The 57,671-nt window shown below is 36.9% G+C and carries 51 protein-coding genes and 1 pseudogene (1 of these 52 running past the window's edge); 22 read left to right on the top strand and 30 right to left on the bottom strand.

What is annotated here, in order from left to right:
• Positions 1 to 1,064, top strand: the 3' portion of a protein-coding gene (locus tag EXE10_RS08690) for a sulfite reductase subunit alpha (protein ID WP_130113092.1). Its footprint begins 436 nt before the window's first position; the window shows 1,064 of its 1,500 coding nt (coding positions 437-1,500); the start codon falls outside the window, past its left edge; the stop codon is at positions 1,062 to 1,064.
• 95 nt (positions 1,065 to 1,159) lie between these two features.
• On the opposite strand, the gene EXE10_RS08685 is transcribed toward EXE10_RS08690, so the two are convergent.
• On the bottom strand, positions 1,160 to 1,885 hold the full coding sequence (locus EXE10_RS08685; RefSeq protein WP_130113091.1) for a sulfite exporter TauE/SafE family protein: 726 nt from the start codon (positions 1,883 to 1,885) through the stop codon (positions 1,160 to 1,162).
• A 181-nt stretch (positions 1,886 to 2,066) separates the two neighbouring features.
• Here EXE10_RS08685 and EXE10_RS08680 point away from each other — a divergent pair, with 181 nt between their 5' ends.
• Entirely contained in the window at positions 2,067 to 2,780 is a 714-nt protein-coding gene (locus EXE10_RS08680; protein ID WP_130113090.1) for a hypothetical protein, read from the top strand.
• Positions 2,781 to 2,852: 72 nt separating this feature from the next.
• Here EXE10_RS08680 and EXE10_RS08675 read toward each other — a convergent pair whose 3' ends face one another.
• Together EXE10_RS08675 and EXE10_RS08670 are read right to left on the bottom strand one after the other, a co-directional pair.
• Positions 2,853 to 4,352: an amidase gene (locus tag EXE10_RS08675; RefSeq protein WP_130113089.1), complete on the bottom strand. Its 1,500-nt coding sequence runs from the start codon at positions 4,350 to 4,352 to the stop codon at positions 2,853 to 2,855.
• A gap of 20 nt (positions 4,353 to 4,372) precedes the next feature.
• A complete protein-coding gene (locus EXE10_RS08670; RefSeq protein ID WP_087551804.1) occupies positions 4,373 to 5,851 on the bottom strand; it encodes a GGDEF domain-containing protein in 1,479 nt (492 codons plus the stop codon).
• A 257-nt stretch (positions 5,852 to 6,108) separates the two neighbouring features.
• On the opposite strand from EXE10_RS08670, the gene EXE10_RS08665 reads away from it, so the two are divergent.
• A complete protein-coding gene (locus tag EXE10_RS08665; protein WP_087551805.1) occupies positions 6,109 to 6,603 on the top strand; it encodes a hypothetical protein in 495 nt (164 codons plus the stop codon).
• A gap of 96 nt (positions 6,604 to 6,699) precedes the next feature.
• Here the strand turns inward: EXE10_RS08665 and accC are convergent, their stop codons facing one another.
• From accC to EXE10_RS08625, 8 genes are all read right to left on the bottom strand, one after another.
• Positions 6,700 to 8,064, bottom strand: a complete 1,365-nt coding sequence (accC, locus tag EXE10_RS08660) for an acetyl-CoA carboxylase biotin carboxylase subunit (protein ID WP_068974639.1) — start codon at positions 8,062 to 8,064, stop codon at positions 6,700 to 6,702.
• A 16-nt stretch (positions 8,065 to 8,080) separates the two neighbouring features.
• Positions 8,081 to 8,497, bottom strand: coding sequence for an acetyl-CoA carboxylase biotin carboxyl carrier protein (locus EXE10_RS08655; RefSeq protein ID WP_068974640.1), 417 nt, complete (start codon positions 8,495 to 8,497; stop codon positions 8,081 to 8,083).
• 17 nt (positions 8,498 to 8,514) lie between these two features.
• Positions 8,515 to 8,970 carry a type II 3-dehydroquinate dehydratase gene (gene aroQ / locus EXE10_RS08650; protein ID WP_068974641.1) on the bottom strand — a complete coding sequence of 152 codons (456 nt, stop codon included), beginning with the start codon at positions 8,968 to 8,970 and terminating at the stop codon, positions 8,515 to 8,517.
• 235 nt (positions 8,971 to 9,205) lie between these two features.
• Positions 9,206 to 10,522: a Y-family DNA polymerase gene (locus EXE10_RS08645; RefSeq protein WP_130113088.1), complete on the bottom strand. Its 1,317-nt coding sequence runs from the start codon at positions 10,520 to 10,522 to the stop codon at positions 9,206 to 9,208.
• 105 nt (positions 10,523 to 10,627) lie between these two features.
• Entirely contained in the window at positions 10,628 to 11,623 is a 996-nt protein-coding gene (locus EXE10_RS08640; protein WP_130113087.1) for a fatty acid desaturase family protein, read from the bottom strand.
• 155 nt (positions 11,624 to 11,778) lie between these two features.
• Positions 11,779 to 12,570: a PaaX family transcriptional regulator C-terminal domain-containing protein gene (locus tag EXE10_RS08635; RefSeq protein ID WP_130113086.1), complete on the bottom strand. Its 792-nt coding sequence runs from the start codon at positions 12,568 to 12,570 to the stop codon at positions 11,779 to 11,781.
• Positions 12,571 to 12,723: 153 nt separating this feature from the next.
• Positions 12,724 to 13,623 (bottom strand): LysR family transcriptional regulator, encoded by a 900-nt coding sequence (locus EXE10_RS08630; RefSeq protein WP_087551810.1) that lies wholly within the window; start codon positions 13,621 to 13,623, stop codon positions 12,724 to 12,726.
• A gap of 85 nt (positions 13,624 to 13,708) precedes the next feature.
• On the bottom strand, positions 13,709 to 14,131 hold the full coding sequence (locus EXE10_RS08625) for an HD domain-containing protein (RefSeq protein WP_130113085.1): 423 nt from the start codon (positions 14,129 to 14,131) through the stop codon (positions 13,709 to 13,711).
• A 117-nt stretch (positions 14,132 to 14,248) separates the two neighbouring features.
• Between EXE10_RS08625 and EXE10_RS08620 the strand changes: the two genes are divergently transcribed.
• Positions 14,249 to 14,584, top strand: coding sequence for a hypothetical protein (locus EXE10_RS08620; protein ID WP_130113084.1), 336 nt, complete (start codon positions 14,249 to 14,251; stop codon positions 14,582 to 14,584).
• Between the two features lie 70 nt (positions 14,585 to 14,654).
• Here the strand turns inward: EXE10_RS08620 and EXE10_RS08615 are convergent, their stop codons facing one another.
• The gene (locus EXE10_RS08615; RefSeq protein ID WP_130113083.1) at positions 14,655 to 15,608 is read right to left on the bottom strand and encodes a LysR substrate-binding domain-containing protein; all 954 of its coding nucleotides are present in this window, start codon (positions 15,606 to 15,608) and stop codon (positions 14,655 to 14,657) included.
• Positions 15,609 to 16,194: 586 nt separating this feature from the next.
• Between EXE10_RS08615 and EXE10_RS08610 the strand changes: the two genes are divergently transcribed.
• From EXE10_RS08610 to EXE10_RS08600, 3 genes are all read left to right on the top strand, one after another.
• On the top strand, positions 16,195 to 17,415 hold the full coding sequence (locus EXE10_RS08610; protein ID WP_130113082.1) for an acyl-CoA dehydrogenase: 1,221 nt from the start codon (positions 16,195 to 16,197) through the stop codon (positions 17,413 to 17,415).
• Between the two features lie 256 nt (positions 17,416 to 17,671).
• Positions 17,672 to 18,988 (top strand): MFS transporter, encoded by a 1,317-nt coding sequence (locus EXE10_RS08605; protein WP_130113081.1) that lies wholly within the window; start codon positions 17,672 to 17,674, stop codon positions 18,986 to 18,988.
• 94 nt (positions 18,989 to 19,082) lie between these two features.
• On the top strand, positions 19,083 to 20,312 hold the full coding sequence (locus EXE10_RS08600; RefSeq protein ID WP_130113080.1) for a CaiB/BaiF CoA transferase family protein: 1,230 nt from the start codon (positions 19,083 to 19,085) through the stop codon (positions 20,310 to 20,312).
• A gap of 169 nt (positions 20,313 to 20,481) precedes the next feature.
• Here the strand turns inward: EXE10_RS08600 and ppk1 are convergent, their stop codons facing one another.
• The 4 genes from ppk1 to EXE10_RS08575 all read right to left on the bottom strand — a co-directional run bounded on the left by ppk1 (position 20,482) and on the right by EXE10_RS08575 (position 24,871).
• A complete protein-coding gene (gene ppk1 / locus EXE10_RS08590) occupies positions 20,482 to 22,587 on the bottom strand; it encodes a polyphosphate kinase 1 (protein WP_130113079.1) in 2,106 nt (701 codons plus the stop codon).
• A 216-nt stretch (positions 22,588 to 22,803) separates the two neighbouring features.
• A complete protein-coding gene (locus tag EXE10_RS08585; RefSeq protein ID WP_130113078.1) occupies positions 22,804 to 23,274 on the bottom strand; it encodes a hypothetical protein in 471 nt (156 codons plus the stop codon).
• Positions 23,275 to 23,508: 234 nt separating this feature from the next.
• Positions 23,509 to 24,429 carry an ornithine carbamoyltransferase gene (argF, locus tag EXE10_RS08580; RefSeq protein WP_068974654.1) on the bottom strand — a complete coding sequence of 307 codons (921 nt, stop codon included), beginning with the start codon at positions 24,427 to 24,429 and terminating at the stop codon, positions 23,509 to 23,511.
• 127 nt (positions 24,430 to 24,556) lie between these two features.
• Complete coding sequence (locus tag EXE10_RS08575; protein ID WP_265937138.1) at positions 24,557 to 24,871, bottom strand: TetR/AcrR family transcriptional regulator C-terminal domain-containing protein; 315 nt, start codon at positions 24,869 to 24,871, stop codon at positions 24,557 to 24,559.
• Between the two features lie 33 nt (positions 24,872 to 24,904).
• Here EXE10_RS08575 and EXE10_RS08570 point away from each other — a divergent pair.
• Both EXE10_RS08570 and prpC read left to right on the top strand, forming a co-directional pair.
• Positions 24,905 to 25,303: pseudogene (locus tag EXE10_RS08570) on the top strand (isocitrate lyase/phosphoenolpyruvate mutase family protein); the annotation flags it as partial.
• A 2-nt stretch (positions 25,304 to 25,305) separates the two neighbouring features.
• On the top strand, positions 25,306 to 26,433 hold the full coding sequence (gene prpC / locus EXE10_RS08565; protein ID WP_130113077.1) for a 2-methylcitrate synthase: 1,128 nt from the start codon (positions 25,306 to 25,308) through the stop codon (positions 26,431 to 26,433).
• 88 nt (positions 26,434 to 26,521) lie between these two features.
• Here prpC and EXE10_RS08560 read toward each other — a convergent pair whose 3' ends face one another.
• Entirely contained in the window at positions 26,522 to 27,961 is a 1,440-nt protein-coding gene (locus EXE10_RS08560; protein ID WP_130113076.1) for a hypothetical protein, read from the bottom strand.
• Between the two features lie 296 nt (positions 27,962 to 28,257).
• Here EXE10_RS08560 and EXE10_RS08555 point away from each other — a divergent pair, with 296 nt between their 5' ends.
• Positions 28,258 to 30,627: an AAA family ATPase gene (locus EXE10_RS08555; protein ID WP_068974704.1), complete on the top strand. Its 2,370-nt coding sequence runs from the start codon at positions 28,258 to 28,260 to the stop codon at positions 30,625 to 30,627.
• Between the two features lie 185 nt (positions 30,628 to 30,812).
• Here EXE10_RS08555 and EXE10_RS08550 read toward each other — a convergent pair whose 3' ends face one another.
• Positions 30,813 to 31,433, bottom strand: a complete 621-nt coding sequence (locus EXE10_RS08550) for a hypothetical protein (RefSeq protein WP_130113075.1) — start codon at positions 31,431 to 31,433, stop codon at positions 30,813 to 30,815.
• 183 nt (positions 31,434 to 31,616) lie between these two features.
• Between EXE10_RS08550 and EXE10_RS08545 the strand changes: the two genes are divergently transcribed.
• Positions 31,617 to 32,927: a hypothetical protein gene (locus EXE10_RS08545; RefSeq protein ID WP_130113074.1), complete on the top strand. Its 1,311-nt coding sequence runs from the start codon at positions 31,617 to 31,619 to the stop codon at positions 32,925 to 32,927.
• Between the two features lie 54 nt (positions 32,928 to 32,981).
• On the opposite strand, the gene EXE10_RS08540 is transcribed toward EXE10_RS08545, so the two are convergent.
• The 3 genes from EXE10_RS08540 to EXE10_RS08530 form a co-directional block, all read right to left on the bottom strand.
• The gene (locus tag EXE10_RS08540; RefSeq protein WP_130113073.1) at positions 32,982 to 34,652 is read right to left on the bottom strand and encodes an FMN-binding glutamate synthase family protein; all 1,671 of its coding nucleotides are present in this window, start codon (positions 34,650 to 34,652) and stop codon (positions 32,982 to 32,984) included.
• A 158-nt stretch (positions 34,653 to 34,810) separates the two neighbouring features.
• Complete coding sequence (tehB, locus tag EXE10_RS08535) at positions 34,811 to 35,674, bottom strand: SAM-dependent methyltransferase TehB (RefSeq protein WP_130113072.1); 864 nt, start codon at positions 35,672 to 35,674, stop codon at positions 34,811 to 34,813.
• A gap of 61 nt (positions 35,675 to 35,735) precedes the next feature.
• The gene (locus tag EXE10_RS08530) at positions 35,736 to 36,899 is read right to left on the bottom strand and encodes a cupin domain-containing protein (RefSeq protein ID WP_130113071.1); all 1,164 of its coding nucleotides are present in this window, start codon (positions 36,897 to 36,899) and stop codon (positions 35,736 to 35,738) included.
• 152 nt (positions 36,900 to 37,051) lie between these two features.
• Here EXE10_RS08530 and EXE10_RS08525 point away from each other — a divergent pair, with 152 nt between their 5' ends.
• The 5 genes from EXE10_RS08525 (at position 37,052) to EXE10_RS08505 (ending at position 43,612) form a co-directional block, all read left to right on the top strand.
• Positions 37,052 to 37,408: a hypothetical protein gene (locus tag EXE10_RS08525; protein ID WP_130113116.1), complete on the top strand. Its 357-nt coding sequence runs from the start codon at positions 37,052 to 37,054 to the stop codon at positions 37,406 to 37,408.
• Positions 37,409 to 37,422: 14 nt separating this feature from the next.
• Positions 37,423 to 37,893 (top strand): hypothetical protein, encoded by a 471-nt coding sequence (locus EXE10_RS08520; RefSeq protein WP_130113070.1) that lies wholly within the window; start codon positions 37,423 to 37,425, stop codon positions 37,891 to 37,893.
• A gap of 84 nt (positions 37,894 to 37,977) precedes the next feature.
• Positions 37,978 to 41,439: a transcription-repair coupling factor gene (gene mfd, locus EXE10_RS08515; protein ID WP_130113069.1), complete on the top strand. Its 3,462-nt coding sequence runs from the start codon at positions 37,978 to 37,980 to the stop codon at positions 41,437 to 41,439.
• 228 nt (positions 41,440 to 41,667) lie between these two features.
• Positions 41,668 to 42,102 carry an HIT domain-containing protein gene (locus tag EXE10_RS08510; RefSeq protein WP_087551830.1) on the top strand — a complete coding sequence of 145 codons (435 nt, stop codon included), beginning with the start codon at positions 41,668 to 41,670 and terminating at the stop codon, positions 42,100 to 42,102.
• Between the two features lie 55 nt (positions 42,103 to 42,157).
• A complete protein-coding gene (locus EXE10_RS08505; protein ID WP_130113068.1) occupies positions 42,158 to 43,612 on the top strand; it encodes an adenylate/guanylate cyclase domain-containing protein in 1,455 nt (484 codons plus the stop codon).
• 137 nt (positions 43,613 to 43,749) lie between these two features.
• Here the strand turns inward: EXE10_RS08505 and fdx are convergent, their stop codons facing one another.
• The 8 genes from fdx to EXE10_RS08465 form a co-directional block, all read right to left on the bottom strand.
• Positions 43,750 to 44,088, bottom strand: coding sequence for an ISC system 2Fe-2S type ferredoxin (gene fdx / locus EXE10_RS08500; RefSeq protein WP_087551831.1), 339 nt, complete (start codon positions 44,086 to 44,088; stop codon positions 43,750 to 43,752).
• Positions 44,089 to 44,104: 16 nt separating this feature from the next.
• A complete protein-coding gene (hscA, locus tag EXE10_RS08495) occupies positions 44,105 to 45,964 on the bottom strand; it encodes a Fe-S protein assembly chaperone HscA (RefSeq protein WP_130113067.1) in 1,860 nt (619 codons plus the stop codon).
• A 75-nt stretch (positions 45,965 to 46,039) separates the two neighbouring features.
• Positions 46,040 to 46,555, bottom strand: a complete 516-nt coding sequence (gene hscB / locus EXE10_RS08490) for a Fe-S protein assembly co-chaperone HscB (RefSeq protein WP_130113066.1) — start codon at positions 46,553 to 46,555, stop codon at positions 46,040 to 46,042.
• Positions 46,556 to 46,733: 178 nt separating this feature from the next.
• A complete protein-coding gene (gene iscA / locus EXE10_RS08485; RefSeq protein WP_068974718.1) occupies positions 46,734 to 47,054 on the bottom strand; it encodes an iron-sulfur cluster assembly protein IscA in 321 nt (106 codons plus the stop codon).
• Positions 47,055 to 47,098: 44 nt separating this feature from the next.
• Positions 47,099 to 47,485, bottom strand: coding sequence for a Fe-S cluster assembly scaffold IscU (iscU, locus tag EXE10_RS08480; protein WP_005010233.1), 387 nt, complete (start codon positions 47,483 to 47,485; stop codon positions 47,099 to 47,101).
• Positions 47,486 to 47,605: 120 nt separating this feature from the next.
• The gene (locus EXE10_RS08475) at positions 47,606 to 48,823 is read right to left on the bottom strand and encodes an IscS subfamily cysteine desulfurase (protein ID WP_130113065.1); all 1,218 of its coding nucleotides are present in this window, start codon (positions 48,821 to 48,823) and stop codon (positions 47,606 to 47,608) included.
• Between the two features lies 1 nt (position 48,824).
• Positions 48,825 to 49,298: an Rrf2 family transcriptional regulator gene (locus EXE10_RS08470; RefSeq protein ID WP_068974720.1), complete on the bottom strand. Its 474-nt coding sequence runs from the start codon at positions 49,296 to 49,298 to the stop codon at positions 48,825 to 48,827.
• Positions 49,299 to 49,448: 150 nt separating this feature from the next.
• On the bottom strand, positions 49,449 to 50,102 hold the full coding sequence (locus EXE10_RS08465; protein WP_130113064.1) for a hypothetical protein: 654 nt from the start codon (positions 50,100 to 50,102) through the stop codon (positions 49,449 to 49,451).
• 274 nt (positions 50,103 to 50,376) lie between these two features.
• Between EXE10_RS08465 and EXE10_RS08460 the strand changes: the two genes are divergently transcribed.
• From EXE10_RS08460 to EXE10_RS08450, 3 genes are all read left to right on the top strand, one after another.
• Positions 50,377 to 50,856 carry a phasin family protein gene (locus tag EXE10_RS08460; protein ID WP_227542670.1) on the top strand — a complete coding sequence of 160 codons (480 nt, stop codon included), beginning with the start codon at positions 50,377 to 50,379 and terminating at the stop codon, positions 50,854 to 50,856.
• A gap of 167 nt (positions 50,857 to 51,023) precedes the next feature.
• The gene (locus EXE10_RS08455) at positions 51,024 to 51,296 is read left to right on the top strand and encodes an HU family DNA-binding protein (protein ID WP_004720620.1); all 273 of its coding nucleotides are present in this window, start codon (positions 51,024 to 51,026) and stop codon (positions 51,294 to 51,296) included.
• Between the two features lie 170 nt (positions 51,297 to 51,466).
• Positions 51,467 to 53,335 (top strand): SurA N-terminal domain-containing protein, encoded by a 1,869-nt coding sequence (locus EXE10_RS08450; protein WP_130113063.1) that lies wholly within the window; start codon positions 51,467 to 51,469, stop codon positions 53,333 to 53,335.
• Positions 53,336 to 53,493: 158 nt separating this feature from the next.
• Here the strand turns inward: EXE10_RS08450 and EXE10_RS08445 are convergent, their stop codons facing one another.
• Positions 53,494 to 54,426 carry an AraC family transcriptional regulator gene (locus EXE10_RS08445; protein WP_130113062.1) on the bottom strand — a complete coding sequence of 311 codons (933 nt, stop codon included), beginning with the start codon at positions 54,424 to 54,426 and terminating at the stop codon, positions 53,494 to 53,496.
• A gap of 191 nt (positions 54,427 to 54,617) precedes the next feature.
• Between EXE10_RS08445 and EXE10_RS08440 the strand changes: the two genes are divergently transcribed.
• The 3 genes from EXE10_RS08440 to EXE10_RS08430 all read left to right on the top strand — a co-directional run.
• Positions 54,618 to 55,835, top strand: coding sequence for an alkane 1-monooxygenase (locus tag EXE10_RS08440; RefSeq protein WP_130113061.1), 1,218 nt, complete (start codon positions 54,618 to 54,620; stop codon positions 55,833 to 55,835).
• Between the two features lie 431 nt (positions 55,836 to 56,266).
• Positions 56,267 to 56,746 (top strand): winged helix-turn-helix transcriptional regulator, encoded by a 480-nt coding sequence (locus tag EXE10_RS08435; RefSeq protein ID WP_130113060.1) that lies wholly within the window; start codon positions 56,267 to 56,269, stop codon positions 56,744 to 56,746.
• A gap of 136 nt (positions 56,747 to 56,882) precedes the next feature.
• Positions 56,883 to 57,671 (top strand): phage late control D family protein (locus EXE10_RS08430; RefSeq protein ID WP_213073848.1); only part of this gene is annotated, 789 nt, incomplete at its 3' end.

Genomic DNA, 57,671 nt, shown 5'->3' with positions numbered 1-57,671 from the left:
ATGCATGGCTAGCAGACAACAATGCCCAAGCTTGGTTTCCGATAGTCTGTGTGGATCAATTAAGTCAAACTGATTTACAGTTTTGGCAGTCGCAATTAAATCAAGTCTTAGATCAGTCTGAAACAGATATGATTGCATTGGAACAACAACCATTTCAAAAAGTTATATTGTCTGAACGCCATCTATTGAATCGTGGCAGTTTGGGACATCCAATGTTTCATTTGGTTTTGACGAAACTTAATAAATTAAATAAGTTTGATGGGGTAAATTGGAAATCAGGCGATATTCTCGAAATTCAATGTGCCAATACCGCTTCTCAAATTGATGCATTTGTTCAGCATTTTCAAATTACTGAACAAATAGGTTTGGATCGTGTAGACATTTTTGAGTGGTTAAAATTTAAAAACTTACGAACTTTTGACAATTCGCAAAATATTGAGCAATGGCTAGAGCAGGCTCAAAACTTAGCGATTCGTGAATATTCAATTGCCAGTATCCAAACTCAAAACCAACTTGAACTGGTGGTGCGTCAGGAAATCAATGAAGATGGTCTGGGTTTAGGTTCGGGTTATCTTACTGAATCTTTAGTTATTGGTGATCAATTGGATTGTCGTATCCGTTCAAATTCTGCGTTTCACCTTGTTGAAAATGATTCACCGATTATTTTGATTGGGAATGGTTCAGGCATTGCAGGTTTAATGTCGCATATTCGACAACGTGAATTGTTAGGTTTACATAAGAATTGGCTGATTTATGGTGAGCGTCAGCAATCCGTAGATCGTATTTTTGAAAATCAACTGAGCCTATGGCAACAACATGAAGTTTTGTCTGAAATTGATTTGGCATTTTCTAGAGATGAAAATACGCAAAAATATGTACAAAATTGTCTAATTGCTAAATCTACACAGCTCAAAACTTGGATTGAACAAGGCGCTTCAATCTATATTTGTGGTAGTTTGCATGGCATGGCACAAGGTGTTGAAACAGCTTTGATCGAAATTTTAGGTCAGCGCCAATTTGAACAACTTATTGAACAAAAGCGTTATTTAAGAGATGTGTATTAATTCATCTCTTTTTATGTGAAAAATGAACGTTAAGATTATGCAAAGGAAATATTCTGATTTGTGTGATTTAGCATTCAATGACTCATGTGCAAAGATTAATGCATAAACACCTCAATCAGCATTGAACATGCGGCAATCAATAACATCGCATCGAGCATAAGATTGAATGTGTGCTCAGACATTTTCAATACAAAAACTTTGCCAATGTAATTGCCAATCATGAGTGTTAAACCGACCAAAATACCAGATATGAGTATTTTGAAATCTAAAACGCCTAAAGCACCAAAAGTAAAACTTTTACTTAAATACATGGCAAATGATGTAGCCGCTTCAGTCGCGAGCAATGCACCTTTGCTTAAACCGTAACTACTAAATACAGGCAGTAAAAGTGGGCCTGTCGAAAATACGACACCTGTTAAATAGCCTAGAATGCCACCTGCAATCACCATGTGCCAATCTTTAAGTTGATAGTGATTTTTCTTTGCCCAATGACGCAAAGGTATAAGGAGTAAAAAGAATAAACCAATAAACAAGCTAGATAATTTTGGAGAAATCATCCACAAGGTTTTTGCACCGAGTATGGTGCAGGGAATACCTAAACTGGCAAATAGACAAAATGCTTTATAGTTTAATTCTTTACGCCATATCACGACTCGGGAAACATTTCCCATAATCGAAGCAATGGCCATGATCGGTACGGCTAATTTCGCACCAAAAATATAAGCCAATATCGGTAAAAGAATGATTGATGAACCCGTGCCGACGACACCACTGATCATGCCAGAAATGATGCCGATGAACGCAAGAAGAATATAAAGCATTGGATTGTTGATGTATTGAAGAAATTAAATTATGAATTCGATTGAATTATCATGCAATTCACTTTTGGCAATAATGTATAGAATATGAATTGAATACGATGCGAACGCTTTATAATTTTATATTAAGCTATTATTTTAGTAGAATATTTATAATTTAGAATGACCTATTGATATTGTCAAAATGACTGCGACACAAGGCGAAGAACATAAGATTGAACGGATTAAAGAATCATTTAAAGGATTATTATTCTTTAATATTGTCGGATTTTTTGTCCTAATTCATACAACACTTGATTATAGATTGCTCAAAGTGGGTGCTGAGAAAATTATCGAATATCAAGTACCAAGTGAAGTGCAGTACCAGTATGTGCCTAAAAATGGTCGAAAATCAGCTTATGTTGCAATACTCTGCAATCAGGGAAATGATCAAGCCTTGCTGACAGAATTATCCTGTTGGGACTATACAAGCGGAGTTTGTTCTTTATTTGAAGATACAAGCAATCAGTTTAAAACGATAAAATTATTAACACGTTTTTATCCTGATTCACCTGAAAAAATACGGGATTATATTTTCATGGATGCGACTTATTTCGATGAAAATAGTGAACTTCAGACGATTATTTTTGATATAAGTGCTTATGAAAAGGCAAATTATACGAACTATCTTAAAACAACTTTGCTTAAATACTCAGCGTATTTTTCACTTTTATTAGGTTTTCTATTTTTAGTATTTTTTGTTTATAGTTTTGATTCTGAAAAAGTTACACCATACATGCGCCTGCAAAAGCGTGATTTAAATGCTGAATTTACCAAGTATAGAAAGATGATATTGCATGTGTTACTTGCGAATATTGCAATCGTTTGGATTTTTACAACTGTTGCGCTCAAAATATAGATTTTTCATACTGAGAAAATCGTAGAATGAGCACACGAGTTGCTCATTCTTGTCTCTATTCCTCTGTGAAAATTACAATTGAATGGAGCTATATTTTGGATTCCACGGTTGAGCTTGTTCTAATTGAGCAGCTAACTGTAATAAAAGATCTTCACGCCCAAAAGGTGCAATAAACTGAGAACCCAAAGGCAGATTATTTTTATTCCAATACAACGGTACAGACATTGCAGGTAAACCTGTGATATTCGCAAGCTGGGTAAAGGGAACCCATTGCAAATTATTTTTAATGAGTTGCTCGACTAATTTCCCTTTTGCCAATAAATGCGCTTTGTCTACTTTAAGCAAGCCTTTCAAAATTGGAATTTGCCAAGCAGGTGTTTTCACTTCACCATTTTTAGGGGCAACAGAGGCTGTAGAAGGCAGTAAAAGTAAATCATATTGTTGAAAATACTGATTCATTTTAGTGACATAAGTGCCCCAATTATTCAGATTGTGAATATAGTCTGTTGCAGAAGCTTTTGCACCAAAAGCGGCAATGGCTAAAGTATCTAACTCAAAATCACGATCAGTTGCACCGAGTTGCTGTTTAACTTGACTCACGGTATAAGCACATTGACTGAACCATGTAGTGATGAAGTCTTTGGCAAGTTGCATACCGTCAATTTGCGGTTTAGCTTCTTCGACGTGATGACCTAATGATTCTAAAAGTTTTGCAGTATGCTGAATTGCTTGAATCGCATCTTTTGAAACAGACGTGCCAATTGGAGATTCAGTCGAAAAACCAATTCTTAATTTTTTAGGCGATTTGTAGATCGCTTGTAAATAACTTTCACTTGGGCTTTGAATATTAAATAACGAAGCTTGGTCTGGACCTTGAATTGCATCTAACATGGCTGCACTATCACGAACAGACTTTGATAGTACATGTTGCATTGCAGCCCCATACATGGCTTCACTGAATTGAGGTCCCCAGGGTGTACGACCTCGGCTTGGTTTTAAACCAAATAGACCACAATACGATGCAGGAATACGAATCGAACCGCCACCATCGCTTGCACCTGCGATCGGTACGATACCTGCTGCAATCGCAGAAGCTGAACCGCCAGAAGAGCCACCACTGTTATGTTTTAGATTCCACGGATTTTTACAACTTCCCCATGCTTCAGGTTCAGTGATTCCTTTGATCCCAAACTCAGGTGAATTAGTAAGCCCAAAAGTGATAACACCAGCATTTTCCCAACGATTGACGATTTCAGCATTTTCTGTTGCGATATATTTTGCATTTTTAAATGATTTTGAACCCGAAGAAATTGGTACGCCAGCATATTCCTGATGTAAATCTTTGAGCAAAAAGGGAACACCTGAAAAGGTATTAGAAGAAGCGTTTTGATTATTTTTTACTTTATTTAAAGCATGTTCATAAATGGGAATGACAATCGCATTAATTTTTGGATTGACCTGTTCAGCACGTCCGATGGCAACTTCTAATAGCTCATGAGATTGGATCTCTTTATTCTTCACTAAATTGGCTAATCCTATACCATCATATTGAATATACTCGTTGAATTTCATTACAGTCCTTTGTCATTTATTTATTGAGGTAAAAGTCGATGATCCTGTTGGATTTCCGTATCAATACAGAGTTGGTTACGTCCTTTTTCTTTCGCTAAATATAGTGCATCATCTGCTCGTTTAATCAACTGTTGAAATGGAACACAATAGGGCAGAGTTTGGTAGCTTAACCCAATACTGACACTAATATTTAATATTCGACCATCATCTAAAAGAATAGGTGTGGTGAATACAGTATTACAAATCCGTTGTGCAATTTGAATACTTTGTTCTAAGTTTAAGTTCTTGAATAGAATCGCAAATTCTTCACCGCCTAAGCGTCCGAATAAATCATCACTACGGATTTGTGCTTTCACTTGTTTAGTAAATTCTTGCAAAACGTAATCACCAATGGTATGTCCATATTGATCATTAATTTTTTTAAAGTGATCTAAATCGAGAAGTAAAACAGTTACGCTTTGAACATGTTGTTTTTTTTCGGTTTCTTCAATAATCGTTTTCTCGCTTTCTTCGTAGAAATATCGACGGTTTAGTGCTGTTGTTAAACCATCATGATTGGCGAGATATAAAATTTGATGATACAGTTTTTGCCTATTTAAACTAATAATCGCCAATGTCAGTGGTGCTAAGGCAAGCATACATAATCCGATGCGAACGGAGAGTGTAGTGGCCAAATAAGCATTCGGGGATTGTTCTATATAATATGCAGTCAACGAATTATACAAAAGCATGCAAACTACGCAGTTGATAATGGCGACAAAAAAGAGGTTATAGCTTAATGCAGCCCATACCAATGCGGCAATCGGAAACATGATTGCGCCTGGACCAATAAAAAAATGGGTTAAAATAACCGATAAAATAACACCGAGAAAAGGGAGAAGTGTTTTGAATTGAAAAGTTTTTTGTTGAAAATCTTGATAATAGTTTTGGATGGTAGTCTTGTCTGGAATGGCTAAGATAATAGGTAAAAATGCAATCACATTTAAAATTTCACCTGTCCACCACATACCAAAATCGACCCAAATACGATCCATGGACATAAAAGTGTTTGGCATATGAGGAACGGTTAAACAGGCAAATGTTGCAGCAGCTAAACAACCACCAAAGGCGCTAATGGTAAATAAGTAAAGAAAAGTTAAACCCTTATTGTATTGTTTATAATGAAGTTTCAGCAAGCGTATTAAAATGAGTGTTACGAGCGCATTTAACATGTTTGCTATGGTTAAAAACAGCGTGACTAAGAATGAATTTCCTGTGAGTAAATCTGCAATCATGAAGCCTGCAAAAGCACCAAGCCAACCACCAATATTTTTGAGTGAATTAAATCTTAATAATAGCCCAAGTAAAATTGCATTGGCTGGCCAAAAAATAGCAAGAAAGAGCAATGGTCTACCTAATATCCCCGCTAAAGCTGTGACGAAAATAATCGCTGCTATAATAAAAAAAGCAGAAATATTGTCTTTAAGTCGCTGATGTGGAGTTGTTATAGCCTGTACCAATTCGCTAACCTAATGCTATGAATGTTTAAATTCTAAACCAATATTTAAAAATGGTTATATTTTAATAAGTGAATAATGATAATCTTATCTCTTTATATCTGTAAATCAATAGCTTTCGTCGCAGTTTGTAAATTTATTACAAAAAAAATATATATTATAAATAACTACGAATATTGTTCTTATATGGTTAATTTTACATGTTTTATTTTGAATATATGCTAATTTATGACAAATGAAATATGACATACAGACTTGGTATGAAAAAAACAGCATTAATAACAGCTTTATTCCTTAGTTTTTCAAGCTTTACGATGGCAGCAGAACAGGCTACTCAAGTGCAGACAGCGCCTGCGAGTACGGTGACTGCAACCAATAAAACCAGTTATATTCGTATAAATACGCGCCCTGAAATTTTGGGTTTATGGGGGATGGAAATTCCGAACAATAAGAAATGTACTGAGTTTTATAATTTTCGTGGTCAAAATGAAGTCGTTGTTAATAGTGGTAAAGAATGGTCAATAGGGTTATTTGATTATCAACCATCACCAGACAATACATTAGAAAAGCCACCTGTACTGATTATGCAGATTAAGTATGAAAATAATGAGATAGATTGTTCTGGTCAGAAACAAGATCAAAGTGGGGAGGTCTCTCAGTACTTTGTGAAATGGATCAATAAGAACCAAATTAATTTCTGTGCATCTGATAAAGGTGATCAGTGTTTTGCAACTTTAAACCGTGTACTTCCTTAAGTACTTTATTTAACTTGAAATAATCAGTTATTATTACTTATAGAATAAAAAACCTCTGATTTTTCAGAGGTTTTTTTATTTCACAGATGCTTTTAATTAAGCATCATTTTCATGACCTTGCACTTGTTTAAGTAAGTGTTTTTCAAGGTAGTGAATATCCATCGCTTGTTTGCAGAAGTTCTTATCTTCAAGAATCAAATCTTTATGCAATGGAATATTGGTTTTAATTCCAGTCAAAATCATTTCATCTAAAGCTTGCTTCATACGTGCAATCGCAGTATCTCGATCTTTACCATGTGAAATCAATTTGGCAATCATTGAGTCGTAATATGGCGGAATGTTGTAGCCTTCATAGATATGAGAGTCTAAACGAATCCCTGCACCACCTGGCGCATAGAATGCTTCAATTTTACCTGGTGAAGGTAAGAATGTTGAAGGATCTTCGGCGTTGATACGGCACTCAATCGCATGACCTTTGAGTTGAACTTCATCTTGTGTGATGTTTAAGCCTAGACCCGCAGCAATACGTAACTGTTGCTCAATAATATCGACACCTGTCACTTGTTCAGTTACAGGATGCTCAACTTGAACACGTGTATTCATTTCAATAAAGAAGAATTCACCATCTTCAAATAAGAATTCAAACGTACCCGCACCACGATATTGCATCAATTTACAAGCATTTACACATGCTTCTAAAATATGCGCACGTGCTTCTTCTGGTAAACCTGGAGCAGGTGCTTCTTCGAGTACTTTTTGATGACGACGTTGCAATGAACAGTCACGATCATACAAATGAATCGCTTCGCCATTTCCATCAGCCAATACTTGAACTTCTACATGGCGAGGCTTTTGTAAGAAACGTTCCATATAAACAGTGTCATCACCGAACCACATTTCAGCATCACGTTGTGCTGCTTGAACAGATTCAAGTAAAGTGTCGACACGTTCAACAATACGCATCCCACGACCACCACCGCCAGAAGCAGCTTTGACGATCAGAGGGAAACCAATTTCTTTCGCTTCGGCTAAGGCATTATTTGGTGTTACTGCGTGAGCAGAACCAGGAACGGTAGGTACACCCGCTTTACGCATCGCCATAATCGCAGAAACTTTATTCCCCATGAGGCGAATATGTTCAGGACGTGGACCAATGAAAATAAAACCAGAACTTTCTACGATTTCGGCAAATTCAGCATTTTCAGACAAGAAACCATAACCAGGATGGATTGCATCTGCGCCTGTAATTTCCGCAGCAGTAATGATGGCAGGAATGTTTAAATAACTTTCGCTACTTGCACCTGGACCAATACATACAGCTTCATCACAAAAGCGCAAATGCATTAAATCTTTATCAGCGTCTGAATAGATACCGACAGTTTTGATTCCTAAAGTCTTACAAGCACGAGTGATGCGCAGCGCAATCTCACCTCGGTTTGCAATTAAAACTTTTTGCAACATATCAACCCCCTAAATATTACGCGCGATAGCGGAATAAAGGTTGACCGAATTGGATTACATCGCCATTTTTAACTAAAATTTCTTCAACAACACCGCTTTGAGTCGCTTCAATCGGGTTCATGATTTTCATTGCTTCGATGATACCTAAAGTTTCACCCGCAGAAACAGTTTGACCAACATTGACAAACGGTGCTTCGCCAGGACTTGGAGCAGAGTAGAACACACCAACCATTGGTGAAGTTTCTACAGCACCACGAGAGGCAGCTTTTACAACAGGCGCTTCAGCAGCAGGCAATGCAACAGGTGCGACACCAGCAACCACAGGATTACGACGTGTTAAAGCAATCGACTGATCTCCTTCTTTAACTTCAATCGCTTGAAGGTCAGATTCGATCATCAAATCGATGAGCTTTTTAATTTTGCGAATATCCATGTGTTTGTATTCCTAAATTATGATTGGGTTGAAGATTTAATTTTGTCGATCGCGTAATTCAATGCAAAAGAGTAACCTTGAGCACCTAAACCACAAATTACGCCTACGGCTTTGTCAGATAAATAAGAATGATGTCTAAATGCTTCGCGAGCATGAACATTTGAAAGATGTACTTCGATAAATGGAATGGCAACGCCCAGTAACGCATCACGTACAGCAACAGAAGTATGGGTAAGTGCAGCGGGATTAATAATAATAAATTTTACGCCGTCAAGCTGTGCTTGGTGAATACGATCAACGATTGCACCTTCCCAATTGCTTTGGAAAGTATCTAAAGTCATATTGGCTTGTTGAGCTTGGCTGCTGAGTTGTTGGTTAATGTCATCCAATGTGAGGTGACCATAGACCTCAGGTTCGCGCTTTCCTAGCAAGTTTAAGTTTGGTCCGTGAATGACCAAAATGGTCGAACTCATTGAGACTGCTCCAATTCAAAAGTTGCAAAAAATCTTTGCAAGATGTCTGCAAAGTTTGCATATTATGGCATGTTTTTCCACAAATACTTTATATTTTCTTTGAATTGTCGCAGAAATGCTGTGCCTTGTATGGGCTATATCATGTTAATTTTGAAGCGAAATGGCAATGTTAAAATATGACATTTTTTGAAGGTGTTTCGTTATCGACATATTCTAAACGGAGTGACCAAACTATTCATTTATTTTGTGTAACAGCCATGTGAGAGTCATCAATACATAAGATGTCACTCCATCGAGTCGTATAACGTGGAGAGAGGTTTTGTTGACGCATTTTCCATGAATTTTCTTTGGAATGATAACCGACTTGGACGCTGTCTGAGCCATAACGCTTTTTCACTTGCGCTAAAGTTTTCATCAGTTCATCACGTTGCTGAATCAATTGAACAGGATGCCATAAGTCATTGATGTGTTGGTTTTTACTGTGCAAGGCAGAAAACATCACCGCAACTTTTACATATTTCTTATTTTCTTTAAATAAAACATCGATTTGCTGTAATGCAGTTTGTGTAAGCAGGAGCAAATCATCAGTTGCATACTCTAAACCTATAACTGTTGAAAGTGATTTTTTATAGGGTGCTTGGGGGATTTTTTCATACAAAGAAACATGGATGACGGCACAGAGTTGCTGTTGTTTGCTTAGGCGTTGATGTGCTCGATTGACATGGAAAATAATCGCTTGTTTGATGATGTCAATCTGATTGAGTGCAGATGCAAAACTACGAGAAGATAAGATGCGTTTAGAGGGAATTTCAGGGTCATCCAAGGAGATACAGGATTGACCTTTTAGCTCACGAATGGTGCGTCCAATGAGTACTGAAAATGCTCTTGTAAGGTGGTGTTCATTGGCAAAAGTTAAGTCATAACAGTTTTCAATCTTGTAGGCTTCTAACTGTTTGCTGATTTTACGTCCAATCCCCCAAATCTCGGAGACATTCGTGTTGAGTAATAAGGTTTCAAAACTACACAGATCGAGTTGTGTCAAGTCGCATACATTTTGAAAACCCTGTTTTTTCTTGGCAAAATGATTGGCAAGTTTGGCTTGGGTTTTGCTATAACCAATGCCGATACAACAGGGTAGACCGAGCCATTTTTGTATGGTTTGAACGAGCTTACGACAATAATCTTCTAAGTCGAATAAATCTCGATAAGAACTTAAGTGAATAAAACACTCATCAATTGAATAGGCTTCTAAATCTTCAGCTCTAAAAAATGTTTCAAGTGTTCTAAAAAAACGATCTGAAAAATCAGCATAAAGCGCATAGTTACTTGAATAGGCGATGACGCCTGCTTGTTCAGCTTGTTCTTGGATTTCATACCATGGCACAGCCATATTAATATTGAGTGTTTTGGCTTCATTGCTTCGAGAGACAACACAACCATCGTTATTACTGAGTACAACGACAGGCTTATTGTTGAGACGAGGATTAAACACACGTTCGCAACTGACATAGCAGTTATTGATATCAATCAGTGCGAAAATTTGCTCAGCCATATTTATCTTGAAAAAGTTACAAATTCAAAATGTAGCATGAATGTTGGATAAATAAAATACAATGGGTGGGTGGTATTTTCTGTTATATCACCTATTTCAAAAAGATCATGCTGTTACTGGTTCTGTTTTTTGATTAGAAAGTAATTTTATGACATCTAAATAAGTGGGTGGTTGTTCAACAAAACCACGCTTACGCAATAATTGATGCATCCGTGGCAATTTAAAATAGAGCACAGAAGCCATTAAATGTTGTTCTTGGTGATAATTGACATGAATGGGTGCAACCAAGGCACGTGCAATAAGATTGGCTTTGGTGGTTCGGGTATTGGTCAATGCATTGTGACTGGTTTGCATGCCTGCATGTTCTGCCATAGAACGAATACGAATAAAGAGTGGAAATGGTGTGATATAGGCAATTGGCCATAACCAATACAATTTGGCATGTCCTGATTTTTTTAGGGCGTAATATATGGCTGCATTGCTCAGGATTGCACCTGAGCTGTTTTTGATTAAGGTTTTGGCAAAGTCCAAAGCATTACGATTTCCAACAGGAATTTTGCGTTGATCATTGGCAACCGTCCATTCAAGTAACTCCAAATCCATGAGTAGGCGACCAAATAAAAATTTAACTCCTGTTAGCCCTGTAAGATCACGACTAAATTTTCGCATAAGTGATTTTTTTGAAATAGGAAAGTTATCTACAAGGCTTAAATCAGGATCTTCAGGTAATGAGGTTTTGGCATGATGGCGCATATGATGCGCACGATATTTATGCAGATCATTCCAAATTGGTTTGGCGCATAACCAGTCTGTCGCATCATTTAACCATTTGCTTTTAAATAGACTATGGTGTGAAGCATCATGCATTAAAATAGCTAAACACAGTTGGCGACCTGCCAAAATAGCCAAAGCGGCAGCAATCATTAAAACCTTGCCCCAAGTGGGCAGATATTCCCAAGAAAGTGCAACACTGGCAAATGTACCTGCAATAACCGCCCATGTTGAACCCACAGCCCATAAACCACCAAGGTCTGAGGGTGTTGTTAATTCATCAATTTCTTCTCTGGAAAATAATTCTGTCACGCTGATGCGGGCATTCATTTGTAGTCCTTTCATCTTTTTATTGGATCTAAAATGATTGTAGAGTATAAAATATTACAGTCAATTAATTTTATTTTTTAAATGTAATATTTAATGGATTTAAGATTCAAACAACATCGCTAAACTCTAAACTTAACAAACTAAATCATTTGATTTTAAATGTTTTCTTTTTGATTTAACTGTTGCCAAGTGTCTTGTCCGATTTGATCGAGTTGAATCACAGCCTTGAAAAAATCAGTTCTTAAAACGGTATCGACCCAAGCTGAAGGAAGTAATGGATCCGTGAGCATGAGTGCAATGGTTTCTCTACCGAGTAAAAATGATGTTTTTGCACGTTCGATTGGATTCATTGTTTGGTAATGGCTTAGCCACTGTTGAAGTTGTAGAGTGTATTTTTCATAGCGTTGATTCAGTTTCTGAGTGTCCCATAAGTCTATGATTTTATTTTGTGTATTATCTGGAAACTGAGCAATGAGCATAAATTTGGCTTCGGATTCTAATCCTTGATGCACTAACTTTTGAGTTAGCTCATTTAAATTTAGTGTTAAATTATTAGGTCGAATAAAAAAGCCTGTTTCGAGTTCTCTAAAGCCCGCATGTTTTAAAATCTTTTCTCGATGGCTGAGTGCCGTGCGATCAGTACGACCTAAATGTGTGGTTAGAATACCGATATATTGTTGATTCCAATCGGGGTTACTTTTTAATGCATGATCACGATGGAGAATAATTGAACCCCAATTTTCAGCATTGGTACTGAGTTTATAGTGACCACGAGATACAGATTCAATCATATTTTCATGGCTTAAACGTGTTACCGCAACACGAATATTATTTTCACTAATTTCTAATATTTTTGCAGCATTGAGAATTTGTTTAATTGAGAGTGTTTGACCACTAGAAGCCAAAAATAAATCGAGAATGAATGACTTGGCATTTAAAGGTGTCATTTGAGCACTCAGAAATGTTAAAAATGTATCAATAGGAATTATATTGATATTTTACAGTGTTGATCAAAGAATAGTGATTGATTTGGATGCTAGGCGATAAAGTCAGTACAAACAAATCAATCAAATATAAGTTTATTATTTTTTAAGTTAATTTTAACGTTTATTTAAATGCTCAACTAAATAGTCGATAAAAACCCGTACAGCAGGCAATTGTCCACGACGAGATGGATAGACGGCATGGAAGATCCCATGCGGTGCTTTCCAGTCAGGTAAAACACGAACCAATTCACCGGTTAAGACATAATCACTGGCAACCGAGTCTGGTAAAAGGGCAATACCACAGTTTTGCACAGCTAATTTTGCCAGCATAATTAGATCAGAGCCCATTAAAATTGGATTGATTTTGACCTTTTTTTGTTGGTTTTGAGCATCATGTAAAATCATTTGTTGATCTAAATGTTCATCGACCATACTTAAAATGCGATGTTCAGTTAAATCATCAGGCTTTTTCAGTATTCCAAACTCATTCAAATAGGCTTGGCTTGCAAATAAATGTTGTTCGATATTTTCAAATTTACGAATGACTAAACTTGGGTCATCATCTAAACTTGCGCGAACCCTTAAAGCCACATCAAAGCCTTCATTAATAATATCAATTCTACGGTTACTGACCATCAATTGAACTTTAATTTCAGGATAGGCTTTTAAAAAATCAGGTAAAATTTTTGAAAGCTCATTTTGTGCAACAGAAACAGGAACGCTGACTTTGATGACACCTCGAGGTTGTTCACTTAAATGATCCACAAGATCATGTGCAGATTGGGCTGCATTCATCATGACTTGGGCATGACGATAAATATTCATTCCAATATCAGTGACAGCAAAATGTCGTGAGCTACGTTGAATTAAACGGACGCCAAGTTTTTCTTCTAAGTTATATACACGGCGACTGAGTTTGGATTTTGGAATATCGGTTGCACGTTCAGCAGCACTAAAACCGCCATGTTCGACCACAAGACCAAAACAGTAAAAATCATCCAAATCAGTGAGCATAAATACATTCCAAAATTGCAACAATTGGGCATTTTTACACTCAATTGTTGCGTTAAGTCAATTTGTTAATTGTGAATTTATGCATTTAAGCTGTCATGAGAATATATTGAACCTGTTTGTATTCTTCTAAACGTAAAAGGTCTTTGGTTGTAGGGTGAGGAATACGGGTTAAATCCATGTTGTCAGCAACATCTGCCAATTTAACAATACGCGCAATCGGATTTTTAACAGCACGATATGCGGCTTCAATACGTGATTCACCTTCTTTCTTTGTCAATGCAACAATCGCATCGACAATTTCTTGGCTAAATCCTAAAGAAATCAAATCGACTACAGTCGTATCTGTATCTTCTAAAATATCGTGTAGAACGGCGACGATTTGCTGATCAGGTGTTTTCACTTTGAACATCAGTCTGAGAGGGTGGAAAATATAAGGTTGATTTCCTTTATCTTTTTGACCTGCGTGTTTACGAGCTGCTAAAGCAATCGCTTTTTCAATCGTTGACATAATATCCTTGTCTTTCATTTCTGTATTTATTCAAAATCTTGCTTTATTGCAATCCAAAACGAGTGTTTAATTTGCCCCAACTCGTTTAAAATATAATTTTATTTTGTTCTAATCTTTATGGCTTTTCAACTGATCACCTTAGAAAATTCTCAAGAAAATGTTACATGCCCGCATTGCCAACATGCAGTGATTGATTGGAATGAGGAACAGTATTTACAACCTTGTGAACATACCTTATTCATTGCGATGGACTTAGGTTTTGAGTTTATTGCAGATGAGTTTGAATCAACCATGTCACGTAGCGTGGATGAAATTCATGCACATGATGATCAAGGTTTAAATATTTTCCAAGAATTAAGCAGCAGTTCATATCCTGAATTTACAATTTATAAAGCCAGTTTAGGAGCTGTAGGTGGACAAGAAATTTCACGTTATATCGGTTTTACTGGATAGATATATTTGACCAGATTGCATTGAATTTCTTTGTTTTAAATAAAAATTAAGATTTGAAATTATCTAAACCTTATTTCATAAAAGTGCTTTGTGATAATTCAACTTCTGTCAGTAACCATTCAATAAATTTTGCAATCAATGGTGACTGTTGCTGTTCAGCATATACAAAATAATAAGCGCGAGAACCTTTCAGCTTAATATCTGAGGCGATGATTAATTCACCTGAACGGAGTTCTTTTTCAAGCAGTTTTTGTGGAATTAAAGCAACGCCCATGTGGTGTATGGCTGCAACAGCGAGCATGGAAAATAGTTCGTGCCGTTGTCCATCGAGTGCAAAAGGATGATCTAGATCAGATACTTCAAACCATTCTTTCCAAATATAAGGACGTGTGGTTTGTTGTAAGAAAGGCAGGCGCGCGATTTCCTGTGCGGATAAGCTACGTGTTAACTCACCTGAATGTCCTTTGAGTTCAGGAAAATGCTTAAATATTAAATCTGCTGAACATACAGGCACGACATCTTCATTCATCAAATAATGTGTTTTTGCATTTGGCCAATTTTCAACTTGAGCAGGTGTACCTGTATAGATCGCTGCATCAAAAATATGATCACTGAATAAAAATGGTTTGGTGCTAGTTTCCAAATGAATCGTGATTTCAGGATGAATTTCATTAAATTTATACAGTCGCGGTAATAGCCAACGCGTCGCAAATGTTGGAACTACACCAATTTTCAGCGTCCCACCTAAGCCTTTATGACTCATCACATCCAAAGTACTTTGCTCAATTCCAAGTAAATGTGACTTGATATTTTTAAAATAATGTTCGCCCGCTTGAGTGAGTTCCACACCGTGACGAGTTCGATTAAATAGATTGAGTCCTAAAAACTCTTCAAGTTGTTGTACTTGTCGAGATACTGCGCTTTGGGTCAGATGAAGTTCTTGTGCTGCAAAGGTATAGCTTAAATGCTTTGCCGCGGCCTCAAAACAGATCAGTGATTGTAGCGAGGGAATCATTCTGCGCATATTCGTTCCTTGAATATCTTAATGGAAATTGAAGTTCTAGTTGAATGATTTATATCATTAAGTGATGTTACGCATTGAAAAAGAATTATTCATTTTTCAAATATGATTAATTCTTCTCGGCGGAGTCTTACATCAAAAGTTTTAATTTAGGGCTTAGCCTTCGGCTCGAGGTACTTTTGTTTTGGCAAAAGTACCCAAAACCATTGTCATCCGCAAAACTCGTCATCATCCGTCAAATCTTTCAATACATCGCAGACACATATCTGATTAAAAGTAGTCCTGCCTCAAACAGTTGCGGATGACGTTTTCGCGTATCAAATTTTATCGAAGCGCAAAAGATTTTTTATGTTACTGCGTAACATCAGTCAATAATGTTGTTTGAAAATATATCTAAACAATATCTATGCTCAAGATTGAACTTTAGTCTGATCTTAAAATAGGAAAATAAATTCATCTTCAGTATTGAATCAATCAAAACACAAGATATGCATAAATGGAATATCTGAGTGCGAATTTATCGTTTGAAAGCTTGATTGTTCACGTTTAAATTGAATGTAACAACAAAACGAGATGCGCAGAGGAAGCGATGAATCAAATGCTCAATACTAAGAAAACCCGTGTTCAATTTAACTGGCAAGATCCATTTTTATTGGAACAACAACTGACTTCAGAAGAACGAATGATTCGTGATGCAGCAGCAGCTTATTCACAAGACAAACTTATGCCACGTGTTTTAGAACAATTCCGTCATGAAAAAACCGATGCTTCGATTTTCCGCGAAATGGGCGAGTTAGGCTTATTAGGTCCAACGATTCCAGAGCAATACGGCGGTGCTGGTTTAAATTATGTCAGCTATGGTTTGATCGCACGTGAAGTTGAACGTGTGGATTCAGGTTACCGTTCAATGGCAAGTGTACAAAGTTCATTGGTGATGGTGCCGATCAACGAATTTGGTTCAGAAGAACAAAAACAAAAGTATTTACCTAAATTGGCAACAGGTGAATATATTGGATGTTTCGGTTTAACTGAACCTGATCATGGTTCTGATCCAGGTAGCATGATTACCCGCGCTAAAAAGGTTGAGGGTGGTTATCGTTTAACTGGTGCAAAAATGTGGATTACCAACAGCCCAATCGCCGATGTATTTGTAGTCTGGGCAAAAGAAGTTTCTGCTGAAGGTAATGTTGGTGAGATTCGTGGCTTTATTTTAGAAAAAGGCTGGGAAGGTCTGTCAGCACCCGCGATTCACGGCAAAGTTGGTCTACGTGCGTCAATCACAGGTGAAATCGTGATGGATAATGTCTTTGTTCCTGAAGAAAATGCCTTTCCTGAAATCCGTGGATTACGTGGCCCATTTACCTGTTTAAACAGTGCTCGTTATGGTATTGCTTGGGGTGCAATGGGTGCGGCTGAGTTCTGTTGGCAAACTGCACATCAATACACCATGGATCGTAAACAATTTGGTCGTCCATTGGCTGCTAATCAATTGATCCAAAAGAAACTCGCAGATATGCAAACTGAAATTGCATTAGGTTTACAAATCGCATTGCGTTTTGGTCGTATGAAAGATGAAGGTATAGCTTCACTTGAAGGTACTTCATTAATCAAGCGTAATAATTGTGGCAAAGCTTTAGATATTGCTCGCGTTGCTCGTGACATGATGGGTGGCAATGGAATCAGTGATGAATTTGGTGTGGCACGCCATTTAGTGAATCTTGAAGTGGTCAATACCTATGAAGGTACACATGATGTTCATGCTTTGATCCTTGGTCGTGCTCAAACTGGTATTGCAGCTTTCGGTAACTAAGTTGATATAAATCATTGCATTAAAAACCTTTAAGGATGTTCATGATTGAGCATCCTTAGAGCGGTTTTGCCTTAAAATTTAAAATAAATGAATAAGGTAAGTTGAATTAACGATAGAAGGATTCATCGTACAAATATCTATATTGCTGTAAATTGTCAAATTTCATTCAAGTTTTAAAATTATAAATAAAGAATGGATTGATAATGAGGCTGTAAGATAACCGATGACTCATTTGGGAAAATGAGGTAAAGGAAATATGAACAATGACGTTCAATCAGTTGCACTTTCTGTAAAAGGAAGTTTGCCATCTAATATTGGTACATACGAAAAAATTGGTCCAAATACTTGGAAATGGGCATTATTATTTGCTTATTTTGCGATGGTGGTAGATGGTATCGACATCATGTTGTTGTCGTATAGTCTAACCAGTTTAAAAGGTGAATTTGCATTAACAACTTTTCAGGCAGGTGCTTTAGGTAGTGCTTCATTGGCAGGTATGGGAATCGGAGGGATTCTCGGTGGTTGGGCATGTGATAAATTTGGTCGCGTGCGTACGATTGCAAGTTCAGTGACATTCTTTTCTATTGCGACGTGTTTGTTAGGGTTTACTCAAAGTTTTGAGCAATTTATGGCATTACGCTTTATTGGTGCATTGGGTATAGGTGCGCTGTATATGGCATGTAATACTTTGATGGCTGAATATGTCCCTACAACATATCGTACAACTGTATTGGGAACATTACAGACGGGACAAACGGTTGGTTATATCGTAGCAACAATTTTAGCAGGTGCAATTATCCCTGAGCACGGATGGAGAATTTTGTTCTTTATCACAGTGATTCCAGCATTTATCAATATTTTCCTACAACGGTTTGTACCAGAGCCGAAGTCATGGCAATTGACTAAAATTGATCAATTACAAGGTAAAAAACAACCTGAAAAAGTTGTCGAAGAAAAACCTAAAAGTGGCAGTATTTATAAACAAATTTTTGCCAATTTTAAACATCGCAAAATGTTCTTGTTGTGGATGACGACTGCGTTCTTCTTACAGTTTGGTTATTACGGAATCAATAACTGGATGCCTAGTTATCTTGAAACTGAAGTGCACATGAACTTTAAAAATATGACCAGCTATATGGTGGGTTCTTATACTGCGATGATTTTAGGGAAAATATTGGCAGGCTATTTAGCAGATAAGTTTAATCGCCGTGCTGTATTTGTATTCGGTACGATTGCGAGTGCGATTTTCCTCCCAATTATTATTTTCTTTAACACCCCTGATAATATCTTGTATTTATTGATCACATTTGGGTTTTTATATGGCATTCCTTATGGTGTAAATGCAACGTATATGGCTGAATCATTCTCAACAGATGTGCGTGGTACTGCGATTGGTGGTGCATACAATATTGGGCGTGTTGGTGCTGCAATAGCTCCAGCTACGATTGGTTTCTTAGCTTCGGGGGGGACATTTATGACAGCATTTATTGTCATGGGTGCAGCATATTTTGTAGCTGGCATCTTACCAGGTTTGTTTATCAAAGACCGTCAATATGATCCGCAAAAACAGTAATGTGCACTAAAGCATAATGCTAAATAATGAAAATTTTATCAAAGTAAATGAAATATTGAGGAGGGTCAAAGCTCCTCATACAGAGGGAAGTAACATGGGTGCATTACAAGGAATTCGAGTTTTAGACCTGAGTCGCGTACTTGCAGGACCATGGTGTGGACAAATTCTGGCAGACTTAGGTGCAGAAGTCATTAAGATTGAACGACCGCAGGTGGGTGATGATACCCGTATGTGGGGACCGCCGTGGATGTTAGATCAACAGGGTAACGCCACACGAGAGTCAGGCTATTACCAATGTGCAAACCGAAATAAATCTTCGGTTGCGATTGATATCGCAAGTGAGCAAGGGCAAAAGCTGATTCAAGAAATTGCGAAAACAGCAGATGTTGTTATCGAAAATTTTAAAGCAGGCTCATTAAAAAAATATGGCTTGGATTATGACACGCTCAGTCAAATTAATCCTAAACTCGTCTATTGCTCAATTACGGGTTTTGGTCAGGATGGGCCACGTGCTGAAGAACCTGGTTATGATTTTATCATCCAAGGTATGTCAGGTTTGATGAGTATCACGGGTGAAAAAGATGGTGAACTTGGTGCAAGTTCGCAAAAAGTAGGTGTCGCTGTTGTTGATATTCAAACAGGGCTTTACTCAACCATTGCGATTCAAGCTGCGTTGCTTTCACGGCATCAAACAGGCAAAGGGCAATATATCGATATGTCCTTGCTTGATGTACAAGTGGCAGCATTGGCAAATCAGGGTATGAATTACTTAACTTCAGGTGTTGCACCTAAACGTATGGGGAATAATCATCCCAATATTGTGCCTTATCAAACATTTCAGGCACAGGATAAAGAATTCATTATTGCTTGTGGAAATGATAAACAATTTAAAGACTTATGTATTGCGATTGGTAAGTCAGAATTATTGGAGAATCCTAATTATATTCGTAATCAAGACCGAGTAAAAAATCGTGCTGAATTGGTACCTTTATTGGCAGAGTATTTCAAGACCAATACAGCTAAACATTGGGTGGATGCAATCCATGCTGTGAAAGTCCCTGTAGGTGTGATTAATTCAGTTGCGGATGCACTAGATGAGCCTCAAATTCAACATCGTCAAATGGTGGTAAATATTCCACATGCCTACAATCCGAATTTTAAAGTGATTGGTTCTCCGATTAAAATGTCAGATACACCTGTAGAATATCGTAATGCGCCACCACGATTGGGGGAGCATACTAAGTTGATTTTAGAACAATTTCATACCCTTGAAGAATTACAGCAGTTGAAAGAATCAGGCGTGATTGATGGGTTGGGTTTGTAAAAACATGCGTAGATCACATGAATTGATGCACATAAAAAAGATCAATGTAAGCAATTAATTTACATTGATCTTTAAAATAGCCTAAGCAATTTTTACGAATTACGAATTACGAATTACGAATTACGAATTACGAATTACGAATTACGAATTACGAATTACGAATTACGAATTACGCAGTCGTAGGAATAATCCTTTGTTGCATCAAAACTTGCTGTGCAATATGGATTTCAGCACCTTCTTCAGGATGTACGGCATGCCACTCATCCTGATCATTCAATTCCCATGCACGAACATTGTCTTTGAGGTAGTTGAGTAAGCCAAATTCAATGATTTGTTTCTTCAACTTTTTATCTTCAATTGGGAAACAGGTTTCAACACGTGAGAATAAATTTCGCCCCATCCAGTCCGCACTTGCACAATATAAGTCATCATTTCCAGCATTATGGAAATAATAAACACGGGTATGTTCTAAAAAGCGTCCCACAATTGAACGGACATGGATATTTTCAGACAAGCCCTTAATTTGTGGCTTTAAACAGCAAATTGAACGAATAATTAAATCAATTTTAACCCCAGCTTGTGAGGCAATATATAGTGCTGCTATTAATTTAGGTTCAGTTAAAGCATTCACTTTAATGATAATACGGGCTTTTTTTCCAGCTTTCGCATGCTCAGTTTCTTGCTGAATTAGATCTAATAACTGAGAGTGTAAGGTAAAGGGTGCATGAAATAGTTTTTTGAGTTTGAGTAACTTGCCCATCCCAGTCAATTCTTGGAAAATTTTATGTACATCTTCGCAAATATCAGAATCAGTGGTGAGTAAACCATAATCGGTGTACATCCGTGCATTACCCGCATGGTAGTTGCCTGTCCCTAGATGCACATAACGTTTCAATTGATGATTTTCACGGCGCACAATCAAAATCATTTTTGCATGGGTTTTATAGCCAACAATGCCATAAACGACGACAGCACCTGCTTCTTGCAAAATATTCGCTACAGTAATATTGGATTCTTCATCAAAACGCGCGCGTAATTCAATTACCGCCGTGACTTCTTTACCATTACGCGCAGCTTCAGCAAGGACTTGAACGATTTCGGAATCTGGACCACTACGATATAAAGTTTGTTTGATCGCCAAAACATTGGGATCTTGAGCTGCTTCTTTGAGCAAATTAATCACAGGTTTGAACGAATCAAAAGGATGATGTAATAACACATCTTGCTTGCTTAAAACGTCAAAGGTATTTTTTGCATTTCTGAGAACTTTTGGAATAACAGCTTGATACGGTTTAAAACGTAATTCAGGAATATCAAAATTGGTAATTAAACGGGTTAAGTTTACAGGACCATCAACTTGATATAACTGAGAATGATCAAGGTCAAACTGTTCCAATAAATAGTTATTGATCGAATCAGGGCAATTATTGGCGATTTCTAAACGTACAGCACGACCAAAACGACGTGAAGATAACTCATCTTTCAGCGCGACTGCCAAATCATCGACATCTTCAGCAAGGGTTAAATCGGCATTTCGAGTGACACGGAATTGATAACAACCTGTTGCAGTCATACCTGGGAATAAATCATTGATATGCTGATGAATAATTGCAGATAATAAAATGTAATGTTCTTCACCATTGGTGAGTTCATCTGGTAAACGAATGGCTCTAGGCAAAGAACGAGGCGCAGGGACGATGGCTAATTCAATATGACGACCAAAAGCATCTTTACCTTCCAAAGTGACAATAAAATTCAGACTTTTATTGACGAGTCTTGGGAAAGGGTGTGAAGGATCAAGGCTGATTGGAGTGACTACAGGTTGAACTTGTTTGAAAAAATAATTTTTAATCCAATCTTTATGTTTTTCTTCAATATCGTTGTATTGAATAAATTTAACCCCATAATCTGCAAGTTCAGGCAATAATACATTGTTTAATATATGGTATTGCTCTTCAATTGCGAGATGCGCTTTTTCTGAAATGTGTTCAAGAATCACTTCATTGGGAATGCCATCAGGTGCAGTGGTAATACTATTCATATCCACTTGCTTCATTAAACCTGCAACACGAATTTCAAAAAACTCATCAAGGTTTCGAGAGAAAATAATTAAAAAATTTAAACGTTCTAACAAAGGATGATTTTCATCCTTTGCTTGCGCTAAGACACGTTTGTGAAATTCGAAAAGTGAAATTTCACGATTAATATATGTTTCTGAACTGTGTTGAAATTCGTAAATTTGAGAATGATTTGAAGCCGGCATGATCTGCGTCATTTGAAAAACTGTCTAGAAGACCTTGTAGGGCATAGTAAGTTTTATATATGACAGAAATGTTACATTTCTTAAAATATTGAACATTTCTTTCTTCTAAATAGTTAAAAAATAAAGTTTTTATCAACTTAAGCCAAATGAAATAGAATTCTTTCATTATAGTTTAAATGATTAATTTTAAATTATTCAATTGTTTAGAAGATGTAGCATTGTACAGCCTTAAAACTTACATTGATCATTATTCACTTTTATTTCATAGCTTTTTTGATCTGAAGATAATTTCATTTTCACATAATAAGGATTACGTCTTTGGAACTCATTTTCAAAAATCAGATGACAATTTTCAATCATTCCTTTGATTAGGTACTGTTGAGTTTGTTCTTTACCGACACTTTTAGCAAATTGGTCGAAATCTTCAGAAGTAATGAGTCCTTGTAAACTGATGTGATCATGATGCATTTGCATTTGTTCAATGACTGTGTTTTGGTCAATTTGGACAGGGTAAACGCGTGAATCTTCATCGCTCAATGCAGCTAAAATGATGTCTAAATTTTTTTGATCTTTGATTTTATAGTTTTGGTCAATCAGGTTTTTTTGAATCAGATACGTATCAAGTTCTGTCGCATGTGACGACATTGCAAATACAGAAAATAAGGATACAGTAAGTGCAGGAATTATTTTGAATTTCATTTGAATAATACACATATAGATAGTATGGTTTTATTATATGCAATCTTTCTTATTTTACGAGTAAGTTTTTGTTTAATAATTTGTTTCTTCACAAGAATAAGCCAAAAGTAACTTTAATATGGTTTGATGGGTGAATACCCATTAAGAAATTATATTGACTTTCGAAAGGGCACTATTTTACCTCAATAAAAAGGCTTTGATTTACAAAGCCTTTTAAAATATTAAAACTTAAAGTTAATCTTTTTTCAGATTTTCATTAATTAAAAATTCAACCAATGCTTTTTGTGCATGTAGACGGTTTTCTGCTTCATCCCAAACCACAGCATTTTTATGGTCAAGCATATTTTCAGAAATTTCTTCACCACGGTGCGCAGGTAAGCAATGCATAAATAAGCAATCAGGGTGTGCTAAATCCATCAGTTTTTCATTCACTTGATAATCAGCAAATGCTTTTTCACGGATTTTTTGCTCTTCTTCTTGCCCCATGCTCGCCCAAACATCAGTCACGATCAGGTCAGCATTCACTGCAGCATCTTCAGCAGATTCAAACACTTCTGCACAATGCGCAAATTCAGATAAGAATTCAGGCTTTGGTTCATAGCCTTTCGGAGAAGCGATCTTTAATTTAAAGCCCCACATATGTGCTGCTTCAATATATGAATTACACATATTGTTGCCATCACCAATCCAAGCCACAGTTTTTCCTGCGATTGGACCACGATGTTCAACAAAAGTTTGTACGTCTGCAAGTAATTGACAAGGGTGGTGATCATCTGTCAAAGCATTGATCACAGGAACACTTGAGTATTCAGCAAAACGTTCAACGATGTCATGACCAAAAGTACGAATCATCACAACATCAAGCATACTTGAAATCACACGTGCTGAATCTTCGATCGGCTCGCCACGACCCAACTGAGTATCACGAGATGAAAGAAAAATTGCGCTACCACCAAACTGAGTCATACCAGCTTCGAACGACACTCGCGTACGAGTACTCGATTTTTCAAAAATCATTCCCATGACTTTGCCAACAAAGGGTTGGAACACTTCATTGTTATGTTGTTTTCGCTTTAACTCTTGAGCACGTTCAATGATACGGTTAAGTTCAGCAGTTGATAAGTCACGTAAAGTAAGAAAATGTCGTAGAGCCATGGTTACTCCACAATAATTGTCTAGTCAAAGCCAATAGGGTATTGACCAACAATTCATTGTTGGTGGTTGATGAAAATAAAAAGGAGAATCATCTAATATACTATAGGAATGTCAAAACGCAAAAAAATTAGACTTTTTGATGACCGTCTAAGAAGCGATCTACACAATAACTGACGCAATCGAATATTTCTTGATCAGTTTCTTGGATATGAATGCCCATTAAAATTCGCCATTCTAGGTTTCTAAGTATTCCAAAATAGAATTGAGCAGAATAAAGCGGATTATCGCATTTTAAAAGTTGCTTTCCAGCGCAACTTTCTAGAGCTTTTGCGATTGCAAGTTGAACCTGCTTAGGACCTTTTTCGTGGATATACAATGCCAGTTGCGGGTCTTTTTGTGAGCGTTCAAAGATCAGTCGAATAAAAGCGATATTTTCTGGCATGATCATGTGCTTATAAAAGGTAATCAGCGTCGTCAAAAAGAAGGTTTGCAAGCGGTGATCGACCGTGCATGTGCATGTGTAGAAGCGGGTGCAGATGCGATCTTTGCTGAAGCGATGACTGACATTACCATGTACAAAACAGTCTGTGATGCTGTCGGTGTACCAGTTCTTGCAAATATCACTGAATTTGGTGATACACCATACTACACCACTCAAGAATTGGGCGAGCAAGGCATTTCAATGGTGCTATATCCATTGTCAGCAACCCGTGCAATGCAAAAAGCTGCACTCGAAGTATTCCGTTCGATTCGTGAAAATGGTACGCAAGTGAATGTACTTGACACCATGCAACAACGTAAAGAACTGTATGAATTCCTTGATTATCATACTTTTGAAAATACATTAGACAAATTATTCACTGAAGGAAAATAAAAATGGCTGAAGGAAAAGTACTCACCGGCGCAGGATTACGTGGACAAGTGGCAGGGAAAACAGCTTTATCAACTGTAGGTAAAAGTGGCGCAGGCTTAACTTACCGCGGTTATGATGTTCAGGATCTTGCAGAGAACTGCCAGTTCGAAGAAGTTGCATACTTAATTTTCTTTGGTGAATTACCAACGACTGAACAATTGGCAGCGTATAAAGCAAAACTCAAATCACTTCGCCAATTGCCACAAGCATTAAAAGAAGTACTTGAGCGCATTCCTGCGGATTCACATCCGATGGACGTGATGCGTACAGGTGTTTCAATGTTGGGTAACATCGAAACTGAAAAATCATTCGATGAACAACAAGATGTTGCAGACCGTATTCTTGCAACTTTACCTGCAATCATTTGCTACTGGTACCGCTACAGCCATGATGGCGTACGTATCGAAGAAAACACAGATGATGATTCAATTGGCGCTCAATTCCTGCATTTACTTCGCGGTGAGAAACCGAATGAATTGCATGAACAAGTGATGAATGTATCGCTGATTCTTTATGCTGAGCATGAGTTTAACGCATCGACATTTACAGCGCGTGTATGTGCATCGACATTGTCAGATATGCATTCATGTATCACAGGTGCTATTGGTTCACTTCGTGGTCCATTACACGGCGGTGCAAACGAAGCTGCGATGGAAATGATCGAAAGCTGGACGTCTCCTGAAGAAGCTGAGCGTGAAATGCTAGGCAAATTGGAACGTAAAGAAAAGATCATGGGCTTCGGTCACGCGATCTACAAAGACAACGATCCACGTAACGGCATCATAAAAATCTGGTCTGAAAAATTGGCAAAAGATGTCGGTGATACCGTACTTTATCCAGTATCAGTCCGTTGTGAAGAAGTGATGTGGCGTGAGAAGAAATTGTTCTGTAATGCAGACTTCTTCCATGCTTCTGCTTATCATTTCATGGATATTGCAACCAAACTGTTCACACCAATCTTCGTAATGAGCCGTGTGACAGGTTGGGCAGCGCATGTAATGGAACAGCGTGCAGACAACCGTATTATTCGTCCAAGTGCGGATTATACGGGTCCAGAATTGCGTAAAGTTGTACCGATTGCTGAACGTTAATAGCTCATTACTACTTTGAAATAATAGTAAGATAAAACACCCAATGAATTCATTGGGTGTTTTTTTATGATTAGCAAAAGCTGTGATTTTATAACTGCTTTGGAATGGTATCCCAGAATAATCTGATGTTACGATTAAATGTTAATGCAGATTGATCACCATTAGCTAAATTCATCTGGCAATCATATAGGTTGCCTGTTTTAGATCCTATGCTTGTAATTGTTTTATGCCGCAATGTAATTTCTCCTGGAATTGCAAGAACTGCATTTGGGCATCCTGCTGTTGATAATGCCTCTTTCAGCGGGTAAGAGCCTGAGTTTCTTTGCGTTTTCCCATCACAAAACCAATTGTTTTTATTGGATGTAGAGCGCCAACAAAAAGCAAGTGCTTTTACAGCAGATGTGTCTGAAGATGGTGTGACAATAATAGGTTGTTTGGGAGCGGTTGTAGTTGTGGTCGTATTGTCTTTTGGGGGTAGAGTAATTGAACCCGGTGGGCCACTTGAATCAGGAGGGGAAAAAATTATGTTGGGATTGGTGGAACTTGAGCCAGTATCCTTAGGTGGATTTGATGATTCATTAACAGGTCTTTCGAAAAAATAATTTGGCCCACATATGTTATATGGCATGAAGCCTAGAGTCGCTTTTGCAAACAATGAATCTGTATTTACATTACCATCATTTTGTAGATTTAGAGTTTTATAATCGTATACGGTAATTAAGAAGGGTTCATATTTAATCAGGTCTTTAATGTACATAGCACCTATACCTGGCTCAGGTGGGATATAAGTCGTTAAAGGTTGATCGGGATCGAATTTTAATTCAAAAGGTCGTTCTACATTGGTAAAGCTGATATTTATTGGGCCTGTATCAGCACTTGTTGACTCTAAATTCCCTTTTATTGAAACCTGAGCTTTACCAGTGCTAATTTTTTTCCAAGTGAGTTCTGTATCTTTAAAATGGTAAGTGACAGGATTGGTGTTAATAGACCCAGATTTTGTATTATAGCCACTGAGTTCAAGCTGATCCGTTTGGTATTGAACAGCTTGATCAGTTTCAGTGATATTAAGCTTACCATTGACGGTTTGTTTCTCTTTACTATCTTGTGTTGATAAATTTAAATTCTTAAAGTCATAAGTCGTATTGTTATTAGATAGATATACTTCGCCTTGCGCTAAAATTTCTGCGTCAAAAATCCCAAGACAATTATTAAATAAAATCTTTTGGTTATTTGTGTCTACTGTATATGAACCCGATGTGCATTTTTTACCTTTTTGAATAATGTCGTACATACCATTGGATAGCATATTCAGTGGACCATTGAATAAAACTTCGCGCATGACAAGTGCACTGGCTTTCTCAGCAAATGCTTGTTCATTCATGGTGGTGTTTGTTGGAGGATTATTTTCGGTACGTTGCTCTTGTGTAGCTGAAGTTCCATTTTGATTATCGTCATCACCACCTCCACAAGCAGTCAGTAATAAGATGATGACGATTGGATAAAATTTATCAAATAACTTTATTTGCATGGTGATCCTTCCAAATGCTTAAAAGTATAATTATTGTTAGTTTTGAAACTTTGACTATTCCTCAAATGGCAATGTTTCTTGATTTACTATGAAAAAAATACTTTTAATACGAGCGGAGTCGATTTGACATAATCGATTTACATTAAAGTGAGTAAAATAATAAAAACTAGATTTAACTTGTGTTTTTACAATACGTTTTTTTTATTATTCATAAAAAAATAAGCTTAAAGTCATGCTGTTTATATATTGGAATATGTGCATAATGAACAAGTTAAGAACATAATGAGTAGATTTTTATGAGTAATCAAATATCTGCAGAGCAGGGAAGCTATTTGGGGCAACAGTTGGAGCAAGTGAAATCAGAGCTTGCGCAATCTTCAAAAGATTTGATTGAGATTAGACAGGAAACGTTTAGTCATTACCCAGCAGTTGAAGCAGCAAAGCAAAAAGCGGAAATAACTTTAAAAAACTATACTACTGCAAGAGCTGATGCCGTTAGAGATAAAGCCCGTCGAGATAGCTTATTCAGTGCTTTAACTTTAGCACCACTGTTTAGTAACCGCCTCTTACTTATTATTGCATGGGCCGTATTGATTTTTGCGATTCCATTTTTTGCAAAATATACCATTGGAAAGTTTTTAGGTATTGTATTGAGTTTAGGCTTATACATTGTACTTGTTCGTAAAGGAATGAAAAAACAAGGTGATTTGAAAAGTAAGGCAGAATGCGGTTCTATTTTGCTCTTTGGTCAATGCAGACTAAGCTTCATGCATTTTGGCTCAAAAGAAAGCGGAGATTCAAAGTATCCCTACAAAGCAATCACTGCACCTGCCGATGAGAAAGATATTTCAGGAAATTGGCGAGTCGATGATAAGTTCGGGAAAATGTATGATTCGGATTTTGTTGTTTTTCATACGCCAAAGGAAGCGGACAAAATATTTGCAATTTTAAAAATTCCCAATGATGGAAGCGAAGCACATTTGGTTGATATTAATGCAAATACTGAGGCTTGGGATTGGAAGATTTATAAACAAATGTCAGCAGATCTTGTACCTCTATTCGCTCAAGATATTTCAGCAATAAATACTTTTGCAACTTCTGCAGCAGATTGGGTAAAAAGTTATGAATATATTGCTTCTTTGGAGCAACGACTCAAAACATTGACAGATGTGACTGAAAATTGGCAAGACGTTGCGATTGAAGAAGAAACGCTTGATCGTGTTCTAAAATTAGTTGATTTATTTGCTTCCGGTCGTAAACCATCGCCTAAAGGTATTTTATTGTATGGTCCTCCAGGAACTGGAAAGACTTTAATCGCGCGTAAGCTTGCTAAACATGCAGAATGTAATTTTGAAGCCGTAAATATTTCAGATTTAAAAGCAGGACATATTGGTCAAACAGCACCAAAAGTAAAAGAACTTTGGGCACGTTGTCGTGAAAAGGCGCCAACATTATTGTTTGTTGATGAATGTGAAAGTGCTTTTGCAAAACGTGGTGGAACAGATAACGATTCATTTGGTAATGAGCTCGTACAAACCTTTCTTTCTGAATGGGATGGCTTTAATCAAGCATCAGGTAAAGTCTTGGTGATCGCAGCGACGAACCGACACGACATTATCGACAATGCAATTATGTCACGCTTTACTGCATCAGTAGAAATTGGCTTACCAAACGATGTTGCACGTAAGAAAATTTTAGAAAATGAATTTAAACAAGCGGATATTGATCTTGAAGTATCTTCAGCGCTTACGACTGAAACAGCAGGGATGTCGGGTCGTGATATTCACACGCTAATTGCCACTTTAGTAGCTGAAAATATCAATCGTGAGATAAAACCTGAGAACTTGATCGAACAGGTTCGTAAAATTCGTGGTAAAGGCTCAACACAAGTAAAATCATTGACTTGGGATGATGTTGTATTGCCTGAAACAACCATGATGGAATTCCAAAATCTGGGTAAAGAATTAAAAAATGCTGAAAAACTTGCAAAATTAGGCATTTCAACGCCGAAAGGAATTTTACTTTACGGCCCTCCTGGTACAGGGAAAACTCAAATTGCCCGTGTTTTGGCGAGTCAGTCAGGGCTTTCATTTATTGCAGCAGCAACATCGGATTTAAAGGCAAATTTTACAGGTCAATCTGGTAGTAAAGTAAAGCAATTGTTTGAAACTGCACGCTCACAAGCACCATGTATTGTTTTCATTGACGAAATTGATATTGTGGCAGGTGCGCGCAATGGTGGAAATGATAGTTTTACTCAAGAGATCGTTGGGCAAATGCTTCAAGAGCTAGACGGTGTAGCAACCAAAGAAGGGCAAGTATTCTTATTGGCTGCTAGTAATCATCCTGAAAATATTGACAGTGCGTTAATGTCACGATTGGAACGTAAAATTGAAATTGGTCTACCTGATCAAGTCGCACGTTCGCAGATATTAATCTCGATGCTAAACAGTAAGCCGACTGATTTTGAGGTAAGTGAAGTTGCAAATCAACTTGCTGAAAAAACGCAAGGCTTATCAGGACGTGATTTAAATTCTTTGGTGACTCGTGCAACACGACGTGCTGTGAGCCGTGCGATTCAATCAGGTGATGATCTCGAACATACACGAATCACAGAAGAAGATTTGTTGGAGTCGATCGGAACAAGTTTTGCTGAGAATGAATAAATTATAAATGCGCAGAAGTATTACGTTTCAAAACGTAAGCCTATGTTTATTTTAATTGTATTGTTAATGATGGCTTATTTCCTTAATGAGGGAATAAGCCATTTTTTGTGGGCGAGTTGTAATTACTAGGTGGTTTAGACGTTGGGATTGCATATAGATAATGATTTGAACTGCTGTTCGTGAGTCTATTTGGATAAAAGTAGAATAGGATCTTCAATATCATAGCCAGTTTCTATTGGAATCCCTCGATATTTAACTACAACCACCGTTTTATTCTGATTCGGTATTTTATAATTTTGAGTGATTTTAAGTTGCTTGTTATAACTAATGGCTTCTTGAATCTTACTTTCATATAAAGGCATATGAATTTGATAAGTAATCGTATATTGAGGAATCTTTTCTGAAAGCGTATGCCAAGCAGGAACTTGGTGAACTTTATTTTTTAAAACCTTAATTTGTACTACATTTGAATCGACTTTGATTAGTGGGGTTAAGCGCTTAGTGATTTTCTTTAGATCTTTATCAAACTGAATACCATCTTGATCATAATCTATGGCTTTGCTTTTTGGATTGATATACAGGGATTTTACTTCGATCAATTTGTCAGGTGTTTTACTGTTGAGTTGATAATAATAAAGTTGTGGTAAACGTCCGCGTCCATCTTGGAAATGACGTAATACATATAGCTTTTTCTCTTTAGCTTCATAGCCTAAAACTTCAATGTTTTGTCCACCACCAACTGTGGCATGGACATTTAGAGAAAGCATAAAGATGAAAATTGTAGTGATAAATTTAAAATAATGCATCGTTTATTGTTCAATATGTTTTTATTGATTATGACTGAGCTTGGTCAAATAAACAGGACATTTACGTAAATAAAAATCAAGAAAATATATAAATAGAGCGAATTTTAGTCGGATTTTTTACTGAAATCCGCTAGAATCATACCATAAATCTTAACCAATTAAAAATTTAAAGCTTAATAATAAATGAATACACCACAATTAGATCTTGTTGAAGAGCAAGGAAAAATTAGTTTTATTGAATATACACCGACTGGTATCTTTATTTTAAAGATTGAAAAACGCAAATATCGTGGTACGCAGATTCAATCTCAAGTTTTTCAGCTCAATGATGAAGTTCATGTGATCTATAATAAAAGAACACAAGTTGTATTTGCTGTATTGAATCAAAGCAAACAAGTCTTATATCTTGATGATTGTATTCTTGCAGTAGAGCCAGACGGATATCGCGAATTTGGTCGAAATGCATTGCATGTTTCATTGATGTGCAGTTTGTTTTTATGCGTAGCTTATCCATTTTTCCAATATTTTATGGATGGGACAATATATTATTTAGATACCATTTTCTATCTAGCTATTTTTGCATTTGTAGTTTTCATTTGGCGTTTTCTCTATCAAATAACTCGTTCTAAAAATGAAAATCAATTTGATTGTTTAGCTGATATTCTAAAAAAATTTGCTTTGCCTCCACTGACGAAGAAAATGCTTCAAAGTTTACGATTACAAAATGGTTATTTCTTTGAGTTTGCAAAACTTTATGATTTTAAATATTTATTTTCATCTAAGCCAGCAATAGATGATCAAAAAATCATATCTAATTTGACAGAACAGATAAGCAAAACCAATAAGTTTGGTTTAAATGGAATTGAAACTGAGCGTTTGAAATTGAAGTTATGTTCTGGGGAGTTAAAAACTACGGCAATCGAAAAAATGGAGTCCAATCGTGATAATCCTGATCCATTGCAGGAAGTTAAGTTTAAAGTTGATGATCGAAAACTCTATGGTTTTTTTGATGAATTCATATTTACCCAAGGGCGGAATATACAAGTTGTTTATACACAAACGTCTGACAAAGATGGTCACTATGCATGGATGGTATATGATCAAATCCTATACCTTTCAATAGATCAAGATATTTTACAACATCGCTCTAAACCTATATTTGAGAAATTCACTCCAGATGAAACAAACCCTTTGCCAATGGCAATTGGTTTTGGAATGGTTATTCTGGTGATTATATTTGGATTTTTCTATGCAATTGTTCTTGCAGGTATTTTTGGCTTATTGTATTTCTATGGCAAATTTTGTTATTCCATATATTTAAAAATGGAGAAAAAAAGAGATGTCGATGGCTATATGACTGAGCAAATTTCAAAGCTGTTACCTTCAATAAATTTGCAAACATTTGATCAGTATCAGTTTGTCCCGTATTTTAATCAAAATCGTGTCGCACCAAGTCGCACAGGCTTTAAAAAAGAATATAAAGTGCTTGATTAAAAAGGAGATCATAAGATCTCCTTTTAATAACAATAACATTCGAAATATAAAGAATTAGAACTGTTCAGACTTCGCCATATTCCACATTCTAAAATAGAAGTTATCCTCATCCTTATTTTCACATGAAAGTAATTCGCCATCTTTCATCCAAAAATGCAATTGCGCGTAGTTTTTAATTTCACGGTCATTGATACGCTGTGCCAAATGATGCGCTTTGATTTCCGCAGGATGTTGTAAGCCTGCAGCAGCAATCATTTCCGCCAGTGCTTTTAAGGTATTTTGTTGGAAATGGAAAACACGTTCAGATTTTGTCGGAACATCAAGCGCTTTTTGACGCTCTTTATCTTGTGTCGCAACGCCTACAGGGCATTGATTGGTATGACAGCTTTGTGCTTGGATACAACCAATGGCAAACATGAAGCCACGAGCAGAGTTCACCCAATCCGCACCCATCGCCATGGTACTAGCAATATCAAAAGCACTGATAATTTTACCACTTGCCCCAACTTTGACTTTGTCACGTAAACCCGCACCAACCAGAGTATTATGCACAAAGAGCAAGCCCTCACGTAAGGGTGTACCCATATGATCAATCAACTCGATCGGCGCAGCGCCAGTACCACCTTCAGAACCATCAACTACAATAAAGTCAGGCACAATTTTAGTTTCCAACATCGCTTTGACAATCCCCATGAATTGCCAAGGTTGCCCGATACACAGTTTAAAACCTACGGGTTTTCCGTTAGATAAGTCACGTAACTTTTGGATGAAATGCATCATTTCAATAGGGTTGCTAAATGCCGAATGTGAAGCAGGTGAAACGCAGTCACGATCACGTGGGACACCACGGATTTTAGCAATTTCTACACTGATTTTATGTTTTGGTAAGATACCCCCATGCCCAGGTTTAGCACCTTGTGATAATTTGATCTCAATCATTTTAATTACAGGATTAACAGCTTGTTGTTGGAATTTTTCAGGATCAAATTTTCCATCTAAAGTACGGCAACCGAAATAACCACTCCCGAGTTCCCAAACAATATCTCCACCATTTTCAAGATGATAAGGGCTTAAGCTACCTTCACCTGTATCATGGTAAAAGTTCCCCATTTTAGCCCCTTTATTGAGTGCACGAATCGCATTGGCACTTAAACTACCAAAGCTCATTGCAGAAATATTCATGATGGATGAACTATAAGGTTGGCTACATTGCTCATTACCAATACTGATACGAAAAGTATGCTGATCAGCAGGTGAACAGGGCGCTAAAGAATGGGTCAGAAAACGGTAATCATCTTGATATACATTGATGATTGAACCAAACGGTTTATCGGCATTTTCATTTTTTGCACGTTGATAAACCAAACTGCGTTGAGAGCGAGAAAATGGTAAAGCATCTTCATCTGATTCAATGAAATATTGACGAATTTCAGGGCGAAAGCTTTCAAAGAAAAAACGGAAATGTCCCATAATTGGGTAGTTTCTTAAAATTGCGTGTTTACTTTGAATAATGTCATAAATTCCGACAGCACTTAGGGCGATACTGATCACCCATGCAATATTTAAAACCGTATCCGAAAAGAAATAGTAAATAAAATGTGAATCATGCAAAAAAATCGTCCAAGTTAGATAAATTGCAATGAATAAACAAAGGAACCAAACAGAATAACGTGAAAAAAAAGTATTAAAAAATTTACTTCTAATTGCTTGAGCAGGGCTAGCCATAGGAATAGGTTGTCCAACATAATATTATGCGACTAAGTTGCCAATTTTATGACATTTTCTCAAGTGTTGAATTGTTAGAAATAAGAAAGATTCTATTTTAAAAATAACATTAAGGAATTAAATGCCTAGTGTGAATAATTTACTAATCGGTCAAAATACTAGATTTTCTGGGCAAGTAATGTCGCAAATCGTTGTTTGATGCGATTGCCTTGTTCATCGGTACGATGTAATTCACCAACATTTTCATTGTATTTTAAAATATTCCAAGTTCGATAATAATCACGTAATTGCTGAGGTTTAAAGCTAAATGGGAAATCGGACTGCACAGGATAATCGTCTGTATCCATCGCACAGACAATTAAATTAACCCCATTGGTTTTTGTTACTTTTTGCATATTTTGAATTAATAGTGGAATAGTTTCAGCCTGCAAAAACATCATGACGACAGTTGAAAATACAAAATCGTACGATCCATCTAAACTTTGATCTTGGTTTAAATCACGTATAGCTGTTTGAATATTCTCTAATTTTTCTAATTCAATGATGTCATTTAGATTTTGAATACTTTGTGGATTGACATCAAAGGCATCTACCTGAAAACCATGTTGATTTAAATACAAAGTATTGCGTCCAAGACCACAACCAACGTCTAAAGCCTTACCTGTATTTAAGTATGGCATTGCCAGAAGAATTTCAGAATGTGTTGGTGAAAGTTGATATTTCTTAGCAAAATAATCATCAGCTTCACAGTAGAAACTTAGTTGACAGCGTACATCTGGACTTGTAGAAACAATTTTATGCCACGCTTGCGGTGTAATAAAAGGTGGCTGATTTTCTACGCTAAATGGGTATTGAGAAAGGGTGTCGCCGTGTTCATTGAGCATGGCAAAGTCTAAGTGACCTTGTAGAATATTGAGTTTTGCCCAAGTACCAACTTTGGTATTGTGAGCTTGTTTAAATCCTTGAGGAATACTATTGGCGTCCCAAATCGGTAATTCACGATAACAGCGTAAGTTTTCCATCTTCGATTCCTTTTAGATTTAAAAAACAGATCTAGGTCGATTGACCTAGACCTTATCGCATTTATTCCTCAGTTGGAACAAGCATTAAAATAGATTCATTTAGCAAACCTACGATGTCTTCTAAGATTTCATCATCAGCCAATTCAATATTCAATGCTATTGCTTGACCATCAGCAATTTTTTGTAAAAAAGGCGTGAATTGTTCGGAAATACAAATCCCTTCACCATTTGCCCAAAACAATACTTGGTCATCTTGATCTGAATAAAGTAAACGTGAAGCAGGTTCAAGTTGAATTAAATAGCCTTGATCAATCACTTCTTCCAAATCACCTGTGCCAATTTCTTCTGCTTCAGGAATATTTTCAGGATATTTAGATTCAGACATTAAACTCATAATCGCATCATCTAAAACAATTGAATTTTGCAATTGTTCTAAGATTTTTGCTTTTAAATAAGTGAGTTCATTTTCGGTAACTTCACCTGCATTTGAAACTTGGTCACGGATAATATCTAGCAATGGATTTTTTAATTCCGAATTGTCTGAAAATTTATCGCAAACACGATCCATCATATCAGGCACATTTGGCATGCGGAAACCAAAAGAGAAAGTTAAGCACTCATCTTCTGCAACGCCGTAATGAGATAAGCCTGGTGGGACATAGAGTAAGTCGCCAGGTGCTAATACTTCATCGAAATTTACATCCATTTCAGGAAGCAATTTTAACGGTTGTCCTGCAACAAACTCAGACTCTGCATCACACATTTGTCCCAGTTGCCAACGACGATGACCATAGCCTTGTACTAAAAATACATCATAAAAATCAAAATGTTTTCCGACTGAACCACCTTGTGGTGCGTATGACACCATGATGTCGTCACGACGCCATTGTGGAATAAAAGGGAATTTCTTCCAAAGTTCTGCCAAGTCAAATGAATAGTGATCTATGGCTTGTACAAGGAGCGTCCAAAGCTTTGGCATTTTTTGAAAATCGCCTTTGATTAAAGGCGATGTTTTAACTGACCATTGGTTTGGATCTTTGTCTTTTTGCTTTATTAAACGTGCAGTGACATTTTCATCCAATGCAAGCTCCATAACATCATCGGGAACGAGGATATTCGCGATTTCAGGAATTGCATTACGGACTAAAAGAGGTTTCTTTTGCCAGTATTCTGAGAGAAATTGTTCTGCGGTAATTGCGCCTAATACATCTAAAGGTTGAGACATTTAAAATAGCCTAAGCAAAAATAGATTCATCTTGCATATATTGTCTAATGAGCGCGTGAAAGGTGCAAGTTTTAAGGCTTGATTTGCTGCTAATTTTTAACTTAAGTGATTTGAGCGTAAGATAGATGAATCGTTTTGATTGAGTACTGATGATGTTTGCTAAAATTGCTGATTTATTTAAGGGTAAAGAGGCGAAAGCTGAACTAGAGTTTTTAGAAAAAAATCATATTCAATTGGATAATGAACACGGCTTTATTGTTGATGGTATTGTTTTGAATAAAGAATTGGCAGAACGATTAGAATATTTTTCAAATCGAAAACTCAAGAATTTCGATGATTTAAAAGAATTGTTTTATAAGGCAATTTTGATCAATGAAAAAATTGATTTAGAAATAGCTTCAGGTCGTTATGTAGCAAGATTAGGAAATACAGAAGAAAACTTGAATCAATTTAAACAAATTGTTCAAAAACTTTGTGATTATTATAAGGAATTTAAAAGAGAAAAGTGATTGGTTGAACAATTATGACATATGCAAAAAACTGGGCAGAGATTGCTGAAAGAGCGAATGATTTTATTGAGTTTCTTCAAGGTGATAATTTCTTTTCAGAACCATTTAACACAGATAAAGACTATTTCGTTATTACTAATGCTCAATTGGGAATGAAATATGCCTGTGAAGGAAGTTGTGAGGAGTTCACAGAATGGGAGTTGAATGTTAGAATTTCACACTTTTTGATAACAAAAACTAATTTTTTTAATTTTTTCGCTAAAAATTTAAATGGTTTACTAGAAAAATGGAAAAATATTGATGGTGTAAGTGTAGCAGAAGAGTTAATGATGATTCATTTTGATTATATTTTTAATTGTTATGCAAATGATTATTTTCCTCCAATGTGGCAAGAAATTTTAAATATCTATTTAAAAGGTGGTTTACCATGCGGTTGGAGTGGACATTATCCAGAAGGTAAAATGGTGGTGTTTAGCAACTACTAAATCAACAAGATAAAACAAAATCACTCAACTGAATAAAGTCATCATGTTAAACTATTGCCCATGTCTTTTTGACCGAAAGCGATTATGTTTAAACAAGAAATCTCAGACCTTAATTTAAAACAACTGAAAGCAGGTGAAAAGCGTTGGATTGGTTCAATGCTAGGGTCGTCTGCTGCCTTATTATTTAAAGAGATTTCAGAAAAATCTGATCAGCTTTATGTTTTGGTCGCTCGTAATAATCAGCACTTAAACCAATTGGAAAGTGAATTAGAGTTTTACGGGCTTAAACCCACAGTTTTTCCAGATTGGGAAATCCTACCTTACGATCGTTTATCGCCACATCAAGATATTGTTTCAGAACGTCTTTCAATACTTGCCAATATGCCGAAGAAAGGGATTTTATTGGTTTCAGCAACGACATTGGTACAGCGTGTTGCGCCAACATCTTGGGTGTTGGGCGAACATTTTGATATTAAAGTCGGTCAGAAGTTTGATTTAGAACAGCAAAAATTAAAATTGATTCAAGCAGGCTATCATCTGGTCGATACTGTTTATGATCATGGTGAATTTGCAGTCCGTGGCAGCATCATGGATATTTATGCATCGGGGCAAAGCGCACCGATTCGTATAGACTTATTTGATGATGAAATTGATACATTAAAATTCTTCGATCCTGAAACACAAAGAACGACAACTAAATTAGAACGATTTACTGTATTACCTGCGAAAGAATTTCCACTCAAAGAAGCACGTTCAATATTCCGTGATCGCTATGCGGAAAGCTTTCCAACAGCAAATCCTAAGAAAAATCCTATTTACCAAGATGTGTTGGAAGGTATTGCATCACTGGGCTTAGATTTTTATTTTCCATTGTTCTTTAGCCAAGAAGCCATGAAAACGCAGAGTTTTCTGACATCGTACTTACCTAGCAATGCTATTGTCATTACAGATCATAATATTGATGAAGGTCTATTAAGTTTTTGGTCAGATGTGATGCGTCGTTACGAAGATCGTCGTCATAATGTTGATCAACCTTTACTTCCTCCAGAAGAAATTTTTATCCAACCCAATCAGTTGTTTGAAAATTTAAATAAATTTTCAAGAATTATTGCATCAGTAGACGCAATTGAATTGAAAGCAGGTTGTATCAATCTTTCTACTGAAATTCCGCCTCGACTTCCTGTAGATCCGAAACAAGAACAGCCATTTAAAGTTGTTAAAAATTATGTCGATGAAGCTAACCATCCTGTTTTACTGGTTGCAGAAAGTGCGGGTCGACGAGAAACATTAAAAGATGCGCTTCGACCTAGCCTTGGTGAAATTCCAGTTGTTGAAAATTTTGCAGCATTTCAACAGTCTAATTTCTCAGTTGCGATTACCAATGCGCCTTTAGACCGTGGTTTACTTATTACAGATAGCTTGTCTGTAATTTCAGAAAATCAACTCTACGAACATCGCGTCGTTCAGCGCCGTAAAAAACGCCAACAAGAAGTTTCAGAAGAGTTTTTGATTCGTAGTTTGACCGAATTAAATATAGGCGCGCCTGTCGTTCATATTGATCATGGTGTAGGTCGATATGCAGGTTTGGTTACACTAAATATTGATGAACAAGATTATGAGTTTCTGCAACTGAATTATGCAGACGACGCAAAAGTTTATGTTCCTGTTACCAATTTACATTTGATTAGTCGTTTTAGTGGAGGCGATCCTGATTTAGCACCATTACATAAATTAGGCACAGATGCATGGAATAAAGCCAAACGTAAAGCACTTGAACAAATTCATGATGTTGCAGCTGAGTTATTGCATATTCAAGCGCGTCGTCAGTCTAAGCCTGGGATTAGTTTTGAGTTAGAACAAAGTTCTTATATGCAATTTTCTAGTGGATTTGCTTATGAAGAAACGCTTGATCAAGCCAATGCGATTGAAGCAACTTTGTATGATATGCAACAAGCTAAACCGATGGATCGTTTGGTCTGTGGTGATGTAGGTTTTGGTAAAACTGAAGTGGCAATGCGTGCGGCATTTGTTGCCGTACAAAATAATAAGCAAGTTGCGGTTTTAGTGCCGACGACACTTTTAGCACAGCAGCATTATGAGTCGTTTAAAGACCGATTCGCCGATTGGCCAATTCGAGTGGAAGTCCTTTCACGATTTGGAACGAACAAAGCTCATACCAAAATTATTGAAGATTTGATTGATGGGAAAGTTGATATTGTCATCGGAACACACAAAATTCTTCAGGAAAATGTGCAATTTAAAAACTTAGGTTTAATGATTGTCGATGAAGAACATCGCTTTGGTGTGCGTGATAAAGAGCGAATAAAAGCTATGCGTGCCGATGTGGATATGTTGACACTCACTGCAACGCCAATTCCTCGTACTTTGAATATGGCATTCGGTGGTATGCGTGATTTATCCATCATTGCGACACCACCAGCGCGTCGTCTTGCGGTCAAAACATTTGTTAATGAACAAACTGATGCCACTATGAAAGAGGCGATTCTGCGTGAATTATTGCGTGGTGGGCAAGTTTATATTCTACATAATGAAGTAGATACAATCGAACGTGCTGCTGAAAATATTCGTAATTTAGTGCCAGAAGCGCGTGTCGCCGTGGCACATGGGCAAATGCGCGAACGTGAACTAGAACAAGTCATGCAACAGTTTTATCACAAAGAATATAACGTTTTAGTCTGTTCAACGATTATTGAAACAGGGATTGATGTACCAAATGCCAATACAATTATTATCGAACGTGCAGATAAACTTGGTTTAGCGCAATTACATCAGCTTCGTGGTCGTGTTGGACGTTCACATCACCAAGCCTATGCATACTTAATGGTTCCATCATTAAAAGGCTTAAAGGGTGATGCTGAAAAACGCCTGGATGCGATTCAACGAGCTTCAAATTTAGGGGCTGGCTTCATGTTAGCAACCGAAGATTTAGAAATTCGTGGTGCGGGCGAGTTATTAGGAGAACAACAAAGTGGCTCAATGAATACCATCGGTTATAGCCTTTATATGGAAATGTTAGCCAAAGCGACCAAAGTCATTCAGCAAGGTAAAACACCAAACTTTGACTCACCACTATCACTGACCTCTGAAATTACTTTGCACATGCCTGCATTGATTCCAGACGAATATCTGGGTGATGTACATCAGCGTCTGATGTTCTATAAACGAATCAGTAATACCGATACGCAAGAGAAGCTTGATCATATTCGTATGGAGTTGATTGATCGCTTTGGGGTACCGCCACAGCCTGTAAAACAGCTATTTAGCGTACATCAGATTCGTATCAAAGCTGAACAATTGGAAATTACTAAAATTGATATTGGTGCGAATGGTGGCGTAATTGAATTTTCACCAGATACACCAGTCCAAGCCATCAGTATCATTCAAATGATGCAAAAGCATCCGACTTGGTTCCGAATGGATGGCGGGCAACGACTTAAAGTCAGTGTTATGTTGGAGGAAAATGAAAAGCGGATTCAGTTTGTTCAAGATTTATTGAATAATCTTTTAGCAGAAATAAAACGATAAAATATCAATACTTTGCCTAATATGTGTTAGGCAAAGCATTTTTTGAAAAAAAGTAAAAATTTCTACAAAAGCACTTGATAAAATTCTCTGAATCTTTAAAGTGTAATTGTGATTCGGTTCAAAACAAACTTTATTTATTTGTACCAAAACACAAGATAACCAATATTCACATGAAAACCGATGTGTTAGTATTACCCATCCTTTTAATTTTGCGTCATTTATAAAGATATGTTTAGTTTGCATCCACAACTTGCTCAAGATACTTTTTTTGTAGGCGATTTTCCGCTTTCAACATGTCGTTTAATGAATGATATGCAATTCCCGTGGTTGATTTTGATTCCACGTGTACCTGGTATCACTGAGTTATATGAATTAAGTCAAGCTGATCAAGAGCAGTTTTTACGTGAATCGAGCTGGTTGTCTAGTCAACTTTCTCGTGTATTCCGTGCTGATAAAATGAATGTAGCTGCACTTGGTAATATGGTGCCACAATTACATTTTCACCATATTGTTCGTTATCAAAATGATGTTGCATGGCCAAAACCTGTATTTGGAACACCAGCGGTTCCATATACCAATGAAGTATTAGCTCACATGCGTCAGACCTTGATGCTAGCGTTACGTGGTCAGGGTGACATGCCATTTGATTGGCGTATGGATTAAATTCCAATACGACACATGGGAAGTGTTTAATAAATGACATTCGAGGTAAATCAGTTTGCCATTTGAACGTATGTTGGATAAAGAGCCAAAGCAATTTGAAATACTCCAGAGGATTATGGGGTATTTAATTATTGCTTTGATCGTTATTGTTTATTATTTCACTTCTCCTGTTGCTACATATCAAATTTATGTTCCTATTTTTATTGGTTTTATTTTTTTAATCAGTCCAAAGTTATCGCATTGGTTGGAGTATAAATACGGGGCAAAATTAAGGAAAAACGTTTATTTTCTTATTGATGTCATTGTGGTATCGATTGCTTTAGCTGCTGTACACCTTAGCCTAGTCGTTACTTTTATTATGTTGTTTGCGATTTTATATACTGCATTAAATAATAAAATTAGTTTCATGATGGGCTCATTGGCAGTGCTGATTGCCTTTGTTGTGTTTTATACCAATATTATTTTTATTTTTGGTTTTGAAGATTATTTTCAACAAACCAGTCCAGAACTTACTGTACTTTCCTTTGTTAGCATTATTCTGTTTATCAATATTGGAAATTATTACCAAAGTCGCCGTATTAAATCTGTTGAAAAACAAAAGAATACCTATTTCAATGAAATGAATCGCTATATTGAGTTGTCTAATCAGCTTAGTCGTTATGCGCCTTTACAGTTATGGCAAGCGATTATGCGCGGTGAAACTGAAGCAAAAATTGAATATAAGCGTAAAAAAATTACCGTTTTCTTTTCTGATATTCAAGGTTTTACAGAATTATCGGAAACCTTAATCCCAGACGATTTAGCATTTGTTTTGAATGATTATTTGAGTCATATGACTGAAATTGCCAAACAATATGGTGCGACTGTTGATAAGTTTATGGGTGATGCCATTCTTATTTTCTTCGGCGATCCTGATTCTCAAGGTGTTGAACAGGATGCTAAGAACTGTATCGATATGGCGATTGCGATGCGTCAACAGATGAAGTTTCTCCGTGAACGCTGGATCAAGATGGGCTATGCGCCTTTACATATTCGTATGGGGATTAGTACAGGCTATTGCCACGTTGGGAACTATGGTGCAGTACACCGTATGGCATATACCATCGTCGGGCGTGATGCAAATTTGGCTGCTCGTTTACAAAGTGCTGCGGAAATTGATGAAATTTTAGTATCTGATGAAACCTATAAATTGGTTAAAAATGATTATCTTTGTGCACCTAAATCTCCGATTGAACTCAAAGGGATTCAAGGTAAAGTCCGTACATGGCAAGTGATGGAAAAATATTCAGCATCTAAAAATGAAAATCAGCAATGGTTCGATTATGAATATAAAGGTTTCCATTTGGTGTTAAATTTGGAGGAAGTACAAAATTTTGAATATTCTGAACTTGTTGAAGTTTTGGAAAAAATGGTCGCTCGAATCAAAGTTCAGCAAAAATTAACCAATGCTCATGGTGTTGCAAGATTAAATGCTGAAGATGAAGTAAAGACGACGTATACCTCACATTAAATACCTTATTTAAAAAATAAATTTTCCAAAATTATTCGATTCATTTTATAAATCATCAAATATTTTACGAGCTAAAAAGTTGCAATAAAAAGCCACTGATTACAGTGGCTTTTGAATCTTAATTTGTTGGTCGCAAATTAATGATTTTCTGAAGCATGGTTAATGGTGTACTTCGGAATTTCAATTTCCATGTCTTCATCGGTAATTTTGACTTGGCATGAAAGGCGAGAATCAGGTTCTAAGCCCCAAGCACGGTCTAAAAGATCTGCTTCAACATCATCCATTTCTTCAAGTTCATCAAAACCTTTGCGCACAACAACATGACATGTTGTACATGCTTTTGACATGTCACAAGCATGCTCAATTTTGATGCCATTGTCCAAAAGACTTTGGCAAAGGTTTGCATTCGGTTCAACTTCAAACTCAGCACCATTTGGACAAATTGTTGCATGAGGTAGTACTTTAATACGTGGCATAGTCTTTACCTATAAATTAGTTTGAGTTTGACCAGTCATCGAGTTTAGTGCCTTTGAGCGCATGATCAATATGTTGATTCATACGTTCAGCAGCAAAAGCATCACTGTGAGTTTTAAGGTGCTCAACAGCATGTTCAATGGCTTTGATATCATCAGTTTCGAGTTGCGATTTAAGCTCTGCTGCTGCTTGATTAAGTCCAGTTAATTGTTCAGGACTGAGTAATCTAGCATCGACTTTCAGCGCTTGTTCGAGGGCTTCGAGTTCACGGCGAGCTTCAACTTTGGTTTCATTTAAATGACGAAGGTTTTTGTCTTCTTCAGCAAATTTATAACCATCAAGTAACAAACGTTCAGTGTCTTGTTCTGACAAGCCATAAGAGGGCTTAATGTCGATTTGCGCATGGACACCAGAAGTCGTTTCTTTGGCTGCAACAGTGAGGAGACCATCAGCATCGACTTGGAAAGTCACTTCAATACGTGCTTGACCCGCAGTCATTGGTGGAATACCACGCAGTACGAAACGACCTAAACTACGACAATGTTCAACTAAATCACGTTCGCCTTGGACTACATGGATCAGCATGGCAGTTTGACCATCTTGATAGGTGGTAAATTCTTGGCGACGTGCAACAGGAATTGCTGTGTTACGTGAGATTAAGCGTTCAACTAAGCCACCCATAGTTTCTAAGCCAAGAGATAGCGGGGTAACGTCTAAAAGCAGTGAACCGTCTTTAGAATTGCCAATCAGTTGATTCGCTGTAATCGAAGCACCAATTGCAACGACTTCATCTGGGTTAATGGTGCAGAGCGGTTCTTGATTAAATACGTCTTGAACTGCTTTTTGTACTGCATAAGAACGTGTTGAGCCACCGACTAAAACGACATTTTGAATATCATCAAGTTCAAGTTTTGCATCACGTAAAACACGTTTACAGACGCTAATTGTTTTGTCTAAAGCAACCTTGATAATGTCTTCAAATGTTGCACGATCTAAAGTTAAATGATGGGTTAATACTTTAATATCAACAGATTCTGCATCACTTAGTGCTTCTTTGGCTTTACGTGCTGAAACAATGAAATGTGCATATTCAGCATCATCTAAAGTTTCGATGTTGAGTTGTTTTTTTGCCCATTTAACAATCAAGCGATCTAAGTCATCACCACCCAGCGCGGTATGACCGCCAGTGGCTAAAACTTCAAACACACCTTGAGAAAAACGTAAAATTGAAACGTCGAAAGTACCACCACCTAAATCATAGATGACATAGTTGTGATCTGCACTTAGATTTGTATCTTGGTCTAAACCATAAGCAACAGCAGCAGCAGTGGGTTCATTTAAGAGTCTTAAAACATTTAAACCTGCAAGTTCAGCTGCATCACGCGTTGCTTGACGTTGTGCTTCATCGAAATAAGCAGGAACGGTAATTACCGCACCATTAACAGGATTATTTAAGCTTTGTTCAGCACGATCTTTGAGTTGTTTTAAGATTTCTGCTGAAATTTCGACTGGCGTTTTACGCCCTTGATTGGTTTCAAATGCAGGCATTTCATTATCCGCACCGACTAAGGTATAAGGATGTTGAAATTTAATATCTGCCTTTGAGCGTCCCATAAAACGCTTAACCGAAACAATGGTGTTTTTAGGATCAGTGGTGATAAAAGGCTTGGCAGCATCACCATATTCTGTTGAATTTTTAGAATAATGTGCAATCGAAGGAAGTAACACGCGACCTTGTTCATCATTCAGCACTTTGGCTTTACCTGACAATACTGTAGCGACAAGCGAATGCGTTGTACCTAAATCTATACCAATGGCAATACGGTGTTCATGTGGCGCACTTGATTGTCCTGGTTCAGCAATTTGCAAGAGTGCCATGTGTTACATCCTTAAAATAAAATCTAAAAGCAAAAACATATTTCTATTGAACAATAATAATTTTTAAAGAATTAATTAAAAATCATCATCTAAGCTAAAATCTTCATCATCTAAAAGCTGATCTTCTGCTTTATCGATGTCATTCATGACTTTTTGGAAAAAGCGTAATTTACGCACCGTATCTCGTGCTTCAGCCCAATCTTCGTCATCAAAATCAATTTTGAATTCACGTACAAGACCATCAATCCATTGTTGAACTTCTTTTTTAAGTGAATGCAATTGATCAGTATTTGTCGCTTCATCCAATTGTTCACGGATTTCTAGCGCAGATTGTAAAAACTCAAAATCACTGATGGATTGGTCGAGATGGTGATCTTGCTTTTTAAGAGAGAGTAAATAAGCAGCACGACTATCAACATTCGACAAAGCTTTATAAGCTTGATTAATCTCGCTCGACTTAATCAAGGCTTGGTCTTTATCATCCGCTTTATCGGGATGATACTGTTGTTGTAGTGTTAGAAAATTAGCTTTTAAAGTTGCTAAATCAATATCGAGTGCTTCAGGGAGATCGAATAACTCAAAATGATTCATCGGCATTCATCCACGTTGATGGTTTATCGCAAATTTAAAATGACAAAACAATATGTTCTTGATGTTATCGTCATAAATTAAATTTGCATGAAACAAATATGAATAAAACAGTGCAAAACACTGTTTTATTGTCAAAAAGTGCAGGGCGTATTATACATAAAAAATAATACAACCAAGGTTAAACAGTGAAAGATTCACCGCAACCACATTCACCTTTTTTATTTGGGTTATTAAACTCGAAGCCTTCATTGAGACCATTTTTCACATAGTCCATTTCCATGCCATCGAGATAAACCAAACTTTTTGGATCTACAAAAACTTTAACGCCAAACTGTTCAAACATTTGGTCATGTGCATCGATATCATCGACGAACTCAAGTACATAAGCCAAGCCAGAACAGCCTGAAGTTTTCACACCAAGACGAATACCTTCACCCTTACCGCGATTCTTTAAGTAATTGCTGATATGAGTTGCAGCAGTTTCAGTTAGATTGATCATGAAAACTCCGATAAAAAATTATCTGTAAAAGGGTTCAACAGATATTAGGCTTTAGTTTTCTTGCTACGATAATCTTCAACAGCAGCTTTGATTGCGTCTTCTGCAAGTACAGAACAGTGTACTTTAACAGGTGGAAGCGCAAGTTCAGTTGCGATGTCGATATTTTTGATCGCTTGAGCTTCGTCTAAAGTTTTACCTTTTAACCATTCTGTTACCAATGAACTTGAAGCAATTGCAGAGCCACAGCCATAAGTTTTGAAGCGTGCTTCTTCAATTACACCGTTGTCATCGACTTGAATTTGTAAACGCATAACATCGCCACAAGCTGGTGCACCGACCATACCTGTACCAACGTTTTCTGCATTTTTATCCAAAACACCAACATTACGAGGATTTTCGTAATGATCAATTACTTTTTCACTATAAGCCATGATGCTTCTCCAAACCTCGGGGTCAGCGTTGATAATATTGTATTGCTACAGTCTAATATGGTGGCATTTTACTGATTTTCAATAAAATGCCGTGTTTGAATTTTATTTAAATCCGGAAACTTAATGTTCAGCCCATTCTACTGAATTTAAGTCGATACCTTCTTTGTACATGTCCCAAAGTGGAGAAAGTTCACGTAACTTTTCTACCGCAGCTTTGGTAATTTCGATCACGTGGTCAATGTCTTCTTCAGTGGTGTAATGACCGAAACTGAAACGGATAGAACTATGTGCTAACTCATCAGAAAGACCTAATGCACGAAGTACATAAGAAGGTTCTAATGTTGCAGAAGTACATGCTGAACCAGATGATACCGCAGCATCTTTCAATGCCATCATCAATGATTCACCTTCAACAAAGTTGAAGCTTACGTTTAGGTAGTTGGCAACATTGTAAACAGGGTGACCATTTAAGAACACTTGTTCTAAATCTTGTAAGCCATTCCAAAGTTTGTCACGAAGTACACGTAAACGTGCTTGTTCAGCTTGTAAAGATTTACCTGCAAGTTCAAATGCTTCACCCATACCAACAATTTGGTGAGTCGCAAGTGTACCCGAGCGCATACCACGTTCATGGCCACCACCATGCATTTGTGCTTTGATACGCACACGTGGTTGACGACGAACATAAAGTGCGCCGATGCCTTTAGGACCATAGACTTTATGACCAGAGAAGCTCATCAAATCTACTTTCATTGTAGAAAGGTCGATTTCAACTTTACCTGCAGCTTGTGCAGCATCTACGTGGAAATATGTTTTATTGGCGCGAGTAAGTTCGCCAATCGCAGCAACATCAGTGACTGTACCGATTTCGTTGTTCACCATCATCAGTGAAACAAGAATCGTATCTGGGCGAAGGGTAGCTTGAACCATTTCAGGCGTAATCAAACCTGTTTTAGGTTCAGGTTCAAGATAAGTGATCTCAAAACCTTCTTCTTCTAATTCACGACACGTATCTAAAATTGCTTTATGTTCAATTTTACTTGTGATGATGTGTTTGCCTTTAGATGCATAGAATTGAGCAATACCTTTAAGTGCAAGGTTGTCAGATTCAGTTGCACCAGAAGTCCATACGATTTCGCGTGGATCAGCTTTAATTAAATTAGCGACTTGTTCACGTGCATATTCAACTTTTTCTTCAGCTTGCCATCCATAAGCATGTGAGCGAGAAGCAGCATTACCGAATGTACCATCAAAGGTTAAACACTCCATCATGCGTTCTGCTACTTGAGGATCAACAGGCGTAGTTGCTGCATAGTCAAGATAAATCGGACGTTTCATGTCAAATACCTGTAACCGATAAAAGGGCTGAATCAAGTGGAGCTGAATTTTGGCGAACAGCAACGGTTTGCACGTTGTCACGAGCTACAAGGTCAGCAAGTGTGATTTTAGCTAAATAATCGGCAATATGGAGGGAGAGTTCTTGCCATAAATCGTGAGTCAAACACATTGCACCATTTTGGCAGTTACCTTTATGGTCACAACGTGTAGCATCTACAGTTTCATTTACAGCTTCAATAATTTCTAAGACAGTAATTTCTTCAGCATGACGCGCTAAATGATAGCCACCATTTGCGCCACGAACACTTGAAACTAAACCATGACGCTTTAATTTTGCGAATAATTGTTCAAGATAAGCAACGGAAATTGTTTGGCGAGCTGCAATTTCTGCAAGCGTAATCGTTTGTTCAGCTGGCTGCAATGCTAAGTCGAGTAGTGCAGTCACTGCGTAGCGACCGCGAGTAGTTAGGCGCATGATTCGATACACATGTTTTAGATTAGATGTATGAATTTTATGAATTCTGACTAAATTAGTCAAGTATTTTTGAATTTAATTCTGACTAAATTAGTCAGAATTTGTTTCTAGAATAATAATTATATGAATAATGAAGTATTTATTTCGGTTTTAAATAAATATTTGCCACAAATTATACACGACTAATGCTACAAATAGGAAGCCCAATACGCCTAAAGCAGTATAGAGACGTTGCTGATGCTGTTGCATGCGTTTTACGCGATTTTGATATTGCTTCACTTCGACTTGTAAACTATTGATTTTTGATCGTTGTACGTCAATTTTTTCAAGTAAAGGGGCGATGCGTTTTTTAGATGCTTTAGTCTGATTATCATCATCGGGATTGGTAAGCCATTGCTTCCAATCAGAGAGAAGTTTAGGTGCAGTTAAATGGATGATAAGGTCACGAAACTGTTCTTTAACAACATCATTGCCTTCAAGACGCATCTTTTTCATACTGCGACGATTGGCAAATACGAAAATTTGAACTAGATCTAATAATGTACTTCCAACAGTAAGATCAACTTCTTTTTCTGGTGCTTGAAGATCAAATAGGATTCCACGATCAGTAAATTGTACATAGAAGTCAAAATACGGGATATAACTATTTATTTTAATCGTAATTTGTTGAGCTACAAACTTTTTGGCTTGCAAACGAACAACGCGGTCATGCTTAAGTATAAATGAATAAATTGTCTCCAAGATAATCATGACTATGTTGAGCAACAAACGAGTTTGACCTTGTTTTTGTTGCGATTCGCTCATAAAAAATTCCTGTACAAAATTTGAGAATCCAATCTCAATGCAATAAGTGTGAATTAAATCACAAAATTAGCATAAAAATCCATAAATCAAACAGAGGTGTGTAAATACACCAAATTAAAATTGAGAAATATGCTTTAACAATTAATAATTACTTTGCTTTGTAGAACAGTTTAGCAAAAGGTTCAATAGTTTTATTTGATATTATAGATATATTTTCTACATAATTTGGTCATAAAAGGCCATTTGAGACTGAAGTTCGGGAGTTGGGTGAGTTATGAAAAAGAATAGTCTGGAACAACAGGATAGTGTTGAAGTGGATCAAGAATTAAAAAATGAGTCAGGGACACTTGAGAATAAATCGCGTGCGCAGCGCAAGTCAGCATTGGATTTTAGAAAATATACCAAACAAATCTGGCTTGCAGGTTTAGGCGCATTTTCAAGAGCAGAAGAAGAGGGAAATAAACTTTTTGACTCCTTGGTTAAGGTGGGCGAAGAGTTAGAGTCAAAAACTGTTGAGGTGACGGATCAAACAGTGACTAAGGTGACAGAGAAAACCAAAGAATCTGTGACTGAAACAAAAGATAAAGTTGAAAAGTTAATTGATCAGAGTGTAAATCATTCATTAAACCGTATTGGTTTAGTCACAGCAAAAGATTTACAGCATCTTGAAAGCCTTATTTTACAGTTACACAATAAGGTAGATGCACTTGCTGAAGAGAATCAGAACTTACGTGAGCAATTGTTAAAAAAATAGATCGAATGAATGCAAAACCTAAAAAAAACGTATTTTTTAGTCGTTTTTTTAAAGAAAAGCGTGTTTGAAGTCTTGCGTTTCCCCCCAAAGCATTGCTATAAAGTCGTCATGGCCTTTGATCTACAGCCTTGGAACTTAAACAAACGATATAAGAGGACGTAATCTTCATGAATAAATCAGAATTAATCGATGCGATTGCAGAAAAAGGGGGATTGTCAAAATCTGATGCTGGTAAAGCTTTAGATGCGACTATTGCTTCAATTGGTGAAGCACTTAAAAAAGGTGATACGGTTACTTTAGTTGGCTTTGGTACTTTTAGTGTTAAAGATCGTGCAGCACGTACAGGTCGTAACCCTAAAACTGGTGAAGAACTTCAAATTAAAGCAAGTAAAGTTCCTAGCTTTAAAGCTGGTAAAGGTTTGAAAGACTCAGTTGCATAATCTGAGCTGAATAAATTGCGCGCCCAAGTGGCGCGTTTTTTATAAAAATAAATTAAAAAAATGAGTTAGACGTTAAATTTTATCAAATAAATCAATTTATCATTGATTGCTCATTCATTCACATCTCAATTTCAGTTAGAATCCTTACGAAATAAAATATTGGAATACTCATGGAATCGTTTCGCACTCTCATAAGGGGCTGGTTTGGTAAAGTTCTCCTTGTGTTATTTTTAGCGCCATTTGCTGTAGTTGGTATTGAAGGTTACTTCAGTGGTGGGCAAAAAGAAGACGTAGCTAAAACTGTTAATGGTCAAGATATTTCGAAAAAAGATTTAGAAGCGCAGACAAAAGCTTATAAAGATCAGTTGCTACAAAGTGTGAATGGTGATGAATCTTTATTGAATCAATCTTTTATTCAAAATGCTGTGCTTGATAATTTAGTTGCTCGTGCACTTTTAATCCAGCAAGCGGATAAACTGGGTATTTCACTGAGTGATGCACAAATTGAACAAATGATCGCGCAACAACCAAGCTTGCAAGAAAATGGTCAATTTTCTCAAGCTTTATATGCGAACTATTTGCGTTCACAAGGGATGACCAGTCAAAGTTTGATTGCGAACTTACGTCAAGATCATGCGTTAAAGATGTTGATGAGTACATTTACTGATTATGCATTGGTCAGTAAAACTGATATTCAACAAATTGCGAATTTGCAGTCTGAACAACGTGAACTATTTTTGTCGAGTGTAAAACTGGATGACTATAAAGCAAATGTAAAAGTCAGCAATCAGGAAATTGCGGACTATTATAATAAGCATCAAAATAAGTTTAAGCAGGTTGCTTCAGTTGATGTAGATTATGTGGTTTTAAGCCCTACAACATTGACACAGCCAAATGCTGCTGCAACTGATGCAGAATTGAAACAAGCTTATGATCAATTTGTAGAAAAGCAAAATCAGGATGCGAAGCGTGAAGTGAAGCATATTATGATTACGACGGATACTCGTAGTCCTGAGCAAGCAGCTACACTTGCAAATGAAGTCTATGCAAAAATTCAAGCAGGTACTTCTTTTGCTCAAGCTGCGGCACAATATTCTGAAGACCCAGATTCAAAAACCAAAGGTGGTGCACTTGCTGCTTATGCACCTGGTGTATTTGGTGCGGACTTTGATAAAGCAGTGACTTCTACGCCAAATGGTCAAGTTTCTAAACCAGTTAAAACTCAGTTTGGTTATCATTTGATTGAAGTACATACTGCATCAGCAGATGTCCCTTCATTTGAAGCGAAAAAAGCAGAATTAACTGCGGAAGTATTGAAGAATAAATCAGCAAATTATTTCTCAGATACTGTAAACAGTTTGAATGAACAAGTGGTGAGTAGTGATGCTTTAGATGTCGTATCTGAAGCGGTTAAAACTGTTCAAGTTCAATCAGCCAACGGTGTTACTTTAGCAACTACGAATGCTGTTTTAGCTGATCCAGCGGTAAAATCTAAACTGTTCAGTGAAGATGTGAAGAATGGCAATACTACAGCTTCAAGTAGTATCCAAACTGCCAATGGTGATACGGTTTGGATTAAAGCACGTAAATACCATGCTGCTGGTGCATTGCCTTTAGCTCAAGCAACGCCACGTGTTAAAGCACTGCTGATTGAGCAAAAAGCATTTGATGCTGCACATGCTAAATTAAATGCGATGATTGCAGATTTTAAAAAGCTTCCTGCACAACAAGTAACGACAAAGTATCAATACAATTTTGTACATGCTGGTATTTTTACCCGTTCACAAGGTTTGAAACGTGAAATTGAACGTGCTGCATTTAGCCAACCCGCACCTAAAGCTGGTATGTGGTCTGTAACTACAGCAAAACTACCAAATGAATTGGTTGTTGTGGCGGTTTCGAATGTAAAACACACTGCAATTGATCAAATGAATCCTGCAGAAGTGCAGCAATTAACTCAAATGTATCAAAAGTTCCGTGGTGAGCAATTGTTAGATGATTACTCTCGTTACTTAAAGAATCATGCAAAAATTAAATAATATTTGAACAATAAAAAAAGCGCTTCGGCGCTTTTTTTAGGTCTGTGGTTATTGTATTCATTAACTTTCAGTGATTGATGCTGTTGATTATATATTTATTGAAAATAGCCTAAGCATTCCATAATTAACTTAACGACTTAAAAAATTATCTAAAACGATTATTTTTGATTACGATATTGACTTGGACTAAGTTCAAATTGCTTTTTAAAAGCTTGGCTAAATGCAGTTTCAGAAGAATATCCAACTTGATGTGCGATTTGTTGAATAGAGAGTTGTCCTTGTTTCAATAATTGGCTCGCTAAACGTAAACGATGTTGTTGCAGATATGCCAAAGGTGTTTCGCCAATAATTTGATTAAATAAATTGGCAAACTTAGATCTCGACATACAACAGGTTTCTGCCAAACTTTCAACTGTCCAGTTATGTTCGGGACGACTGTGAATGGCAGCTAAAGCATTAGACAACTCAGGATGAATCAAGGCATTGAGCCAATTATTTTGATGCTGCATTTGTTCAATATAATCACGCACACATTCGATCATCAGGATGCTAACGACATGATCCATAATTTTATTTTTTCCAGCCATGCTACGGCGTGTTTCAGCAGAAACAAAATATAAGCCGATTCTGAGCCATTCAGGTGCATCATCACTCAAGGCATTTTGAAGATGTAAATATGGTGGGAGTGCATTAATCAACGGGCGAGCCATAATGGCATTCATTTGGCAACGAACCGATAAAATTAAAGTTTTTTGATTGTCTCCATTCAAACGACTGTGACCAAATTCAATCGCATCTTGACGAAGCCCATCAAATAACGGGGCAATATTTAAACTTTCAACCAGTTGTGTATTTGGATGATTTTTTACACTATGCGCGATCCCAGCAGGAATTAAAAACATATCGCCAGTATGCAGTTCAACCCGCATTTGAGGTGTGATTTCTAAATAAGCATCACCATACAACACTATGTGTGCGATCACAGAATCCTGTGCAGGGCTTTGAAATGACCAATCACCTTGCGCTTGCAAATAAATATATTCTGAATGGTTGAGATGAATATCATCAAAAATTTTGCTGAGAGCATCCATAGGCTGATCAAAAAATTCCAAGTTTTAAATATTAAAAATAATTCACTGCATTAAAACATGTGCGCACAGGACAATCTCTAGGTTGAACGTGCCAAAGACTTTTTCATAGGTTTTTTGGACGCTTACAACTGTTTTTAGCACTGTATTTATTGAAATATATAGTGAATGAGAAAGATAGGGAAGATATAGTAATGAATGCTCCAGTCCAATTAACAGAACAACAACTGCAAGAGCTTCAACCAAAATCAGGTTTAGCACTCGATAAAAAACGTTATTTGTGGATGATTAGCCCTGCATTACCTGTGATTGGTATTGGGATTTTGGCGGGTTATCAATTTTCACCAAAACCATTAAAAAAAGTTTTTGCTTTAGGTGGGCCATTGGTTCTGCATGTGATTATCCCAACCATTGATAGTATTGTGGGTAAAGACAAAAATAATCCAACTGCGGAAGATGTGAAACTGCTTGAACAAGATCCGTATTATTCACGTTTAGTCAAAACATTTATTCCACTACAATACATTGCTAATGTTTATGCATGCTACTTAACCAGTCGTAAAACAACGTCATTACTGGATAAGGTTTTATTGGGTATTTCAATGGGCGCAATCAACGGGATTGCGATCAATACCGCCCATGAATTGAGTCATAAGTCGGCACGTATAGATCATATACTTTCGCATTTGGCATTGGTTCCATCAGGTTATAACCATTTCCGTATTGAACATCCTTATGGGCACCACAAACGTGCTGCGACACCAGAAGATCCAGCTTCATCACAAATGGGTGAAACTTTTTATGAGTTTTTACCACGTACCGTGATTGGCTCATTTAAATCAGCCATTGAAATTGAGCGTAATCGTTTAAAACGTAAGGGTTTAGGTTTTTGGACGAAGGAAAATGAACTGTTACAAGGCTGGGCAATGACAGGTACATTCCATTCGACAATGGTGGGTTTGTTTGGCAAAGGGATTCTTCCTTATTTAGTCACGCAATCGGCTTATAGTATTGGTTTATTTGAAATTATTAACTATATCGAACACTATGGTTTGTTACGCCAAAAAGATGAAAATGGCAAATATGAACGCACCATGCCAGAACATAGTTGGAATAATAACAATATTGTGACCAATTTATTCTTATATCAATTACAACGTCATTCCGATCATCATGCCTATCCGACACGTCCGTTCCAAGCATTGCGTCATTTTGATGAGGCGCCTGATTTGCCAAGTGGTTATGCGAGCATGCTATTGCCAGCCATGATTCCTGAATGGTGGTTTAAAATCATGGATAAACGTGTTTTTGAGCATTATAAAGGTGATTTGAATAAGGCCAATATTTATCCAAAACGCCGAGCAAGTTTGTTTAAGAAGTTTGGTGTGATTGATAAACTACTTAATAAATAGATTGTGAATTTTGTATGAAAGCCCTTTGAGGAGGGCTTTTTTACACCTTAATGTAAATTTAAGAGCATATCAAACCTCTTTCGTAAGTCATAAAATGTTCAAGTTTTAGATTCAAGACATATTCAAATGGATATCGGGAGTTCCTTCTCTTGCGCCATATATGGCTCAGGGAGAAGGCTAGGAAGAGGGCTTTTAAATAAAAAACCTCACCCTCTTGCGGAACGATGTTTCTCCTTTTGAAAGGAGGGGGAATATTCACTATGTATTCAGATATTGCCGAAACAAACTTTCGCAAAAAGTCTATTGTATGATTCAATCGAGACTGAATGATATTCAAATACAAAGATTAGATGTTTAATTGTAAGATTTATACTATATTTATAAGCTTGAATTTATTTTAATAAAATTTAAATTTTTAGTCGGATGAATGTATGAAGTGGGAAGAAATAGGCAAACAACCGTGTTCAATTGCGCGAACATTATCTGTTCTAGGCGATCGTTGGACGATGCTTATTCTACGCAATTCATTTATGGGAATCCGTCGTTTTGACGATTTTCAAGAGAATTTAGGCGTTACTCGGCATGTTTTGTCTGAGCGTTTAAAACGTTTGGTTGAACAAGAAATTTTGGTAAAAGTTCCTTATATTGACCGCCAAGAACGTTTTGAATATCGCTTAACTGAAAAAGGATTAGATCTATATCCTATCCTATTGACCATGACCACTTGGGCAGATAAATGGATGGATGAAGGTTTAGGTGCGCCCGTAGTTTATGAACATAAAAGTTGTGGGCATCAGTTTACACCGACACTGATATGTTCAGAGTGCAAAGAAGTGATTAGCGCACGACAAGTGAAACCGATGATGACAACTGCTTTTTATCAGTATTTAGAAAAGAATAAATTAGCTTGATTAACATTTATTGATGTTATCGCTGATATTTTTCGATATTTAGTTTGTTTGAATAATTGTTAAAAAATGTGATAAAGCTTTTCATTATTTTTTCTTAATATAGAATTAATAAAAAATACATAATATTAAAAAATATATGGAAATAATTTCTAAAATATTGGATCAGCTTGGACTCACCGCCCAAAAACGTGCCATTCATATCCAATTTACAAATACAGATTTAAACCAACACGTCTACTTACAACGTATTGATGGACAACATGCGTTGAACCAAGGCGTGTCTGCTGAATTGATTTGCCTTTCAACATCAGCCACCATTCCATTAAAACAATTCATTGGTACACAAGTTGCCATCGACCAAGTGACTGATGCAGGACAACTGTTCCGTACTACAGGGATCATCACCGAAGCTGCCCAAGGACAAAGTGACGGTTCACTGACGATTTACAAACTCAAATTACAAGATGCAACTTCACTGTGGCACAAACGCCGAAACAGCCGTGTATTCATGAACAAATCGGCAGTTGAAGTCATCGAAACCATCTTTAAAGAATGGCAAGACAAAAGCCCTTTATTCGCTTCAAGCTTAACTTTAGATAAAAGCGGACTCAAACAAGACTATGACATTCGTCCATTCATCATGCAAAGTAACGAAAGTGATTACGACTTTCTGACTCGTTTGATGCGAAGTGAAGGCATTAACTGGCTGATTGATGAAGCACAACTACAAGTACCAAACTCAGCAACACAAATCCAAGCACAGAAACTTCGGTTAATTGATGACAATAGCCAATACAAAGCACTAGATCGCAGAAATATTCGTTACCACCGTAGCAGTGCCACAGAAAAACAAGACAGCATCACCAGCTTTATCGGACAACGTAGCCTACAACCGACAGCCGTTCATGTACAACGCTGGCAAGCC

Source organism: Acinetobacter sp. WCHAc060033 (assembly GCF_004209125.1).
GTDB lineage: Bacteria > Pseudomonadota > Gammaproteobacteria > Pseudomonadales > Moraxellaceae > Acinetobacter > Acinetobacter wuhouensis.
Note: the sequence above shows the minus strand (reverse complement) of the source record. Positions and strands in the feature narration are given on the sequence as shown.

Excerpts from the sequence above, each read along its gene's own strand:
- EXE10_RS08685 (WP_130113091.1), bottom strand. The coding sequence starts at position 1,885 with ATGCTTTATATTCTTCTTGCGTTCATCGGCATCATTTCTGGCATGATC.
- EXE10_RS08680 (WP_130113090.1), top strand. The coding sequence starts at position 2,067 with ATGACTGCGACACAAGGCGAAGAACATAAGATTGAACGGATTAAAGAA.
- EXE10_RS08675 (WP_130113089.1), bottom strand. The coding sequence starts at position 4,352 with ATGAAATTCAACGAGTATATTCAATATGATGGTATAGGATTAGCCAAT.
- EXE10_RS08665 (WP_087551805.1), top strand. The coding sequence starts at position 6,109 with ATGAAAAAAACAGCATTAATAACAGCTTTATTCCTTAGTTTTTCAAGC.
- accC (WP_068974639.1), bottom strand. The coding sequence starts at position 8,064 with ATGTTGCAAAAAGTTTTAATTGCAAACCGAGGTGAGATTGCGCTGCGC.
- EXE10_RS08655 (WP_068974640.1), bottom strand. The coding sequence starts at position 8,497 with ATGGATATTCGCAAAATTAAAAAGCTCATCGATTTGATGATCGAATCT.
- aroQ (WP_068974641.1), bottom strand. The coding sequence starts at position 8,970 with ATGAGTTCGACCATTTTGGTCATTCACGGACCAAACTTAAACTTGCTA.
- EXE10_RS08645 (WP_130113088.1), bottom strand. The coding sequence starts at position 10,522 with ATGGCTGAGCAAATTTTCGCACTGATTGATATCAATAACTGCTATGTC.
- EXE10_RS08640 (WP_130113087.1), bottom strand. The coding sequence starts at position 11,623 with ATGAATGCCCGCATCAGCGTGACAGAATTATTTTCCAGAGAAGAAATT.
- EXE10_RS08635 (WP_130113086.1), bottom strand. The coding sequence starts at position 12,570 with ATGACACCTTTAAATGCCAAGTCATTCATTCTCGATTTATTTTTGGCT.
- EXE10_RS08630 (WP_087551810.1), bottom strand. The coding sequence starts at position 13,623 with ATGCTCACTGATTTGGATGATTTTTACTGTTTTGGTCTTGTGGTCGAA.
- EXE10_RS08625 (WP_130113085.1), bottom strand. The coding sequence starts at position 14,131 with ATGTCAACGATTGAAAAAGCGATTGCTTTAGCAGCTCGTAAACACGCA.
- EXE10_RS08620 (WP_130113084.1), top strand. The coding sequence starts at position 14,249 with ATGGCTTTTCAACTGATCACCTTAGAAAATTCTCAAGAAAATGTTACA.
- EXE10_RS08615 (WP_130113083.1), bottom strand. The coding sequence starts at position 15,608 with ATGCGCAGAATGATTCCCTCGCTACAATCACTGATCTGTTTTGAGGCC.
- EXE10_RS08610 (WP_130113082.1), top strand. The coding sequence starts at position 16,195 with ATGAATCAAATGCTCAATACTAAGAAAACCCGTGTTCAATTTAACTGG.
- EXE10_RS08605 (WP_130113081.1), top strand. The coding sequence starts at position 17,672 with ATGAACAATGACGTTCAATCAGTTGCACTTTCTGTAAAAGGAAGTTTG.
- EXE10_RS08600 (WP_130113080.1), top strand. The coding sequence starts at position 19,083 with ATGGGTGCATTACAAGGAATTCGAGTTTTAGACCTGAGTCGCGTACTT.
- ppk1 (WP_130113079.1), bottom strand. The coding sequence starts at position 22,587 with ATGACGCAGATCATGCCGGCTTCAAATCATTCTCAAATTTACGAATTT.
- EXE10_RS08585 (WP_130113078.1), bottom strand. The coding sequence starts at position 23,274 with ATGAAATTCAAAATAATTCCTGCACTTACTGTATCCTTATTTTCTGTA.
- argF (WP_068974654.1), bottom strand. The coding sequence starts at position 24,429 with ATGGCTCTACGACATTTTCTTACTTTACGTGACTTATCAACTGCTGAA.
- EXE10_RS08575 (WP_265937138.1), bottom strand. The coding sequence starts at position 24,871 with ATGCCAGAAAATATCGCTTTTATTCGACTGATCTTTGAACGCTCACAA.
- prpC (WP_130113077.1), top strand. The coding sequence starts at position 25,306 with ATGGCTGAAGGAAAAGTACTCACCGGCGCAGGATTACGTGGACAAGTG.
- EXE10_RS08560 (WP_130113076.1), bottom strand. The coding sequence starts at position 27,961 with ATGCAAATAAAGTTATTTGATAAATTTTATCCAATCGTCATCATCTTA.
- EXE10_RS08555 (WP_068974704.1), top strand. The coding sequence starts at position 28,258 with ATGAGTAATCAAATATCTGCAGAGCAGGGAAGCTATTTGGGGCAACAG.
- EXE10_RS08550 (WP_130113075.1), bottom strand. The coding sequence starts at position 31,433 with ATGCATTATTTTAAATTTATCACTACAATTTTCATCTTTATGCTTTCT.
- EXE10_RS08545 (WP_130113074.1), top strand. The coding sequence starts at position 31,617 with ATGAATACACCACAATTAGATCTTGTTGAAGAGCAAGGAAAAATTAGT.
- EXE10_RS08540 (WP_130113073.1), bottom strand. The coding sequence starts at position 34,652 with ATGGCTAGCCCTGCTCAAGCAATTAGAAGTAAATTTTTTAATACTTTT.
- tehB (WP_130113072.1), bottom strand. The coding sequence starts at position 35,674 with ATGGAAAACTTACGCTGTTATCGTGAATTACCGATTTGGGACGCCAAT.
- EXE10_RS08530 (WP_130113071.1), bottom strand. The coding sequence starts at position 36,899 with ATGTCTCAACCTTTAGATGTATTAGGCGCAATTACCGCAGAACAATTT.
- EXE10_RS08525 (WP_130113116.1), top strand. The coding sequence starts at position 37,052 with ATGTTTGCTAAAATTGCTGATTTATTTAAGGGTAAAGAGGCGAAAGCT.
- EXE10_RS08520 (WP_130113070.1), top strand. The coding sequence starts at position 37,423 with ATGACATATGCAAAAAACTGGGCAGAGATTGCTGAAAGAGCGAATGAT.
- mfd (WP_130113069.1), top strand. The coding sequence starts at position 37,978 with ATGTTTAAACAAGAAATCTCAGACCTTAATTTAAAACAACTGAAAGCA.
- EXE10_RS08510 (WP_087551830.1), top strand. The coding sequence starts at position 41,668 with ATGTTTAGTTTGCATCCACAACTTGCTCAAGATACTTTTTTTGTAGGC.
- fdx (WP_087551831.1), bottom strand. The coding sequence starts at position 44,088 with ATGCCACGTATTAAAGTACTACCTCATGCAACAATTTGTCCAAATGGT.
- hscA (WP_130113067.1), bottom strand. The coding sequence starts at position 45,964 with ATGGCACTCTTGCAAATTGCTGAACCAGGACAATCAAGTGCGCCACAT.
- hscB (WP_130113066.1), bottom strand. The coding sequence starts at position 46,555 with ATGAATCATTTTGAGTTATTCGATCTCCCTGAAGCACTCGATATTGAT.
- iscA (WP_068974718.1), bottom strand. The coding sequence starts at position 47,054 with ATGATCAATCTAACTGAAACTGCTGCAACTCATATCAGCAATTACTTA.
- iscU (WP_005010233.1), bottom strand. The coding sequence starts at position 47,485 with ATGGCTTATAGTGAAAAAGTAATTGATCATTACGAAAATCCTCGTAAT.
- EXE10_RS08475 (WP_130113065.1), bottom strand. The coding sequence starts at position 48,823 with ATGAAACGTCCGATTTATCTTGACTATGCAGCAACTACGCCTGTTGAT.
- EXE10_RS08470 (WP_068974720.1), bottom strand. The coding sequence starts at position 49,298 with ATGCGCCTAACTACTCGCGGTCGCTACGCAGTGACTGCACTACTCGAC.
- EXE10_RS08465 (WP_130113064.1), bottom strand. The coding sequence starts at position 50,102 with ATGAGCGAATCGCAACAAAAACAAGGTCAAACTCGTTTGTTGCTCAAC.
- EXE10_RS08460 (WP_227542670.1), top strand. The coding sequence starts at position 50,377 with ATGAAAAAGAATAGTCTGGAACAACAGGATAGTGTTGAAGTGGATCAA.
- EXE10_RS08455 (WP_004720620.1), top strand. The coding sequence starts at position 51,024 with ATGAATAAATCAGAATTAATCGATGCGATTGCAGAAAAAGGGGGATTG.
- EXE10_RS08450 (WP_130113063.1), top strand. The coding sequence starts at position 51,467 with ATGGAATCGTTTCGCACTCTCATAAGGGGCTGGTTTGGTAAAGTTCTC.
- EXE10_RS08445 (WP_130113062.1), bottom strand. The coding sequence starts at position 54,426 with ATGGATGCTCTCAGCAAAATTTTTGATGATATTCATCTCAACCATTCA.
- EXE10_RS08440 (WP_130113061.1), top strand. The coding sequence starts at position 54,618 with ATGAATGCTCCAGTCCAATTAACAGAACAACAACTGCAAGAGCTTCAA.
- EXE10_RS08435 (WP_130113060.1), top strand. The coding sequence starts at position 56,267 with ATGAAGTGGGAAGAAATAGGCAAACAACCGTGTTCAATTGCGCGAACA.